Origin of the sequence: Saccharopolyspora flava, assembly GCF_900116135.1 — a bacterium.
GTDB lineage: Bacteria > Actinomycetota > Actinomycetes > Mycobacteriales > Pseudonocardiaceae > Saccharopolyspora > Saccharopolyspora flava.
The window spans coordinates 349,391-404,978 of sequence record NZ_FOZX01000005.1 but is presented as its reverse complement, the minus strand read 5'-3'; the positions used below and the strand labels follow the sequence as shown (position 1 = coordinate 404,978).

Here is a 55,588-nt window from a genome sequence, read left to right as displayed (position 1 = left end):
GGGGTGGTGGCCAGGAAGTGCGGCTTGTCGACGACGAGGATCCGCTCGTCGCGGTGCAGGACCTCTAGCTCGAACGGCACCGGCGTCTCGGGCGCGACGTCGCGGTGGAACCACACGAACCCGCCCGGCCGGAACGCCTCGTCGGCGGTCACCGGCCCGTCGCGGGTGACGAAGCGGCCCGCCGCCAGCATCTCGTCGATGCGCCCGGGGGAGAGCTTGGGCAGCCGCTCGACGAGGAAGTCCCGCACGGTCGCCCAGCGCCCGTCGGTGGGCAGGTGCACCCGGACCGGGTCCAGCCCGTCGCGTTGAGGCAGGGGTGAGCGGAGCTTGCGGCGCATGGTCCGCCCAGCGTAACCGGTGGTCACAGGCTCATCTTGTAGCCCTCGTGGGAGGCGGTGAAGCCGAGCCGCTCGTAGAACCGGTGCGCGTCGGTGCGCTTCTTGTCGGTGGTGAGCTGGACCAGCGCGCACCCGCGCCGGCGGGATTCCTCGATCGCCCAGGTGAACAGCGCGGCACCGAGCCCCTGGCTGCGGTGCGCGGCGGCGACCCGCACGGCCTCGATCTGCGCCCGCCACGCGCCCTGCCGCGCCAGGCCGGGGATGAACGTCAGCTGCAGGGTGGCGACCACGGGCCCGGCGGGATCCTCGACGGCCACCAGCAGCTGCGCCGGGTCGGCGTCGATCGCCGCGAAGGCCTCCCGGTAGGGGCTGAGGTCGTCCGCGGACTCGCGGCCCGCCCCGAGCTCGTCGTCGAGCAGCAGTCCGACGATCTCGGCGAGGTGGTCCTGCGATGCGCGGCGCACCCGGTAGGTCGCGCCGCCGAGGTGCAGTTCGTCCACGGCCCTCACCCCAGCAGCTTCGCGAGGAACCAGCCGACCCGGCTGACCTTGCGGATGCGGGGGTTGCCCTCGATGCCGTGGATCTCCCACTGCTGCCGGCACTCCGGGCAGCGCCACAAGCCGATCTGGAGGGGGATGTCGCACGGATGACCGCGCCGGCCTCGTCTCATGCCCCGATCCCACCACATCGCGGCTGCGCGAGGTGGTGAAACGATCAGCGGAAACGGTGACTTCGGTCCTTACCGAGCGTGCTGGGGCGTGCGTAGCGTCGAACGCATGGCACGAGGAGTCCGGATCAGTCGCGGCACTCGCAGGCCGGGTCCTGGCACGCGTGGTTGACCGCGGGCAGCGGCGGCGTCTCGACGCGCTCGCCGCGACCGATGGTCAGCGCCGCCAGCACCCCGCCCGCCGCGCACATCGCCGCCGAGATCTGCAGCGCGGTCGCGAAACCCGGCCCCAGCGGGGCGCCGTCACCGGTGCCCGAGAGCGCGGCGACCACCGGCAGCACCGCCACCGCCAGCAGTCCCGCCAGCCGTGAGACGGCGTTGTTCACCCCGGAGGCCACCCCGCCGCGCTCGGGTCCCACCGAGCCCAGCACCGCGGCCGTCAGCGGCGCCACCGTGATCGACAGGCCCAGCCCGAACACCAGCACTCCCGGCAGCACCCCGCCCGCGTAGCTCGCCCCGGCCTCGGCGCGGGTGAGCAGCAGGAGCCCGGCCGCGCAGCCGAACGGCCCCACCGTCATCGGGATCCGCGGGCCGGTGCGCTGCGCCAGCGCGCCGATCCGGCCCGACAGCAGCAGCATGATGATCGTGATCGGCAGCGTCGCGATGCCGGCTTCCAGCGCCGTGTAGCCCATCGTCTGCTGCAGCTGCAGCGACAGCAGGAACAACGCGCCGCTCAACGCGGCGTACACCGCCAGGGTCACCAGGTTCGCCCCGGTGAACTGCGAGGACCGCAGCAGCGACAGCGGCAGCAGCGGCGCCGGGTGGCGGGCCTCCAGCAGCGGGAACACCACGAGCGCGGTGACACCGACCACCGCAGCCGTGGTGGAGATCGGGTCCCAGCCGACGGTGGGGACCTCGATGAGCGCGAACACCGTCCCGGCCAGCCCGAGCGTGACCGCCACCGCCCCGCCGACGTCGAGCCGCTCCCCGGCGTTCGGGTCGCGCGTCTCGGGAACGTGCCGCAGCGCGAGCAGGGCCGCGGCGGCGATGGGCACGTTGATGAAGAACACCCACCGCCACGACGCGGTGTCGACCAGCCAGCCGCCCACGAACGGACCCACCGCCGAGGACACGCCGGTCAGCCCCGCCCACCGGCCCACGGCCTCACCGCGGTCGTCCGGGTCGATCGAGGCGTTGATCAGCGCCAGGCTGCCCGGCACCAGCAGCGCCCCGCCCACGCCTTGCGCCAGCCGCGCTGCGATCAGCGCCTCACCCGTCGGCGCCAGCCCGCACCCCAGCGAGGCCAGGGTGAACAGCACCAGCCCGATGATGAAGATCCGGCGCCGCCCGTAGCGGTCGCCGAGCGCGCCGCCCAGCAGCAGCAAGGCGCTCAGCGTCAGCAGGTAGGCGTCGAGCACCCACTGCAGCACCCGCAGCCCGCCACCGACGTCGCGGCCGATCGCGGGCAGGGCCACGTTGACCACCGACCCGTCCAGGAACGCCACCCCGGACCCGAGGATGGTGGCCACCAGGATCCAGCGGCCGGAACGGGAGCGGAGCGCAACGGCGGTGGGCACGGCGCCGACGATAGGCCGCTACCCCGACACGGGCACGGCCAGTCCCTCGGCCGGAAGGGCCGAGGCGACGGCGTCGGGCGCGTAGCGGCGCAGCAGCCCGAGACCGAGCTGCGCGCGGCGCACCCGCTCGCGGCCGAGCCGCACCGCGGTGTCGGTGAGGTGGGTGCCGCTGGGGTAGATGTTGGGCGCGTTGCGCAGCCCGAACTTGACGTAGACCGGGGCGGCGACCCGCACGATCTCGGCGATCTCGAAGTGCCGGACGAACCCGCCCATGTCGTCGGGCGCCTCGACGTAGATGTCCAGCGGCAGGTCGGTGGCCGCCCGGATCGCCGCCAGCTGCCCGAGGCTCAGGTCGGTGGGCACGTTGTAGGTGTCGGCGCCGAGGTCCTCGGCGATGCGCACCGACGCCGGGTTCGCCAGCCCCATCTGCACGCTGATCTTGAACTGCATGTCGCCGGGCAGGTCGCCGGCCGCCCGCATCGCCGAGGCGACCTTGAGCACGCCCAGGTCGGTGATGAGCACGCTGCGGATGCCGGACTCGGCGGTGCGGCGGATGTCCTCCAGCACGTGCACCAGCTGCTCGGTCCCGCGCGCCTGCGCGGCCACGGGCGCGCCGCCGGAGGAGACCGCCATGGCGCTGGTGTCCCACCCGGCCAGCGGGCGGGCGAACAGGCTCAGCTCCACCGAGCGCGCGGCCGCGGTGGCCGACATCGCGGCCAGCTCGTCGTCGGTGAGCAGCATCCCGCCGCTGCCCTGGGAGATGCGGTGCACCAGCACGCCGCGCTGGTCGGCCTCGGCCAGCACCGCGTTGAGGACCTCGGGTCCTTCGGTGCTGGGGATCTCCACGCGGTACTGGGCGCCATCGGGGAATCTCTTGTCGCTGGTGGCCGCCGTGTCGTCGGTGGGCAGACCCAGGGATCGCAGGAAGTCGCGCGTCTGGCGCACCTTGAACACACTCCGTTCGACATTCCGAACAACGTTCGTAGAATCGTATGATCGGGATCGATCCGTGGTCAAGACAACTCGTCCACCTCGATCGACATCGGGTACGATGTTCGAAATATCGGTCAACCCCTCCGGTTGGCCCGGAGTGGAAGGAGTAGCGGCGTTGGCACGAGCGGTACCGGCGGTGGAACGGGCCTTCGACGTCCTCGAACTGTTCCTGGAGACCGATGAGCTCAGCGCTCCGGAGATCACCGCGCAACTCGGGCTGCCCCGCACCACGGTGCACGAACTGGTCGGCACCCTCAACGAGCGCGGCTACCTGATGCCCACCGGGCGCGCCACCAACAAGTACCGGTTGGGCGTGCGCAGCTTCCAACTGGGGTCCGCCTACGCCGAACGGCTCGACCTGGCCCGCGAGGGGCAGCTGGTGGCCGAGGAGATCGCCGAGCGCTGCCAGGAGACCGTGCACGTGGGCGTCCGCGACGGTGCCGACGTCCTCTACGTCTCCAAGGTCGACAGCTCGCACCCGGTGCGCATGGTCTCCGCGGTCGGCCGCAGGCTCCCGGCGCACTGCACCGCTCTGGGCAAGACGCTGCTGGCCGCGCTGCCGCGCGCCGAGGTCGACGAGCTCTACAGCGGGCAGAAGCTCGACGGCATGACCGAGCACAGCATCACCAACCGCAAGACGCTGCGCAAAGAGCTCGACGAGATCGCCGAGGGCGGCGTCGCCCGCGAGTACTGCGAGTCCAACGAGTCGGTGGCCTGCGTGGCCGCCCCGGTGCGCGACACCAGCGGCTCGGTCGTGGCCGCGATGAGCATCTCGGTGCCGATCCTGCGCTGGAACGACGAGACCGAGGCCGCCCTGCGCGACCTGGTCCGCGAAGGCGCCACCGCCCTGTCCGAAAGGCTCGGCCACACGGCGTGATCCGGCGGAGCCGATCAGGTTCTGCTACCCGCACGGCCGAGCAACGCAGCCGCTCGACCGCTCCTCAATGGCGGACGATGACCACCGGGCACTTGGAGTGCAGCGCTGAGCGCTGGCTGACCGAGCCGAGCAGCGCGCCGTAGAAGCTGCCGTGGCCCCTGCTGCCGACCACCAGCAGGTCGGCCTCGGCGGAGGCGTCGATGAGGGCCTGGGCGGCGTGCCCGTGCACCAGCTCGCGCTCGATGGTCACCTCGCTGGAGCGCTGGAACTCGTCGACGGTGTCGTCCAGGCACTGCCGGGCCGAGTCCTCGAAGTCGTCCGGCGGCATCGGGCCGCCCTCCCAGGAGTAGAACGCGGGGAACTCCCAGGCCCCGATCGCGCGCACCGTCGACCCGGTGAGCGCGGCCTGCTTGAGCGCCCAGCGCATCGCGCACTTCGAGGGCTCCGATCCGTCCACGCCGACGACGATCCTGCCGTGCTCCGTCATGACGACCTCCTGCGTTGGCTCTCGCAGCGCCTGCCCTGATCGGGCTGCCTCGCACCGGGCTCGCTCCCCATGGAAGTACGCGGAGCTGATCCCGTCCAGCCCGCGGCGTGTCGGGCCCTGCCATCCACCACCCCGTAACACGAACGGGTTCAGCGGTGTCGTTTTCGTTGTGATCGTCGATCTCGCTCCGTTACCGATGAGGCACATCCGCGCCACCGATCGACGAGGAGCGACATGACATCCAGTACGACCGGGCGGTACCTGGTCCTGCTCGAAGACGAATCGACCATCATCGGCACCCGCGAGCTGACCCGCTTAACGGGCATCCGGCCCGCCAACACCGCCGACGCGGCGGGGGCCGCACCGGGCGAGTTGTTCAGCGGCGCAGGCGGAATCGTGCTGCACCAGCTCGGCGTCGCGCTCATCGACGCCGACGAGGAGCAGTTCGCCAGCCTGCAGCGCGCCGTCGGCGAGACCGGCCCGATCGCCGGAGTCGAGGCCGAGCGCCGGGTCTTCGCCATCGGCGAGCCGACGCCGCCCGCCGACGGCGAGTTCACCTGGGGGCTGCAGGCCGTGCGGGCCGACGCCTCCACCGCGACCGGGGCGGGGGTGCGGGTGGCCGTGCTCGACACCGGCCTGGACGAGCAGCACCCCGACTTCGCCGGGCGCGACATCGTCACCGGCGCCTTCGTCGAGGGCCAGAGCGCCCACGACGGGCACGGCCACGGCACCCACGTCATCGGCACCGCCTGCGGACCGCGCACCTCGCAGGCCGGGCCGGGCTACGGGATCGCGAGCGAGGCCAGCATCTACGCCGGGAAGGTCCTCGGCGACGACGGATCGGGCTCCGACAGCGGCATCCTGTCGGGAATCGAGTGGGCGATCTCCAACGGCTGCTCGATCGTGTCGATGTCGCTGGGCTCGCCGACCGAACCCGGCGCGCCCTACTCGGAGGCGTTCGAACGGGTGGCCCGGCGCGCCCTGGAGCGCGGCACGCTGATCATCGCCGCCGCCGGCAACGAGAGCCAGCGCTCGGCGGGCGTGATCGCCCCGGTCGGCCACCCCGCGAACTGCCCGTCGGTGATGGGCATCGGCGCGGTCGACTCGCAGCTGCAGGTCGCCGACTTCTCCTGCGGCACCGTCGACAACGTCGGCCAGGTCGACCTGGCCGCGCCCGGCGTCGACGTCTACTCCAGCTGGCCCGGCGCCGAGCGCTACCGCAAGCTCGACGGCACCAGCATGGCCACCCCGCACGTCTCCGGCGTCGCGGCGCTGCACGCCCAGCAGTCACCGGACCGCTCGCGGGCGCTGTGGACCAGGCTCACCCAATCCGCCCGGCGGCTCCCGCTCCCGGCCACCGACGTCGGCGCAGGACTCGTCCAAGCCCCGTGACGGGTCGGCAGGTGCGACTGGGCGGCGGGTTCAGCGCTCGCCGCCCAGCTCGTCCTCGATGGCCCGGGCAGCCACCCGCGTGCAGTTGCCGAGGTCTTCGGCCGCGGCCGCGGCCTGGTCGAGGGCCACGTGCACTTCGGGCGGTTCGGCGCCCGCGCCGCCGCTGTCGGCGGCCAGCAGGTCGAGCTGCCGCGCCAGCCGGGCGCTCGCGGCGCTGAGGTCCAGCAGCGCGTCGCGCGCGCGGACGGCCTCGGCGGGACTGTCGGTGATCGCGCGCGTGCCCTCGTGCAGGCGATGCCCGGCGACGGTGATCATGTCGGCGGTCGCGCTGACGTTCTGCCAACTGGTCGGTTGTGGGCTCATCGGCGGGCTCCCCGGTGTCGAACACGCAAACGGTGCGATGCCCGCCCCGGAGACGGGCTGCCCTGGGACTACCCGCGCGAACCCGAGCCTGAACGCAGCGCGCGCGAGAGCAGCACCACACCCGCGGCCCGCGCGGCCACGGCGAGCCTGCGCGAGACGGGCACGGCGACGCGGCGGGCGAACACGTCGTAGCCCGATCCGACGACGTGGTCGAGGATCTCGCCGTAGAGCACCGCCGCGGTGCGCACGCACGGACGCGAATCCGGCGCCAGCAGCGCGATCCCCGGCTCGGCGGTGCGGTAGTGCGCGCGGGTGCGCGCGACCTGGTCGGCCAGCGCCCGCCGCACCGGCCCGTCGGCCCGGCCGCGACGGCGGCACCAGGCCAGCCGCTGCCGGTCCACGCCGAACACCGCCAGCTCGTCGGCCGGCAGGTACACCCGGCCGCGGTCGAGGTCCTCGCCGACGTCCCGCAGGAAGTTCGTGAGCTGGAACGCCACGCCCAGCGCCGAGGCCGCCGCCCGCGCCCGGGCGGGAGCGCCGACGGTGCCCAGCACCGGCAGCAGCTGCAGCCCGATCACCGCCGCCGAGCCGTGGACGTAGCGCTCCAGGTCGGCGCGGGTGGGGTAGTCGGTGACGGCGAGATCCATCCGCATCGAGGCCAGGAAGTCCCCGAACAGCCCCGGATCGATGGCGTGCCGCTCCACGGTGTCGGCCAGCGCCGCCAGCACCGGGTGCTCGCTGCCGCCTTCCTTCAACGCCAGCCGCAGCAGGTGCTCCAGCTCGTCGAGGCGCTCGGCGCGCAGCGCGGGGGAGTCGGGGCCGAGGTCGTCGACGATGTCGTCGACCCAGCGGGCGAAGCCGTAGAGGGCGTGCACGGCGGGCCGCCGGTGCGGCGGCAGCAGCCGGGTCGCCAGGAAGTAGGTGCGGCCGTGCTCGGCGTTGAGCGCCCGGGACCGCAGGTAGGCGGGGCGCAGAGCGGGCGCGATGCCGGCGGCGTCGAGTTCCCGGCGTGCTCCCACCACCGACCAGGCACCCGCGTCCATGGCCTGAATCTCAGCACATCGCGCCGCACCCGGTGCCGCCGGACTCGCCGCCCGGTGAACCCGGTCACGTGCGGGGACCGCCGGGGGAGACCGCATCCACAGCGGACGCCCCCGGCGGCTCTTCTCGCGCGGAATCCCCTCTGCTTTCCGCGCGCCCGTGAGCGGCTCCAGGTCCGCCCACACGAGCGGGACCCGCCCCGGGCGCGGCCATGACGCAAGATCGCGGAACTTTTTCGATCGATTTCCCGACCGGCGGCCGTGCCTGGTCAGGAGGCCTTCCGGGAGCCGCGCCCGGCGTCGGCCACGGCCTGTTCCAGCTCGGCGCGCTTCATCTTCGAGCGGCCCTTGACGCCCAGTTCCCGGGCGCGGTCGTCGAGCTCGGCCTTGGTCAGCTCCGAGAGGTCTTCGGAAGGCTTCGGGGCCCGGCCCTTGCGGGCCTCGTCGACGCTGCGCCGCAGCGCCTCGGTGAGGTCGATGACGTCGGTGGGCTGCGGGGGTGCCTCGGCGGCCTGCACCTCGCCGCCGCGGGCCTTCTCGGCCAGCAGCTCCTCGACCCGCTCGGTGTAGGTGTCGGAGTAGGACTCGGGATCCCATTCGCCGCTCATCGACTCGATGATCGTGGTGGCCATCCGCAGCTCCTTGTCGGAGGGCTCGGCCTGCTCGGGCTGGTCGCCGACGAGGTCGGCCGGATCGCGGATCTCGTCGGCGAAGTACAGCGTGTTCAGCGCCAGCACGTCGGTGTCGGCGCGCACCGCGGTGAGGTACTGCTTGCCGCGCAGCACGAAGGTGGCGATGCCGGCCTGCCCGGTCTCCTGCATGGCGCGGCGCAGCAGGTTGTAGGGCCGGAAGTGCTCCTTGGAGTTGGGTGCCAGCCAGTAGGTCTTCTGGAAGTGCACCGGGTCGATCTCGGTGAGGTCGACGAAGGTCGAGATGTCGATGGTGCGCGAGCGGCCGGGCGCGATCTCGTCCAGTTCGGACTGCTCGACGGTGATGATCCCGTCGCCGTGCTCGCGGCCCTTGACGATGTCGTTGTAGCCGACCTCGTCGCCGGTGGTCTCGTTGACGCGCTTGTAGCGGATCCGGTCGGTGGTCCCGCGCTGGTACTGGTGGAACTGGATGGTGTGGTCCTCGGTCGCGGCGTAGAGCCCGACCGGGATGGTCACCAGGCCGAAGTTGATCGACCCGGTCCAGATCTTGCGCGGCATGGCGTGCTCCCCTCGCCGAGCGCCGGCGTCGCCACCTCCCACGATGCGGTGAGCGCGGGAAGATCGCAGACCTAGCGCCCCAGACGGTGGGTGCCGTCGGGCAGGCGTCGGGTGCGGCCTCGGCGCGCCAGCAGCTCCAGCAAGGGAACCGCGACCCGGCGCGAGGTGTCCAGTGCCCGCTTGGCCTCGCTGAGCGTGAAGGGCTCGTCGAGCTCGGCCAGCCGGGGCAGCGCGGCCTCCTCGGCGTCGGGCAGCAGGGCGAGGCCGGGCGCGAGCCGCAGCAGCGCCCCGGTGCGCTCGGCGGCGGCCAGCTCGCGGTCGCCGAGGCCGAGTTCGGCCAGCTCCTCGGCCGTGGGCGCCCGGAACGGGTGTTCCCGCAGCCTGCCGCGCAGCACCTCCACGGCCCGCGTCACCGCGTCCGGCAGGTCCGAGCCGCCGCCGAGGCGACCGCGGTGGAGGGCGATTCCGGCTTCGGTCGCGATGCCGGGCAACAGCTCCGGATCGGGCAGGTCCAGGGCGCGCAGCGCGGCCCCGGTGGTCATCCCGTCGTCGAGCGGGTGGGTGCGCCGGTGCTCGGCGAGCGCGTCGCGCAGCCGGGCGGCGAGGTGCGCGCGGTGCTGCGGGGACAGCAGCCACGGGCCGTCGCCGGGCGGGGTGGCGCCCATCGCGGCGAGCTCGTCGGCCCGCACCAGGCCGCGTCGCCGGAGTTCGTCGGCCGCGTCGGGGGTGCCGTCGAGCCGGTCGAGCTCGGCGGCCCGCGCTCTGGCGGCGCCGCGTCGTCGCAGCTCGGGCGGGCGGACGTCGAGGACCGTGACGCCCGCGCGGACTCGGTGCTCGCCGGGGTCGCGCAGCAGCGCCCGGTCGCCGATCCGCAGCGGCAGCGGTTGCCGCAGCGTCAGCCGCGCGGTGTCGGCGCCCAGCGGCCGGACGTGGACCGGCACCGCTGCCGAGCCGATGTGCAGGGTGAGCCGCTGCGGCAGCGCGGCCGGTTCCCGCGCGGCCGGGGGCCGCACGCGCACGTCGAGGACGTCGGTGGTCAGCCACCGGCCGGGGGTGATCAACGCGTGCCCGCGCCGGAGCCCGTCGAGGTCGACGCCGCGCAGGTTCACCGCCACCCGCGCGGGCGCCGACAGCGACTCCTCGGCCGAGCCGAGCGCGTGCAAACCCCGGATCGTGGTGTCCAGACCCGACGGGGTCAGCCGCAGCCGGTCGCCGACGCGCAGCGTGCCGCCCTGCAGGGTGCCGGTGACGACCGTCCCGGCGCCGCTGATGGTGAACGCGCGGTCGATCCACAACCGCACGTCGGCGTCCGGATCGGCCGGGGCGAGCCGGTGCAGCATCGCGTCCAGCGCTTCGGCCAGTTCCCCGATTCCCCGCCCGGTGCGGCCGCTGACCTGCACCGACGGCAGGCCGTCGAGGCCGGTGCCGCGCAGCCGGTCGCGGGCCTGCTCCAGCGCGGGCCCGGGGTCGGCGAGGTCGCTGCGGGTGATGACCAGCAGCCCCTCGGACACGCCCAGCGCGTCCAGCGCGTCGCGGTGCTCGGTGGACTGCGGCATCCAGCCCTCGTCGGCGGCGACGACGAACAGCGCGGCCGGGACCGGGCCGACCCCGGCGAGCATGTTGGTCACGAACCGCTCGTGGCCGGGCACGTCGACGAACGCCACCGAGCAGCCGTCGGGCAGCTCGGTCCAGGCGAAGCCGAGGTCGATGGTCAGCCCCCGGCGGCGCTCCTCGGCCCAGCGGTCGGGTTCCATCCCGGTCAACCGCCGGATCAGCGTCGACTTGCCGTGGTCGACGTGCCCGGCCGTGGCCACCACGCGCATCGGCACCTCCCGCTGGTCGTCGGGTTAGTGGGCGTCGAGCACCGCGCGGCGCAGCGCCTCGTCGTCGGCCGGGTCGAGGGCGCGCAGGTCCAGCAGGCAGCGGTGCCGCTCCACCCGGGCCATCACCGGGGGAATGCCGAGCCGCAGCTGCTTGGCGAAGCGGACCGGCAGCGCCACCGCCGCGCTCGGCAGGTCCACCCCGGGCGCCCCGCCACCGCCGACGGTGGCCCGGGACTCGACGGCCTCGGCGGGGATTCCGGCGGCGGCCAGCGAATCCGCCAGCGCCGCAGCGCGTTCCGGCAGCCCGGTGCGGTGCAGGGACTCGGTGACCGGCGGGCGGGGACCGCGCACGGTCGCCTCCAGCGCGGCCAGGGTCAACTTGTCGACTCGCAGCGCCCGCGCCAGCGGGTGGCGGCGCAGCCGGTGCACGATCTCGGCGCGCCCCAGCAGCAGTCCGCACTGGGGGCCGCCGAGCAGCTTGTCGCCGCTGGCGATGACGAGATCGGCGCCGTCGGTCAGGGTCGTGGTGGCGTCGGGTTCGCCGGGCAGCGCCGGGTCGGGGCGCAGCAGCCCGGAACCGATGTCGGCCACGACGGGGACGTCGAGGTCGCGGAGTTCGGCGACCGGGACCTCGGCGGTGAAGCCGCTGATCACGAAGTTCGACGGGTGGATCTTGAGCGCGAACCCGGTGTCCGGGCCCAGAGCCGCGCGGTAGTCGTCGAGCCGGACCCGGTTGGTGGTGCCGACCTCGTGCAGCCGCGCCCCGGTGGAGGTGAGCAGGTCGGGGATGCGGAAGCCGTCGCCGATCTCGACCATCTCGCCGCGCGCCAGCACGATCTCGCGCCCGGCGGCCAGCGCGGTCGCGGCCAGCGCGAGTGCGGCGGCCCCGTTGTTGACCACGTGCGCGGCCTCCGCGGCCGGCACCGCCTCCCGCAGCGCGGCCACGGCCGAGGCGCCGCGCGGACCGCGCTCGCCGGAGTCGAGGTCGAGTTCCACGTCGGTCGTCCCGGCCGCCACCTCCAGTGCCTCCCGGGCGGCGGCCGACAGCGGCGCGCGGCCGAGGTTGGTGTGCAGCAGCACCCCGGTCGCGTTGAGCACCCGCCGCATTCCGCAGGCCGAATCCGGCAGGGCCGCAACGGTGTCGGCCACGACCCGGGTCGGCGGGATCAGCCCGTCGCGGGCCCGCTGCGCGACCTCCCGCACGGTGCGCACCACCCGCTCGTGCCCGAGTCGCCGCACGGCGGCGGCGACGCGCGGATCGGCCAGTACCCGATCGGTGCCCGGAACCTCACGCCGACGATCACCCATGGTTCCCACCGTAGGAACCCGAGTCCACCTCCGCCTGTCCACAGAGGGCGGTTTGCCGGGATCATGCGGAATGCGGACTAGGTGTTTCCCCAGTGATCGGCTGTTCCGGTTCCGCCGAAATCGGTGACATGGGCGCGAATCCGGGGGATATTGGGATCTCGGCCGGGTAGACCTTGACAACATCCATTGACAACGTGGTTAGGCTTTCGCGCATGGCTGGCGCAGCGTGGCAGGCGGGTTCGCAGTGGCTCGACACCGAGGACGGTGTCCGCCTCGCCGTGCACGCGCACGGCCCCGAAGGCGCCCCGACCGTGCTCGCCGTGCACGGGTACCCGGACAACCACACCGTCTGGGACGGCGTCGTCGCCGCGCTGTCGGACCGCTACCGGGTCGTCACCTACGACGTGCGCGGCGCCGGTGAGTCCGGCCGCCCGAGCGGCACCGACGGCTACCGCATCGACCGGCTCGCCGACGACCTGTTCGCCGTCGCCGAGGCCGTCAGCCCGGATCGCCCGGTGCACCTGCTGGCCCACGACTGGGGATCGGTGCAGTCCTGGCACGCCGTCACCGACCCGCGCGCCGCCGGCCGCATCGCCTCCTACACCTCGATCTCCGGTCCCTGCCTGGACCACTACGGCCAGTGGCTGCGCGACAAGCTGCGCCCCGACCTGCGGGACCTGCGGGAACTGGCCACGCAGCTGGCCTTCTCCGCCTACATCGCCTTCTTCCAGCTGCCCGCGCTGCCCGAACTGGCCTGGCGCAGCGGCATCATGCCCAAGCTCATCGCCCACCTCGAACGGCTCGACCCCAAGTCCGCCGCCGCGCCCACCCGGCCCGACGTCGCCGACGGCGTGCACGGTCTGGAGCTCTACCGCGCCAACGCCGGACGCCTCGGTGAGCCCGCGCAGCGCCGCACCTCGGTCCCGGTGCAGGTCCTGGCACCCACCGGCGACCCGTTCGTCTCCGCGCCGCTGCAGACCGAGGTCGACGCGCTCGCCGAGAACCTGCGGGTGCGGCACCTGCCCGGCGGGCACTGGCTGCCCCGCAGCCGCCCGGAACTCGTCGCGCGCTGCGCCGCCGAACTCGTCGACCACGTCGAAGGCGGTGAGCAGACCCGCGGTCTGCGCCGCGCCCGGGTCCGGCCCGGACGCGGCGAGTTCGCCGACCAGGTCGTCGTCATCACCGGCGCCGGCAACGGCATCGGCCGCGCCACCGCCCGCGCCTTCGCCCAGGCCGGTGCGCACGTGGTCGCCGCCGACGTCGACCGCAAGGCACTCGAGGCCACCGCCGAGGAGCTCGGCGAAGCCGTCAGCACCCACCAGGTCGACGTCTCCGACCGGGCCGCCATGACCGACTTCGCGCTGGCCGTGCACGCCGAGCACGGCGCCCCCGACGTGGTGATCAACAACGCCGGGATCGGGCTCGCCGGGGCGTTCCTGGACACCAGCGCCGCCGACTGGGAGGACGTCATCGACGTCAACCTGTGGGGCGTCATCCACGGCTGCCGCCTGTTCGGCAGGCAGATGGTCGAGCGCGGCGAAGGCGGCCGCATCATCAACGTCGCCTCCGCCGCGGCCTACCTGCCCTCGGCCGTGCTCCCCGCCTACAGCACCACCAAGGCCGCCGTCCTCCGGCTCAGCGAGTGCCTGCGGGTGGAGCTCGCCGGCGACGGCGTCAAGGTCACCGCCGTGTGCCCGGGACTGGTCAACACCGGCATCACCACCCGCACCCGCTTCGCCGGGCTCGGCGAGGCCGAGCAGGCCAAGCGCCGCCGCGCCGCCACCGAGCTCTACCAGCGCCGCGACTACGGCCCGGAACGCGTCGCCGAGCAGATCCTGCGCGCCACCCGCCGCGCCCCGGCCCTGGCACCGGTCACCCCCGAGGCCAGAGCGGGACTCGTGCTGTCCCGGTTGACCCCGAAGCTGCTGCGCGCCGCGGCCCGAGCCGACCTGATGCCGAAGTAGGGAGGTGCACGTGACCGAGACCGACCCCGGTGAGCCGGACCGAGTGGCGCTGCACGCCCGCGACGTGGAGTTCGACTGGTCCCAGCTGCCGATGCACTGGATCCCCGGCGAACCCTTCGCCACCCACTGGATCAACTTCCTGCACCTGGTGCTGCCCGAGGGCGAGCGCTGGTTCGTGGAGGTCTTCAAGCAGGCCCTGCCGCTGATCAGCGACGACCGGCTGGCCGAGGACGTGCGCGGCTTCGTCGGCCAGGAGGCCATGCACGCCGAGTCCCACCAGGGCGTGGTCGACCACTTCGACGCCCACGGCCTGGACACCCGCCCGTTCGTTGACCAGGTCCGCTGGATGTTCCGCACGACGCTCGGCGACCGCCCGCTGCGCGGCAAGCGCGCCGAGTCGTGGCTGGTGCAGCGGCTCGCGCTGATCGCCGCCATCGAGCACATCACCGCGTTCCTCGGCCAGTGGATCCTCGACGCCGAGGAGCTCGACGTGGCCGGGGCCGACCCGACGATGCTGGACCTGCTGCGCTGGCACGGCGCCGAGGAGGTCGAGCACCGCGCGGTGGCCTTCGAGGTCTACCAGCACGTCCACGGCCGCTACCCGCAGCGCTGCCTGTCGATGCTGCTGGCCGCGGGGGTGCTGACCGTGCTGTGGGTGCGCGGGCTGCGGTTCCTCATGGCCTCCGACCCGGTGCTGCGCGGCAAGCGCAAGCCCCGCTGGCGCGACTTCCTGCGCAGCGGCCGCCTCGGGCTGACCCCGAGCTACCGGCAGCTGCTGGCCGCGTTGCCCGCGTACTTCCGGCCCGGCTACCACCCGTCGCAGCACGGCTCGACCGCCCGGGCCGTGGACTACCTGGCGACCTCACCGGCGGCGTTGGCGGCGGGGCAGTAGATGACCGTGGAACTGCCGAGGTCCCTCGACGGCACCGGACCGGATCGGCTCATGGGCGTGGTGCACCGGCTGGTCGGCGGCGTGGAGTGGCTGCACCGCAACAGCCGCCGCGACGCGACCCCGCCGCGCCCGGTCCACCGCGACATCCCGCTGGTCATCACCGAGATCCGCGACGAGGCCGACGGCGTGCGCAGCCTGCGGCTGACCCGCCCCGGCGGCGGGCGGTTGCCCGCCTGGCAGCCGGGCGCGCACCTGGACGTGCTGCTGCCCTCGGGCCGCAAGCGCCAGTACTCGCTGTGCGGGCCGCCCGGCGAGCGGTCGCACTACCGGATCGCGGTGCGACGGCTGGACGGCGGCGCGGGCGGGTCCCGCGAGATCCACGACGAGCTCGCCGAAGGCGACCGGATCGTCGCGCGCGGGCCCCGCAACGCCTTCCCGTTCGTCAGCGGGCGCTCCTACCTGTTCGTGGCAGGCGGCATCGGCATCACCCCGATCCTGCCGATGGTGCGCACCGCGATGGCCCGCGGCGCCGACTGGCGGCTGGTCTACGCGGGACGGTCCCGGGCGTCGATGCCGTTCCTGGCCGAGCTCGCCGAGCTGCCCGCCGAGCGGGTCTGGATCCGTCCCGACACCGAGTTCGGCATCCCCGCGGCCGGGACCGAACTGCTCGACCACGCCCCGGCCGGGGCGGCGGTCTACGCCTGCGGGCCGGTCCCGATGATCACCGCGCTGCGCCTGGCGCTGCCCGGCAGCGCCGCGAAAGGCCTGCACTGGGAGCGGTTCTCGGCCCCGCCGATCGTCGACGGGCGCGACTTCACCGTCGAGCTCGCCCGCAGCGGCCGCACCGTCGAGGTCCCGGCCGGGCGCAGCGCGCTGGAGGCCGTCGGCGAGGTGCTGCCCGAGGTCGCCTACTCGTGCCGGCAGGGCTTCTGCGGCACCTGCCACGTCCCGCTGCTCACCGGCGAGATCCGCCGCCGGAGCCGAGCGCGCGGCGGCGACGTGGCCCTGTGCGTGGATCGAGGGCGGGGGCACATCGCCGTCGATCTGTGAAAGACCCCGGTTCGGGGGGACCGGAGGGGAGGCGGTGTAGCCCGGTTGCGGGGTGTGACCGGGCTACACCGCGACAATCAGCCGCGCTGGGAGGAAAACCGCTTCCCGCCACCGCAGGTCGCGCCGTAGTGTCGGGCGGGAGCGATCTGGGAGGACGCGGTGGAACTCGAAGGCGCGCAGGAGATCACCTCGACCGACGAGCTGGCGGAGATCGTCGGCGAACCGCTGCAGCGGGTCCGGGACAAGCAGCGCCCCGCGCTGCACCCGCTCGACGTCGACTGGCTGGCCGCCTCGCCGTTCTGCCTGGTGGCCACCTCCGACGAGCGGGGACGCTGCGACGTCTCCCCGAAGGGCGACCCGGCCGGGTTCACCCTCGTGCTCGACGAGCGCACCATCGCGATCCCGGAACGGCCCGGCAACCGGCGCGTCGACGGGTTCCGCAACGTGCTCGCCAACCCGCACGTCGGACTCGTCTACTTCATCCCCGGCCGCGGCGACACGCTGCGCGTCAACGGCCGGGCCCGGCTGCTGCGCGACGCCCCGTTCTTCGACCGGATGGTCGTCAAGGGCCACCGGCCCAGCGTGGTGCTGCTGGTGGAGATCGAGGAGGTCTTCCACCACTGCGCCAAGGCGTTCCTGCGCTCCGGGCTGTGGGAACCCGAGACCTGGCGCCCCGACGCCGTGCCGTCCCCGGCCCGCATCGCCAAGGACCTCACCCGCCGCGACGACTCGCTGGCCGAGCTGGAGCGGTACTACTCCGACGAGCGCTTCCGCTCGATCCTCTACGACGCCCAGGCCTGATCGCGCGCCGCGTCGCGGAAGCGCGCCGGGGTGAGCGCGTAGTAGCGGCGGAACCAGCGGGTCAGGTGGCTCTGGTCGGCGAAACCGGACTCCACCGCGGCCTGCGCCGGGCTGCTGCCGGACTCCAGCAGCCTGCGCGCGTGCCGCACCCGCAGCTGCCGCTGGTACTCGCCGGGCGTGAGCCCGTGCAGGTCCCGGAACGCGCGGTAGAGCGCGAACCGGCTGCGGCCGCTGATCTCGGTCAGCCGCGCGGTGCCGATGTCCTCGGCGAAGTGCTCGTGCAGCAGCTCCCGCACCTGCCGCAGGCCCTCGTCCTCCCGCCGCGTCTCCGGCGCCCAGCCCGGGGGAGCGGCGGTGACCGCGCCCAGCCGCACCATCGCCCGCACCGCGGAGTGCAGCGCCTCGTCCTGGGCGAGCGCGCTCTCCCCGCCCACCAGCGCGTCGTGCACGCCCCGCAGCGCCGAGGCCAGCGCGGCGTGCAGGTCGTAGCGGTGGTGTTCGAAGTGCGCGCGCATCACCTCCACCGGCATCCGCGCCGAACGCCGGTAGGACACCCACTCCTGACTCATGCCCCCATTGTTCCCGGTCGCCGGAGGGACCGAGCGCACCAGCGTTCAAGACCAAGTGCCGCCGCCGCGTCTGAGATGAGCGCATGGCACAACAGACGAAGATCGCCGTGGTGGTGCGCGACGACCTGGCCGGGTGGCAGCGGGTCAACGTCACCGCCTTCCTGGCCAGCGGCATCACCGCCGCCCACCCCGAGCTCATGGGCGAGGACTACGTCGACGCCGACGGGCGCGAGTACCTGCCGCTGCTGGGCCTGCCGGTGCTGGTCTTCGCCGCACCGGCCGAGGACCTGGCCCGCAGCCACGCCCGCGCCGTCGGCCGAGACCTGCCCACCGCCGTCTACTCCGAGGGCATGTTCAAGACCGGCAACGACGCCGACAACCGCGCCGTGGTCGCCGAACGCCCCACCGACGAGCTCGACCTCGTCGGATTCGCCGTCCACGGACCCCGCAACGCCGTCGACAAGATCTGCAAGGGGCTGTCCCTGCACCCCTGAGGTTTGCGAGATCCACAGGCCGGGTAACCGGTCGGCATGGCGGCCACGTGGCTGAACTGGCCGGTGCTGCGGCAGCTCACCGGCCCCGACCGGCTGGCCCGGGGACCCGCGGCCCGGTCCCGGCGCACCGACGAGATGCGGGCGCGCACCAGCGACGCCGACGAGGTCACCCGCTCGGTGTGCCCGTACTGCGCGGTGGGCTGCGGCCAGCGGACCTACACCTCCGGCGGCCACGTCACCCAGATCGAGGGCGACCCGGACTCGCCGATCAGCCGCGGCCGGCTGTGCCCCAAGGGCTCGGCCAGCCGCGAGCTGGTCACCTCACCGCTGCGCGAGACCCGCGTCCGCTACCGGCGCCCGCACGGCACCGAGTGGGAGGACCTCGACCTGGACACCGCGCTGGACATGATCGCCGACCGGGTGCTGGCCACCCGGGAGCGGACCTGGGAGGACGCCGACGCCGACGGCAGACCGCTGCGGCGCACGATGGGCATCGCGAGCCTCGGAGGAGCGACCCTCGACAACGAGGAGAACTACCTCATGAAGAAGCTCTACACCGCCCTCGGCGCGATCCAGGTCGAGAACCAGGCGCGCATTTGACACTCCTCCACGGTGCCCGGTCTGGGCGCCTCCTTCGGGCGCGGCGGCGCCACCACCTTCCTGCAGGACCTCGCCGAATCGGACTGCGTCCTCATCCAGGGCTCGAACATGGCCGAAGCCCACCCGGTCGGGTTCCAGTGGGTCGTGGAGGCCCAGGCGCGCGGCGCCACCGTCATCCACGTCGACCCGCGCCACACCCGCACCTCGGCGCTGGCCGACCGCCACCTCGCGCTGCGCGCCGGAAGCGATATCGCGTTCCTGGGCGGGCTGATCAACCAGGTGCTCACCCGCGAGGCCCACTTCCACGACTACGTCGTGCACTACACCAACGCGGCGATGATCGTCGGCGAGGACTTCCGCGACACAGAGGACCTCGACGGGGTGTTCTCCGGCTTCGACCCCGACGCGGGCAGCTACGACACCACCACCTGGCAGTACCGGGGCAGCGAAGCGGTCCCGCCCGTCGGCGGGCACGGAACCGAGGAGGCACCCAGCACCGCCCACGGCCGGGAGCGGCAGAGCAGCCGTCCCGAGCGCACCGGATCCAGCGGGCCGGTCTACCACGGCCACCCCGACTCCGACCCGACGCTGCAGCACCCGCGCTGCGTGTTCCAGCTGCTCAAGCGGCACTACGCCCGCTACACCCCGGAGGTGGTGGAGGAGATCTGCGGCATCTCGCAGGAGGAGTTCACCTGGGTCGCCGACCGGCTCATCGCCAACTCCGGCCGCGACCGCACCTCGGCCATCGCCTACGCCGTGGGCTGGACCCACCACACCGTCGGCGCGCAGTACATCCGGGCCGCCTCGATCCTGCAGCTGCTGCTGGGCAACATCGGCAGGCCCGGCGGCGGCATCCTCGCGCTGCGCGGGCACGCCAGCATCCAGGGCTCCACCGACATCCCGACGCTGTTCAACCTGCTGCCCGGCTACATCCCGATGCCGCACGCCCACACCGACACCGACCTGGAGTCGTTCGTCGCCGACGACGAGAACGCCTGCGGCTACTGGGCCAACATCCGCTCCTACCTGGTCAGCATGCTCAAGTCCTGGTGGGGCGAGCACGCCACCGCCGACAACGACTTCTGCTTCGACCGGCTGCCCCGGCTCACCGGCGACCACGGCACCTTCCAGACCGTGCTCGACCAGATCGAGGGCCGCTGCCCGGGCTACTTCGTCATCGGTGAGAACCCCGCGGTCGGCACCGCCAACGCCCGTCAGCAGCGGATGGGGCTGGCCAACCTGGACTGGCTGGTGGTGCGCGACCTCAACATGATCGAGACCGCCACCTTCTGGAAGGACGGCCCCGAGATCGAATCCGGGGAGATGCGCACCGCCGACATCGGCACCGAGGTGTTCTTCCTGCCCGCGGCCGCACACACCGAGAAGGACGGCACCTTCACCAACACCCAGCGGCTGCTGCAGTGGCACCACAAGGCCGTCGAACCCACCGGTGATCAGCGCAGCGACCTGTGGTTCTTCTACCACCTGGGCCGCCGCATCCGGGACAAGCTCACCGGCGAGACCGAGCGCGACCGCGCCGTGCTGGAGCTGACCTGGGACTACCCGACCCACGGCGAGCTCGACGAGCCCAGCGCCGAGGCCGTGCTCGCCGAGATCAACGGCTACGACGCCGACGGCCGGCCGCTGTCGGCCTACCCGCAGCTGCGCGCCGACGGCTCCACCTCCTGCGGCTGCTGGATCTACTGCGGCGTCACCGCCGACGGCGTCAACCAGTCCGCCCGCAGGAAACCCGGCGACCAGCAGAGCCGGGTCGCGCCCGAGTGGGGCTGGGCGTGGCCGGCCAACCGCCGCATCCTCTACAACCGGGCCTCCGCCGACCCGGACGGCAACCCGTGGAGCGAGCGCAAGGCCTACGTGTGGTGGGACGCCGAGCGCGGCGAGTGGACCGGCCACGACGTGCCCGACTTCGACAGGGACAAGCGCCCCGACCACCGGCCCGCCGACGGCGCCGTGGGACCGGAGGGCATCGCCGGGACCGAACCGTTCATCATGCAGAGCGACGGGCGCGGCTGGCTCTACGTGCCCGCCGGGCTGGTCGACGGCCCGTTCCCGGCGCACTACGAACCCCAGGAATCCCCGGTCGCCAACCGCCTGCACCCGCACCAGCAGCGCAACCCGGCCCGCCAGATCCACTCCCGCCCGGAGAACCGCTATCAGCCCAGCGGCACCGAACCCGGCAGCGAGGTCTTCCCGCACGTGTTCACCACGTTCCGGCTCACCGAGCACCACACCGCCGGGGGCATGAGCCGCTGGCTGCGGCACCTCTCCGAGCTCGCGCCGGCGATGTTCCTGGAGGTCTCCCCGCAGCTGGCCGCCGAAGCGGGCCTGACCCACGGCGACTGGGCCACCGTCATCACCGCCCGCAGCGCCATCGAGGGCCGGGTGCTGGTCACCGAGCGGATCCGGCCGCTGCGCGTCGGCGGGCGCACCCTGCACCAGATCGGCATCCCGTGGCACTGGGGCCCCAACGGCCTGACCACCGGCGACGCCGCCAACGAGCTCATCGGCGTGGCGCTGGACCCGAACGTGCACATCATGGAGACCAAGGCCGGGACCTGCGACATCCGGCCCGGTCGCCGTCCCCGCGCCGCCGCGCTGCAGCGCCTGGTCGCCGAGTACCGCGACCGGGCGGGCATCACCGAGCGCACCGGCACCGAGCACGCGGACGATCCCCGACGGGAAGGAGGCTGACAGGTGAGCTCCCACCGGCTGTCCGGACCGCTGCCCGACCCGGCCGCGGAGACCGGCTACCCGCCGCAACCCCGCGCCGGGTTCTTCACCGACACCAGCGTGTGCATCGGCTGCAAGGCCTGCGAGGTCGCCTGCAAGGAGTGGAACCTGCTGCCCGAGGACGGGCTGGAGCTCACCGCCACCTCCTACGACAACACCGGCGAGCTCAGCGGCACCACCTGGCGGCACGTCGCCTTCGTCGAGCAGTCCGGGACACCGGCCGAGCTGGGGATGCCGTCCTTCGGCGCGCCCGACGAGCAGCAGGTGCGCTGGCTGATGTCCTCCGACGTCTGCAAGCACTGCACCCACGCCGCCTGCCTGGACGTGTGCCCCACGGGGGCGCTGATCCGCACCGAGCACGGCACGGTGCTGGTGCAGGACGACGTCTGCAACGGCTGCGGCTACTGCGTCCCGGCCTGCCCCTACGGCGTCATCGACATCCGGCCCGACACCGGCGGCGCGGCCAAGTGCACCCTGTGCCAGGACCGACTGGGCGCCGGGCTGAAACCGGCCTGCGCGACCGCCTGCCCGACCGAGTCCATCCAGTACGGACCGCTCGACGAGCTGCGCGAACGCGCCGCGATGCGGGTCGAGGAGCTGCACGAGCGCGGCGTGACCAGCGCCCGGCTCTACGGCCACGAGCCGACCGACGGGGTCGGGGGAGACGGCGCGTTCTTCCTGCTGCTCGACGACCCCGAGGTCTACGGCCTGCCGCCGGACCCGGTGGTGACCACCCGGGACCTGCCGTCGATGTGGCGGCACGCGGCGGCGGCCGCGGCCACCGCGGCGGTCGTGATCGCCGGATCGTTCCTGGGGAGGAAGCGGTGAGGTCGTACTACGGGCGCCCGGTGATCAAGGAACCGGTGTGGAAGGTCCCGGACGTGCCCGCCTACCTCTACCTCGGGGGCATGGCCGGGGCGTCGTCGACGATGGCGCTGCTGGCCGGGCTCACCGGCCGCGACCGCCTGGCTCGCGCGGGCAGGATGGCCGCGGCCGTGGGTGCCACGGCCAGCGTCGGGGCGCTGGTGCACGACCTGGGCAGGCCGATGCGGTTCCTGAACATGCTGCGGGTGGTGAAGGTGACCTCGCCGCTGAGCGTCGGGTCCTGGATCCTCGCCCCGTTCTCCGGTCTGGCCGGGGCCGCCGCGGCCGGGGACGTCACCGGGCTGCTGCCCGGCCCGGCCCGGGCGGCCGGGGTGCTGGCGGGCGCGATCGCCCCGGCGATGACGACCTACACCGCGGTGCTGCTGGCCGACACGGCCGTGCCCGGCTGGCACGAGGGCTACCGGGAGCTGCCGTTCGTCTTCGCAGGCAGCGCCGTGAGCAGCGCCGGAGCCGTCGGGATGGTCGCCGCTCCCGCCGAGGCGACTCCGGCCCGGCGGATGGCGGTGGCGGGTGCGGCGCTGGAACTGGCCGCGAGCAGGCGCATGGAGGCGCGGATGGGCCTGGCCGCCGAGGCCTACCGCACGGGCCGCGCCGGGAAGGTGCTGCGCGCGGCGCGGGTGGCGACCGCGGCCGGTGCCGCGCTGGCGCTGCCGCGCCGGCGGGCGACCGGGCTGGCGGCCGGAGCGCTGCTGACCCTGGGTGCGATCGCGACCCGCTACGGGGTCTTCGAGGCGGGCCGGGTCACGGCTCGCGACCCCCGCTTCGTGGTGGAGCCGCAGCGGGAACGGGTGAGCGAACAAGGGACTGAAGTCCGTGGCGAAGTGCACTGATCGAATGCGCCCGTTGACGTGCGGTAGTCACTCACGCGAGTGAGCAGTGGTTCAGGTCTCACCGCGCGTAGTTTGATTTCAGGTGAATAACGCGTTTCTGATCAAGAAATGACCTGCGAAAACGATCGAATCGTGGCGATCTTGATTACGTTTCTATGACGAGTGCCACCCGCTCATGGTTTTGTTCACGCTTTTCAGCTACGTAGCGTTGCCCGGCGTCGGCGCCCCCGAGCCGACGGCAAGCCAGGAAGTCCGCAGCGCCGAACCCTGCCCGGCGGACTCTCCGAAACCCCGAGACGCATCGCGGGCAGGGACGTGACGACCGCCGGAGACCCCGGCACCGACCGTTGGGGGCAAACCCGGCCGGTGCCCGCGGGGGAGGCCGGGACGACGGTGTCGCGCAGGCGTCGCTGGAGACGAAGACAGCATGGGCAAGCACCGCAAGTCCACCACCACTCGCCGCAACATGACCCGCGTCGCCGTGGCCGGCGCCATCGTCGCGGCGCCGTTCGCGATGGCCCTCCCGGCCAACGCCGCCTCGGAGTCCACCTGGGACGCCGTCGCGCAGTGCGAGAGCGGTGGCGACTGGAGCATCAACACCGGCAACGGTTACTACGGTGGCCTGCAGTTCAACCAGTCCACCTGGCAGGCCTACGGCGGCAGCAGCTACGGCTCGAACGCCGCGCAGGCCAGCAAGGCCCAGCAGATCGCCGTGGCCGAGCGCGTGCTGCAGGCGCAGGGCCCGGGTGCCTGGCCGGTGTGCTCCAAGAAGGCCGGCCTGACCGCGGGTGGCAGCGCCGAGCACCAGGACGTGGCCTCCTCGGGCGGCTCCTCCCAGAAGAGCACCGAGAAGAAGTCCACGACCAAGAAGAAGAGCACGGTCAAGAAGACCGTCCAGGTCGAGGGCACCTACACCGTGCAGACCGGCGACACCCTGAGCTCGATCGCCGAGAAGAGCGGCGTGAGCTGGCAGTCGATCTTCGAGAAGAACCGCTCGATCGTCCAGGACGCGAACGTGATCTTCCCGGGTCAGCAGCTCGCCATCAAGTGACCCACCCGGTCCTCGGACCCGGGTGCGCATGATCGAGGGACCCCGCCTGCCTCTCTCCGGCGGGGTCCCTCGTCTGCGGACGCGACTACTTGAGCTTGCGGCGGCGCAGATCGGCGCGGATGTCCCACGCGGTCCAGCTGATTCCGGCGAAGGCGAAGAAACCCAGCAGCAGGAGGAGTTCGGTCACTTCTCGGCTCCCTTCGGATCTTGACGGACACCGTCGGGATCAAATCCGAGCGTAATTGCACGTTCGTTGATCGCCGAGCGTATCGCCGCAATAGACCCCAACGGGTGAGCGTTGCAGTGCGGGCACTCCGCCGTTCGGCCCCAAAAGTCCGCCGCAGCACGAAAACCGCACCGATCGTGAACCACGTTCCGGTCCGAGGTGCCGGTCATCTGATCACGCAGCGTCCTGCCGGGGAATCACCACGGGTGAAACGTCCTCGATAGCGGGACGTCCCGGCATGTCGACCAGGCGGGCGCGCCCCGCCCCGCCGGACCATGGACGTGACCGCACTCACCGCGTTCCCCCTCGTCCCGACCTCCGGAAAGGGGACCTTCGATGTTCATCGCAGCTCAACTCGATGCCGCCGCTGGTTCCGGCATCGACGGTTGGGTGGGCCCGGCGGCGATCACCGCCGGGGTGCTCCTGCTGATCGTCGCGCTGTTTCGCCGCAGCCGGTCCACACTGGCCAGGAAGCGAGGGGCGGCGCGCCCGAGTGCGGCCGATTAGCGGTGTCGCGCAGCCCTGAGCCGACCTGGCGCGCCGCGTGCGACGGCCGCCTGAGGGGGGAGGGGACGCATGACCGACACCACGCGGGAGACCGACGAACCATCGGTCGACCAGACGCCGGCCCAGCGCCGAGCACCCGAACAACCACCGCGCACCGGGCGCCACCGGCCACCCGACCAGCGGCAGGACCCCGAGCAGTCCAGCCCCGAACAGTCCGGCACCGACCAGACCGGGGTTGACCAGCACTGGAAGGTCGTCCCCGCGCCGGAGCGCCACCCCGAGCGCACTCGCCGCCGGGATCTGCGCACCAACCTCGCGATCAACGCCGGCCGGATGGCCGCGTCGCTGTCGCAACGCCTCGGCCTCGGCTCCGGCGGCATGATCGGTGGCCGTCTGGCGATGACGCTACAGCCCGACCTGCTGCAGCGGCTGGCAGCCGGTCGGCGTGTCGTGATGGTCACCGGGACGAACGGCAAGACCACCACCACCCAGATGGTCGCCGAGGCGCTGCGGGCCCAGGCCCCGGCCGTCAGCAACGCCACCGGCGCCAACATGCTCGACGGCCACGTCGCCGCCCTGCTGACCCGGCTCGACGCCCCGTTCGCCGCGCTGGAGGTCGACGAGCTGCACCTGGCGCAGGTCACCGAGCGCTTCGAACCGGCCGCGATCCTGCTGCTCAACCTCAGCCGCGACCAGCTCGACCGCGTCGGCGAGGTCCGCACCGTGGCCGCGAGCCTGCAGCGCGCCCTGGCCCAGGTCCCGGACGCGCAGGTCATCGCCAACCGCGACGACCCCAACATCGTCTTCGCCGCCATCGACCACCCGCACGTCACCTGGGTCTCCGGTGGTGTGCGGTGGCGCGACGACGCCCTGAACTGCCCGCGCTGCGGCGCTTTCATCGGGGACGTCGACCGCGACTGGCGCTGCGAGTGCGGCCTGGCCCGCCCGCCCGCGGACTGGAAGGTCACCGACACCGGCGTCCTCGACGCCGAGGGCACCCACCACGAGCTCGCCCTGGCCCTGCCCGGGCACGTCAACCGCGTCAACGCCACCTTCGCCCTGGCCGCCGCCCTGGAGCTCGGCGGCGAGGAGGCCCCGGCGCTGGCCCGCATCCGCCGCATCTCGCAGGCCGCGGGCCGCTACGACACCGTCCGCGTCGGCGGCCGCAAGGTCCGGCTGCTGCTGGCCAAGAACCCCGCCAGCTGGCTGGAGATGCTCGACCTGGTCTCGGGCAACGACGAACCCCTTGTCCTGGTGGTCAACAGTCGCGAAGCCGACGGCTACGACGTCTCCTGGCTGTGGGACGTCGACTTCGAGATGCTGCGCGGACGACCGGTCCAGGTCGCCGGTGACCGCGCGCTCGACCTGGCGGTGCGCTTGCGCTACGCCCAGGTGCCCGCCACCGTCGCCTCCACCGTCGAGGTCGCCCTGGGCGGCACCGACGGCGGCGTGCCCGACGTGATCGCCAACTACACCGCTTTCCGCGACGTGCTGACCAGGAGCCGCAGATGACCGGGAACCGAGTCCGCATCGCACTGGTGCTGCCCGACCTGCTGGGCACCTACGGCGACCGCGGCAACGCGATCGTGCTCGCCCAACGGTTGCGCTGGCGGGGCATCGGCAGCAGGCTCGTCACCGTCCTGTCCTCGGACGACGCCGTGCCGGAAGGCTGCGACCTGTACCTGATCGGCGGCGGTGAGGACGTCGCTCAGGTCGCCGCCGTCCGGTTCCTGCGCCGCGGCGGGGGACTGGCCCGCGCCGTCGAGCACGGCGTGCCGGTGCTGGGCATCTGCGGCGGGCTGCAGGTGCTGGGCACCAGCTTCGTCACCGGCGACGGGCAGCGCCACGAAGGCCTCGGGCTGGTCGACGCCGCCACCGAACCGGGACGCGGCCGCGCCATCGGCGAGGTCACCACCCAGTCCACCCTGGGCGGGGTGGGGATGCTGACCGGCTTCGAGAACCACCTCGGCCGCACCACCCTCGGCCCCGGCTCGCACGCGCTGGGCCGGGTCGTGCGCGGCGTCGGCAACGGCGCCGAGGAGGCCGAGGGCGCGGTGACCGGCCACGTGGTCTGCACCTACATGCACGGCCCGGTCCTGGCCCGCAACCCCAAGCTCGCCGACCTGCTGCTGGAGTGGGCGATCGGCGAGCCGCTGGCGCCGCTGGCCGATCCGCCGGAGCTCAAGGCGCTGCGCACCGAGCGCACCCGCGTGCACGTGCGCAACCGCAAGTAGATCAGCGACGAGCGAGCCGGCCCAGCTTCCGCAGGGCCGGCTTCAGCTCGGGCGCCCGCAGCAGCGCCAGCACCGCCACGGCCACCGCCGGGACGACCAGCGTGTGCAGCACCAGTGCCAGCCACGCGTCGAGCATCGGCCCCAGCGGCCCGGTCACCGCCCGCGCCCCGGCCACCAGCGCCAACGAGCACACCGCCCCCGCCGCCCCGGCCACCAGAGCGCGCAGGCACCCCACGACGGTGGTGCCCGTGCTCAGCGACCCGACGCGGGCGCGCAGCCACACCTGCCCGACCACCGCGCCCAGCAGGAAGCTCGCCGACATCGCCGCGGTCACCCCGAGCACCAGGTCCTCGGGCCGCACGGTGGCCAGCACCAGGTAGCACAGCGCGCTGCGCACCACCACCATGATCACGTTGATCCAGGTCGGCGTGCGCGCGTCGTGCATCGCGTAGAACGCCCGCAGCTGCAGCATCGTGATCCCGAACGGCACCACCCCGGCCGCGGCCGCCACCAGAGCCCACCCGAGCCGCCCGGCGGCGGTGACGTCGCTGGCGCCCAGCGAGAAGAACGCCACCGACAGCGGACCGCCGGCGACCACCAGCAGCGCGCTGACCGGCATCAGCAGCACGGCCGTCATCCGCGTGCCCCAGGCGACGTCGTCGACGAACTCCCGGGTGCGCCCGGCCGCGGCGGCCTCGCTGATCCGCGGCATCAGCGCCGTCAGCAGCGACACCCCCAGCACCCCGTAGGGCACCTGCGAGAGCAGCCACGCGTAGTTGAACGTCGCCACGCTGCCCGGGGTGCCCTGCGCGGTCACCCGGGTGATCACGACCATGCCCGCCTGGCTGATCAGCGTGTAGAGCACCACCCACCCGGCCAGGCCGCCGAACTCCGAGAGCCTGCGGTCCCAGCCCCACCGCCATCGGTAGCGAAAACCGCTGCGGCGCAGCGAGATCACCATCACCAGCAGCTGGGTGGTGATGCCCGCCAGCGTGCCCAGCCCGAGGATCAGCAGCTTCGGCTCGCCGATGCGCACCGGATCGGTGGAGATCTCCCCGGGCACCAGCGCGTAGACCACGACGGTGGCGATGACGACGAGGTTGTTGCACACCGGAGCCCACGCCGGCACGCCGAACACCCCGCGCACGTTGAGGATCGCCTGCAGCAGCGCCGACATCCCGTAGCAGACGATGCCCGGCAGCAGCAGGTAGGCGAAAGCGGTGGTCAGCTCGGCGTTCGCCCGCGTGTCGGCCCCCAGGTACAGGGCGGTGAGCAGTCCGGCGCAGGCGACCGCGACGGCGGTGGCGACCACCAGCAGCACCCCGCCCATGGTGATCATCCACTGCGCGTAGGACTCGCCCTGCTTCGGGCCCTGCTGCTGGGCGCGGACCAGCAGCGGGACCGCGATGCTGGTGAGCACGCCGCCGAGCAGCAGCTCGTTGACCACGGTCGGCAGCGTGTTGGCCACGGTGTAGGAGTCGTTGACCACGCCCAGTCCGAGCACCACCACCAGCAGCACCTTGGCCAGCAGTCCGCTGACCCGGCTGGTGGCGGTGGCCACCGCCATGGCCGCGCTCGCGCGGGCCAGCGAGGGTCGTCGGACGTCGGCGTCGGCCTGATCGACCACGTGGCTCTCCCCTCAGCGCGTTCGATGTTGAAGGTGCCACGGAACACCCGCTCTCGCCGGGCGGAGCGGTGTCGTGGCAGGCTGATCGGGACGGCTGCGGAAGGGGCGCGCGGGTGATCGTGTTCGGTGTGGTGCTGCTGATCGCCGGGGCGGTGGTGGCCATCGCCTTCGGCGGCGACGCGGGCGGCTGGCTGCTGCCGGTGGGGTTGATGGCGGCGGGCCTGGGCATCACGGTGGCCGGCCTGGTGGCCCGGCTGCGGCGGTCCCCGGTGCGGGCCGCGGTGCGCGCGCACCGCACCGGTGCGACGGGCTCACCGCTGGCGCGGGTGCGCGCGGTCCCGGCGATGGTCGGCGCGACCGCCCGGGGCCAGAACCCGCAGCTGCCGCGCTACCAGCTGCTGCTGTGGCTGGTGGCGGTGGTCTACTTGATCTCGCCGATCGACTTCATCCCGGATTTCCTGCCGCTGCTGGGCATCGGCGACGACATCGGCGTCGGCAGCTGGCTGCTCACCAGCCTCTACGCGGAGTCCGGCAACTACCTGGCCCGCCGGGAGGAGCGCTCGGAGCCGGGGGAGTCCTAGTAGGTCTCGCCCTGCTCGTAGTACTCGGTCGCGGCCTCCTCGCGGCGGCGGTTCTTGCGCCGCCCGAACAGCAGGTGATCGATCGACCAGGTGCCCGCGTTGAAACCCATCGCCAGCACGGCGGCACCGACCGCCAGCGGCAGCTCGAACCCGTCGGGGGAGAACAGCCCGTGCGGCAGGTGCACGAACACGATCGCCCCGATCATGTCGATGGCCACCGCCAGCCCCACCAGCGGCAGCGCGATGCCCAGGATCAGCAGGATCCCCCCGGCGAGCTCGACGATGGCCGCGTACCACGCCGAGACCTCCGGGACCGGGACGCCCATCTTCTGGAAGTTCTGCGCGGTGGTCGGGATCCCCCAGCTCATGAGCTTCTGCCAGCCGTGGGCGATGAGGATGACCCCGACCCCGATGCGGCCGATGAAGGTCAGCAAACTCCGAATCGCGGTCATGACAACTCCCGTCCTCCGCGGTGCGACCGTTGCGCCCAGTGTGGTGGAGATCCACACCCCCGACATCTCGGAACCGGAGACGACGAACCGCACCACCATCATCAGGACGAGCGAATTCCCACCCGGATCCCTCCACAACCCGCACTTCTGTCGGACCCGACCCAGACGGGACAGCGGCCGGCTTGTGTGGGTTGGGTGGAGGAGTGACGGGCGGCGAAGCAAATGGGCCCCGGCGGAGTTGTTCCGCCGGGGCCCATTTCGTCTCACGACGTCACTTGAGCAGGTTGCGGGCCATGACCATGCGCTGGACCTGGTTGGTGCCCTCGTAGATCTGGGTGATCTTGGCGTCGCGCATCATGCGCTCGACCGGGAAGTCGCGGGTGTAGCCCGCGCCGCCGAAGAGCTGGACGGCGTCGGTGGTGACCTCCATGGCCACGTCCGAGGCGAAGCACTTGGCGGCGGCCGAGATGAAGCCCAGGTTGGGCTCACCGCGCTCGGCGCGGGCGGCGGCGACGTAGACCATCTGGCGAGCGGACTCCACCTTCATGGCCATGTCGGCGAGCATGAACTGCACGCCCTGGAACTCGGAGATGGACTTGCCGAACTGCTTGCGCTCCTTGACGTAGGCCAGGGCCTGGTCCAGGGCGCCCTGGGCGATGCCCACGGCCTGCGCGCCGATCGTCGGGCGGGTGTGGTCGAGGGTCTTGAGCGCGGTCTTGAAGCCGGTGCCGGGCTCGCCGATGATCCGGTCGGCCGGGATCGTGGCGTCCTCGAAGTACAGCTCGACGGTGGGCGAGCCCTTGATGCCGAGCTTCTTCTCCTTCGGGCCGACGGTGAAGCCCGGGTCGTCGGCGTGCACCGCGAAGGCGCTGATGCCGTTGGCGCCCTTGTCGGGGTCGGTCACGGCCATGACCGTGTACCACTTGGACACCCCGCCGTTGGTGATCCAGCACTTGCTGCCGTTGAGGACCCAGTGGTCGCCGTCGAGGCGGGCGCGGGTCTTCATCGACGCGGCGTCGGAGCCGGCCTCGCGCTCGGACAGCGCGTAGGAGGCGGTGGTCTCACCGGAGGCGATCGCCGGCAGGACCTGCTTCTTGAGGTCGTCGGAGGCCGACAGGATGATCGGCATGGTGCCGAGCTTGTTCACCGCGGGGATCAGCGAGGAGGAGCCGCAGACGCGGGCGACCTCTTCGATGACGATGCAGGTGGCCACCGAGTCGGCGCCCTCGCCGCCGTACTCCTCGGGGATGTGCGTGGCGGCGAAACCCGCCTTGACCAGGGCGTCGAGCGCTTCCTTCGGGTAGCGCTCCTGCTCGTCGACCTCCGCCGCGTAGGGCGCGATCTCCTTCTCCGACAGGGCGCGCACCGCCTCGCGCAGCGCCTCGTGCTCCTCGCCGAGCTGGTAGGTGCCGAAGTTCGGGTCCACCGGGTCCCTCCCTAGTCCCGTCGCGTCGCGGCGGGGTTTGTTGCATGCCGCTCGCGTAACGCGGCGGACCTTCTCTGCGCGCCATCGTAACGGCACTGAGTGCCACTAGCAATTCCGCGGTGCTATATTCCGGCCATGTCGGAGGCAGTCGCTGCGGCGCCCAAGTCCCGCACCGGACGCACCCCGCACGGCCGCCGGAAGGTGCGCAGCGCGATCGCGGTCGCGGCCCTGGAACTCTTCGCCGAGCAGGGCTTCGAGGCGACCACTGTGGACCAGATCGCGGAGGCCGCCGGGGTCGGCAGGCGCACCTTCTTCCGCTACTTCCGGTCCAAGGAGGACGTCGTGTTCCCCGGGCACGACGAGCGGCTGGCCGAGGTCGTCGAGCTCCTGGAGTCGGCGGGCGCCGAGGCCGACCCGCTACTGGTGCTGGGCGAGGCGGCCGAGTTCGTGCTGGGGATGTACCTCGAGGAACCCGAGGTCTCGCTCAAGCGCTCCGAGCTGACCCGGCAGGTCTCGTCGTTGCGCGACAAGGAGATCGCCAGCATCGACCGGTACCAGCGGGTCTTCGCCCGCTACCTGCGGGCCCGCTTCGCCGACCAGCCCGACGCCGAGCTGCACGCCTCGGTCGCGGCCGCCGCGGTGGTCGCCGCGCACAACCACGTGCTGCGGCAGTGGCTGCGCAGCGGGGGAGAGCTCGACGCCCGCGCGGCGCTGCGGCACGCCACCGACCAGGTCGCCGAGGCGCTGGCGGGGCAGTGGCCGACGGGCCGGTCCGAACAGGACGATCAGGAGGTCGTGGTGGCGGCGGTGCGCACCTCGGCCTCGTCGGCGGTGGTCCTCAAGCAGATCCAGGAAGCCCTGCGCGACATCGAGCGCTGACACCCCACGGCACTCAGTGCCGGGAATGATCTCCGGCGATCACGTGTTGATCACATTCACGGCTTCAGTGTCCAGTGAAATTAACCCGGGTGATCCGTGGGTGGGGGAAGTTTTCATGAAAACTTCCCCCACCCACCAAAAGAAGCCGAGGAGGAGTCAGCTCAGGAAGGACTCGAGGGCGTCGGCACCGGCGGGGGCGCCGCCGGAGGAGCGGACGAGCTCGCGCATCCGGTCGAGGTGGGCGCGGACCTCGGCGTCGGAAGAGATCCGATCCACCGACGCCCGCAGCTCAGCGGCCGTGACGGCGTCGGTGTCGAGCTTGATCCCGAGGCCGAGTTCGGCGGCGCGGGCGGCGTTGGCGGCCTGCTCGGGCATCTGCGGGACGCTCACCAGCGGGACGCCGTGGTGCAGCGCCTCCATCGTCGAGTTCATCCCGGCGTGGGTGACGAACGCCGTCGCGTGCCGCAGCACCGCGGGCTGCGGGAAGGAGGGGCGGACGTCGAAGTTCGCCGGGATCTCGCCCAGGCCGGTGATGTCGATGCGGGAGCCGACCGACATCGCGACCTGCCAGTCGCTGTCGGCGAAGGCCTCCATGCACAGCCGGTAGAACTCCGGGCGCTGGTTGAACGCGGTGCCCAGCGAGATGAACAGCAGCGGCCGCCGCGGGTCGGCGGGGGCGTAGGGCTCGTTGTCCCGGTCGCCCAGCTGCGGTCCGATGAACCGGAACCGCTCGTCGAAGGTCTCGTGCTCAAGCTGGAACTCGCGCGGCAGGAACACCAGGTTCAGCTCGGCCGGGGCGCCGCCCATGAACGGGGCGGCCTCGACGCCGAACTCCTCGCCGAGCGCGCGCATCTCCTCCTGGATCCGCTCCAGCGCTCCGGAGGCGGGGAAGCCCGTGCCGGCCGCGTGCTCGGCCATCACCGCGGTGCGCAGGTCGAACTTCTCGTTGCCCGCGAAGTTCGGGACCAGCGCGACGGCGGGGATGCCGAGCCGGTCGGCCAGCATCCGGCCGTAGGTGGTCATCACGTCGGAGCACACCGCGTCCGGCGGATCGTCGGTGAAGCGCTCCAGCAGGATCGGTATGCACTTGCGCACGTCGTCGATGAAGAACTGGACCATCGTGCGCAGCCGCTCGGGGGTGAACCCGGCCCCCATGCCGCCGAGGTTCGGGATCTGGGTCGGCAGCTCGACGACCTCGGCACCGGTGGCGCGCACGGTCTCGGCGGCGTCCGCGCCGACCGCGTAGGTGACCCGGTGGCCGCGGTCGAGCAGCTCACCGACCAGCGCCAACGTGGGGTTGACGTGGCCGAAGGCGGGAACGCTGGTGAACAGGAAGTGCTTCTTCATGATTCCTCGTCGGATGTTCTACAGGGGGCGGCGGAAACCGCGGACGGCTGCGGCGATGCCCACGACGCACAGCACGGCGCTGGTGCCCAGCGCGGCGATCACCCCGGTGCCGGTGGGCAGCGCCAGCGACAGGTCGCGGGAGGCGTTGACGGCGTAGGTCAGCGGGTTGATCCGGGCGATGAAGGCCAGCCAGTCCGGCAGCGCCTGGATCGGCACGAACGCGCTGGAGGCGAACATCAGCGGGAACATCGCCAGGAACCCGACGCTCTGCATGACCTCCTCCTTGCGCAGCCAGGCGCCGAACGCGAGGAAGATCCACGACAGCGCCCAGCTGACGAACAGCGCCAGGCCGAAGGCGCCGAGCGTGCCGCCGAGACCACCGGCGGGGGAGAAGCCGAACACCAGCGAGGCCACCGACAGCAGCATGATCAGCTGCACGGCGGTGCGGGTCAGGTCCGACAGGCTGCGGGCGATGATCACCGAGCTGATGCCGATCGGCAGCGTCCGGAAGCGGGCGATGACACCGTTCTTCATGTCGCTGACCAGTCCGACGCCGGACTGCACGGCCGCGCCGATGCCGGTGGTGACCAGGATCGCCGGCATCAGGTAGTTGATGTAGCTGCCGCCCTGGGCGGCGATGTTGCCCATCATGGCCTTGCCGAAGACCTGGCTGAACAGCACCAGCATGATCAGCGGCTGCAGCAGGCTGAAGATGAGCACCCGCGGGTCCTTGGTCAGCGCGCGCAGCGAGCGGCCGGTGAGCACGAGGATCTGGGTGGGGTAGGAGGCCCCGCGCCAGCGGCGGGCGGTGGGCGCGGGCGCGCTCGGCGGAGCGGGGGCGGGAGCGGTGGTGGTCATGGGTTCCCCTCAGGCGGCGGGCGTGTGGTGGGCGAGGGCCAGGTAGACGTCGTCCAGGGTCGGTTCGCCCAGGCCGAGGTCACCGATGTCGAGGCCGGAGTCGTCGAGCGCGCGGACCACGTCGGCGAGCTGCCGGGAGGCGCCGACCGGGATGGTCAGCCGCGCCCCGTCGTGCACCGGGTCGAACCCGGCGGTGCGCAGGGCCTGCAGCGCGTCGGTGGTGCGCGCGGGATCGGTGAGGGTGGCGTTGACGGTGCGCTGGCCGACCTGGGCCTTGAGCTGCTCGGCGGTGCCGGTGGCCACGATCTTGCCCGCGGACAGCACGGTGATGGAGTCGGCGAGGCGGTCGGCCTCGTCGAGGTACTGGGTGGTCAGCAGGACGGTGGTGCCGTCGGCGACGAGGTTCTCCACGATCTGCCAGAGGTTGAGCCTGCTTACCGGGTCGAGCCCGGTGGTGGGCTCGTCGAGGAAGATCACGTCGGGGTGGCCGACCAGGCTGGCGGCGATGTCGAGCCTGCGCCGCATGCCACCGGAGTAGGTGCGGGCCGGGCGCCGCGCGGCCTCGACGAGGTCGAAGGTGCTCAGCAGCTCGTCGGTGCGCTGCTTGGCCTCCCGGCGGGTCGCACCGAGCAGGCGGGCGATGAGCACGAGGTTGTCGTAGCCGGAGAGCTGTTCGTCGACGGAGGCGAACTGGCCGGTCAGGCCGATCCGCGCGGTGACCTCGCGGCGGTGGGTGACGACGTCGAACCCGGCGATGCGGGCGGTGCCGCTGGTGGGCGGCAGCAGCGTGCTCAGGACGTTGATCAGCGTGGTCTTGCCCGCGCCGTTGTGTCCGAGCAGACCCAGCACGGTGCCCTGCGGCACGGCGATGCTGACGTCGTCGAGGGCGGTGACCTCGCCGAAGCGCTGCGTGATGTGGTGCGCTTCGATGATCGGATCGTTCATCGGGACTCCCCGGTGTGGTCGGTGGCCAGAGCCCCGTGCAGCAGGACGTCGACGCGCGCCCGGATCGCGGCGGTGTGGTCGGCGTCGCCGGTGTCGAGGACGGTGGCGGTGAAGCGGATGCCCAGCACCAGCGATTGCAGGTAGTGGGCGAGGTCGTCGGTCGGGATGCGCAGCTCCCCGGGTTCGATCAGGGAGGCGAGGGCATCGTTGAGGTCGCGGATGAACTGCTCGCGGACCTCGGGCAGCCCGGCCGGCTTGCGGTCGGGGCCGCCGCGCAGGTCGAACCCGGAGGCTGCGAGAGTGTGGACCAGCTCACCGAAGCGGGTGAAGTGGTCGAGGAACAGCACCCCGGCCCGGGTCAGCCGCTCGGCGACGTCGAGCTCGTGGGGGACCGCGCGCACGCGGTCGCAGAGCTCGTCGGGTCTCAGCGCGGCGGTCACGCAGGCCTGCAGGAGCTCCGTCTTGTCGCGGAAGGCCCGGAACACGGTGCCTTCGGCGATCTCGGCGGCCTGGGCGATCTGCTTGGTCGTGACGTGCGCGCCGTGCTCGCGCACCAGCGGCAGCACGGCCGCCACGATCGCCTCGCGGCGCTGCTCGGGACTCATCGCCGAGGCCCGGCGGCGCGGTCGTTGGTCGGTCACTCGATCAGCGTAGGAGTGAGTGCTCACTCATGTCAATGAGCGAGCACTCACTCATTACCGACGCGCGGGTCCGTTCCGGTTCATCAGCGCAGGACCAGGCCGGTTCCTCCTCGAAAAATCCATGATCGAAATTCCGGTCACGCCACCCGGATGACCACCTTGCCCGCGGCGTGACCGCGCTCGACAGCGGCAAGAGCATCCGGAGCCTCGGACAGCGGGTGGATCGCGGTGATCACGGGAGCGAGAACGCCGTCGACGGCGAGCTGCGCGGTGCGCTCGAGGTGAGCCCGGTCGAGGCGGCGACCCACGAACCGACCACCGAGCTCGGCGACGGACTGATCGCCCACCGAGAGGACATTGCGCGGATGGCGGGCCAGCGGCGCCACCGCCCGCAGCGATGCACCCTCGACCGAGTCGACGATCCCGTGGAACCCCTCCGGAACCAGCTCACGCGCCGCGGGCACGACGTCCGCGGCGGTGTAGTCGAGGAACCGCACCCCGAGCGCTTCGGCCCGCTCGCGCTTGGCGGTGCTGCCGGTCCCGAACACGCGCAGCCCGCGCGCAGCGGCCAGCTGCGCGACCGCGAGGCCCACACCGCCGCCGACGCCGTTGATCAGCAGCGAGCCGCCGGTGGTGAGCTCGAGCTGATCCAGCACGTCGACCGCTGTCGTCCCCGCGACGGGGAGCGTCGCCGCCGTGATCGCGGACAGGCCCTCCGGGATGCGCGCCGTGTTCGGCGCGGACAGCACGGTCGTCTCGGCGTAGGTGCCGCCGCCGGTGAGGGCGAAGCCGAAAACGGTGTCACCCACCTCCAGCCCGTCGACGTCGGCACCGAGGGCGAGGACGACGCCCGCCGCCTCCATGCCCAGGACCCGAGGGAACGCCCGCCCTCCGTCGAGCCCCGGGACCAGGCCCGCGCGCAGCAGGTGATCGAGGGGGTTGACGCCTGCGGCGCTCACCCGGATCAGCACCTCGCCGCGACCGGGAGCCGGGTCGTCCCGGTCGAAGAACTCCTGGACCTCGGGTCCGCCGTGCTCGCGGAAACCCCACGCTCGTGCCATCGTCGGCCGCCTCTCGCGCGATCGCCCCGGTGGTTCCGGAGCGCTACCGCCAGCGTCGGCGCTGACACCGATGTGAGGGGCAAGCAGGTGCGGCGCGAGTCACGGCATCAGCCCGGCCGGGGCTCGGAGGAGAGCCGTTCCCGGTGCCGCGTGTTGGCCTTGATCACCTCGTCGAGCGCGGCGCGGGTCTCGACGAGGTGCGCGATGTCGGCGTCGATCCGGTTGCGCTCGCGCAGCATCGCCTCGAAGGTCTCCTCGGCGACGGTCGGGTCGTCGGGAAGATCCACGCAGGGCAGGAGGGTCGCGATCACCCGGCTGGACATGCCCGCGCCGAACAGCTGCCGGATGAGTGCCACGCGCTGCACCGCGTCCTCGGGGTAGTGGCGTTGGCCCGACCCGGAGCGCGAGCTGCTCAGCAGGCCCTGGTCCTCGTAGTACCGCAGCGAGCGCCGACTCACGCCCGTGCGCTGCGACAGCTCACCGATCCGCACCCTCCGGAGCCTACGCCGACGCGCGGGTCCACCGAGCTCAGTTGGGGATGAGGTGGGGGAGGACGGCGGCGAAGGGCTCCATGAAGGAGCCGTGGACGGTGCAGTGGGTGAAGCCGTAGCGAGAGCGGTTGCGGCGGATCTGGTCGGCCATCTGCTCGGGGGTGCCGATGAGCAGGAACGGGGTGTCGAGGATCTGATCCAGCGTCATGGTGTCGCCGAAGCGGGGGAGGAGCTCGGCGGCGGTGGCGCGCCGGTCATCGGTGGGCACGACGGCTTGGACGAGGACCTGCCACTCGACCTGATCGGCTCGGCTTCCCGCGGCGTCGCGGGTGAACGCGACGCGCTCGTCGGCTTCCTCGGCGGTGCACAGGCGGAACGTTCCGGGCGGGTGGCCGGGGAGCTGGCGCACGCCGGCCACCCCGATGATGTCGGCGGTCTCGGCGGCGATGCGCAGCACGCGGTCGCCGGTGCCGCCGACCAGCAGCGGGGGACCGGAACCGGCGAAGCCCGTGCGCTGCACCGGCCGCAGGACGGGCAGGTCGAGCTCGGCGTTGCGCTCGCGCTGCTGCTCGAAACCCTCGCCGGAGAAGTGCTGAGCGAGTTCGTCGATGGTGCTGCGCAGCCGCTCGGCGCGTTCGCCGAAGGACTGCCAGGGCAGCCCGGCCTGCTCGAATTCCCACTTCATGTGCCCCGAGCCGAGCCCGACTTCGAGGCGTCCGCCGGTGAGCAGGTCGGTGGTGGCGATGTCGCGCGCGAGCAGTGCGGGGTTCCAGAACCCGGTGTTGAGCACGAGCGTGCCCACCCGCAGTCGTTCGGTGGCCTGGGCGGCGGCGACCAGCACGGGGAAGGGGGAGGGGGAGCCGAGGTGGTCCGCGGCGAAGACGGTGTCGTAGCCGAGTGATTCGGCCCGGCGGCAGGTGTCGGTGAACTCGGTGAGGGAACGGATTCCGAGGACGTTGTAGGAGAACCGGAATTCAGCCATGGCCCGATACTGCTCGCCGGCGCGGTCGTCCGGTGTCCGGTTCACCGCGGGCATAGACCTCACTGATCTTTATGTCTTCAGTGTCGATTGAAAGAAATCCCTCCGGAGTCGAGTCCCGCAGGAAGGAACACAGAGCCCGGAGGGGAAGCGGGGGCGCGCCGCCTGGTCCTGGGAGGTCGTGCTGCGACCTGCGGCGGCGCGCCGGCTCGCGGGTCAGTCGTAGCCGCGGATGACGTGGCTCTCGTCGTCTTCGGTCTCGACGGACTCCCAGCGCGACTGGATGGGGAGGTCCAGTTCCACGTCCGGGTCGAAGGAGTCCTGCGGGGCGACTCGATGATCTGAGAGCGTCATGGCGGGGCTCCTCTCGGCAATGGATTTCACCGGCCGATCGTGCGCCCGACCTGGACAGATCGCATGTGCGACGCGCCACACACCGTTCGGAATCCCCCGTCCGAGCTGGCTTTTCCCGGATATTAACTTCTATACCTTCAGGGCGTGCTGAAAGAAATACTTCGCATCCAGACTCACCCGAGCACGGGAAAGAAGCAACGAGACGAGCGCGATTCCGATCCTGCCCTTCACTCTGCCCTCGGGTACCTGGCCGGGGCGCCCTCGGCTCCGGTACTCAGCTGGGGGAGTCGTTTTGCTCGCGCGGGGAGAGTCGTATGCACGCAGAGCACCTGGCCAGGTCCGCCGACGCGCGGACGATCGGTGAGCCGGCCCGCCGATCCCGGCACGCGGCCCGTTCGCCGCTCCTGGCGCTGCAGAGCGCGGTCGGGAACGCGGTGGTCGTCCAGATGCTCCGCAGCGCCGGGCATCCGGGGGCGCTGGAGCGAGACGAGGGGGCGAAGGCGGGGGCGACCGTTCAGGACGTCCTGCGCACCGCTGGCAGCCCTCTCGACGAGGGCACGCGCACGGACATGGAGACGCGGCTCCGCGCGGACTTCTCGGACGTGCGCGTCCACACCGACAGCCCCGCCAGGGAGTCCGCGGCGCAGATCGGAGCGCGGGCCTACACCTCGGGCAATCACGTGGTGCTCGGCGAGGACGGCGGCGACGAGCACACGCTGCTCCACGAGCTGGGCCACGTGATCCAGCAGCGCTCCGGGCGCGTGGCTGGGACCGACCGCGGCGACGGTCTCGCGGTCTCCGATCCGGACGACCGCTTCGAGCGGGAAGCCGAGGCCAACGCCCGCCGGGTCCTCGCCGGCGCGGAGCCGTTGATCCGGGAACCGGCTCGATCGACGACTGCGACGGCGCAGGAGGCAGCGGTGCAGCGGTACGTCGTCGTGCGACCGGGCGAGGCCGACTACCCGACGCTGGGCTCGCGGGACGAGGAAGGGCGGGAGCGGGCGCCCGGTGCGGACTTCTTCCCGTCGCAGGAGCGGGTCGGTGACCGCTACGTCAGCGCGGACGGCGAGCCGAACATCCGGTACAACGGCGCCGTGCCGCTGCGGATCTCGGCGAAGCGCGATCTGGCCGTCGAGGACGTCCGCTACGAGGCCAAGGCGTTCTTCGCCACCGACAAGCGCATCGGGGAGGCCAACGAGCGCCTGAACGGGATCGTCGGGTTCCAGCGGGCAGGCAGCGGCAACCACCTCATCCTGCGGCGCACCCGCAGGATGCTCAAGATCAAGGACAGGACGGAGGAGCTGACCCTCTGGCAGGTGGAGCCGGTGGTGACGCGGGAGGCGGGCGTGCAACGCGGCCTGGACGTGCGGCTCGCGCAGCGGTGCAACGAGATCGCCGAGGCTGTGACGAGCCGGCGGGGTCTGGAGCACGAGGGCGAGGGCCGGTATTTGGCGGCGGTGAACGAGATCCTCGGTGAGCTGACGAGCATCAAGGCTTCGCGGCGGCAGGCGGAGCTGGAGCGCACGCGGAATGCGGCCATCGGGAAGCTTCCCAAGCCCGTCGAGGCGCAGGCGTACGTGGACCACGTGGCGGGGCTGCTCCAGCAGGCGCTCCGGTTGCGCGAGAACGAGCCGGAGAAGTTCGTGGGGGCGGCCCGCAAGTTCGGTCTCAACCGGTTCACCCCGCCGCCGAAGATCGGTGACGTGCTGATGCTCAAGGCGGTGCGGGGCGACGGCCGGTCCGGTGCCGTGGACTTCCACGTCGCCCCGGTGATCGCCACCAGTGGAGGTGACCACATCACGATGGAGAACTTCGCCCGGCATCAGGGTGGGGAGACGCTGAGCTCGGGTGATCCGCAGTGGTACTTCCAGATGTACGGAACGGAGCAGGGGAGGCAGACCTGGCACGAGCAGTGGGGTTGGGAGAACCGCTTCCGGGACCGGTTGGTGCTCAGCATCGTTCTCAGCGCCTGAGGTGTCGTGCAAGATCCAGGTATTAACTTCTATAGCATCAGTGGCAGCTGAAAATAATGCTCCACATCAACCCCTACCGCAAACGGAAAAACCGCGGCGACCAGGGGTCAGGTCTTCGGGGTGAGGCGTTGGCCTGCGCGGATGCCGAGGTAGTGGCCGTCTTCGACGACCGTGCGGCCTGCGAGGCAGACCCAGGGGATGCCGGTCGGCGGGCGCATCGGGTCCTGGTAGTCGCCGACGTCGCGGACGGTGTCGGGGTCGAAGGCGACGAGGTCGGCGATGTGGCCCGGGGCGATGACGCCGCGGTCGGGGATGCGGAAGGTCTCGGCGGGTAGCGAGGTCATCCGGCGGACGGCTTCGGGCAGGTCCAGGACCGCGCGGTCGCGGGTGTAGCGGGCGAGCACGCGGGGGAAGGTTCCGGTCATGCGCGGGTGGGGCCGTCCGCCGTTGCCGGGTGGGAGGCCGTCGGAGCCGATCATGGTGTGCGGGTCGCGCAGGGCGGCTTCGAGGTCGTCCTCGTGCATCGAGAAGTGGATCATCGCGACGCGGAGTTGTTCGGTGACCAGGACGTCGATGAGCGCTCGGACGGGGTTGGTGCGCTGGGTTTCGGCGATCTCGGTGAGGGTGCGGCCTTCGTGGCGGTGGCTGGGGGTGGTGGCGATGAGGATGCGGTCGAAGTGGGTGGTGCCGGTCAGGGCTGCGGTGAGTTCGGTGTGGGCGTTCGGGGCGGTGAGCCGGTCGAGGGTGCGGGTGTCACCGCCGTCGAGGTAGTCGGTGGGCAGGAAGGAGGTCAGGGTCGTCGAGGAGGCGGTGTAGGGGTAGACGTCCTGGCGGGCGTCGTGGCCGTCGGCGCGGGCCTGGTGGAGGCGGTCGAGGGCTGCGGGCAGGGTGCCCCAGTTGCGGGGCTGGGTGGCTTTGAGGTGCGAGATGTGGGTGCGTCCGGCGATGCGGCCGATGCGCAGGGCTTCGTCGAGGGCGTCGAGGAGGTGGTCGCCTTCGTCGCGCATGTGCGTGGCGTAGAGGCCGGTGCCGCCGAGGACTTCGGCGAGGGCGGTGAGTTCGCCGGTGGTGGCGAACAGGGCGGGCGGGTAGATGAGTCCGCTGGAGAGGCCGAAGGCGCCGGCGCTCATGGCTTCCTCGAGCAGTGCCTGCATGAGGCGCGGTGAGGGGGCGTCGGAGGTCATTCCGGCGGCGGCGACGCGGAGGGTGCCGTGTCCGACGAGCGGGCAGTGGTTGGTGACGTGGCCGGCGGTGTCGGTGGTGCGGAGGAGTTCGGCGAAGGACCGCCAGGTCACCGGCAGGGGCGGGAACAGGCGGCCGAGGTGGTGTGCGTGGTCGTCGGCGTGGGCGGGGGTGTGCGGGGCGAGGCTGAATCCGCAGTTGCCGACGACTTCGGTGGTGACGCCTTGGAGGATCTTGGTGGTGTCGGGTTCGGTGAGCAGGGGTGCGTTGTCGGCGTGGGAGTGGGCGTCGATGAAGCCGGGGGCGAGGACGAGTCCGGTGAGGTCGCGGCGCGGGTGGCCGGTGAGGGTGCCGGGTGGGGTGATGGCGGTGATGCGGGTGTCGTCGATGAGGACGTCGGCGGGGCGTGGGGGTGTGCCGGTGCCGTCGGTGAGGTGGGCTCCGGTGAGCAGCTCGGTCATGGGTGTGTCTTCCTGGGAGCTCGATCTCATCGGGAAATGCTGCTGGTGGGTGCGGTGTTGGTGGGGTTGTCGATGTTGTTGGAGAAGGGGTGTGTCGTGCACGGGGAGTTCAAGGTTGCGGGCGGGAAGCTGGTGGCGGCCGATGTGGAGGTCGTGGAGGGCCGGTTGTCGCGGGTGCGGGTGAGCGGGGATTTCTTCTTGGAGCCGGATGAGGCGTTGGAGGCGATCAACGCGTCGTTGGAGGGCGCGGGGGTGTCGGAGGAGCCGGAGGAGTGGGCTCGTCGGATCCGGGGTGGTTTGCCGGAGGGTGCGCGGTTGGTGGGGTTTTCGGTGGAGGCGGTGGTCTCGGCGGTGCGTCGTGCGGTGACGCGGGCGTCGGGGTGGGCTGATCACGAGTGGGAGTTGGTGCGGGAGGGTCCGCGGTCTCCGTTGATGCACATGGCGTTGGACGAGGTGCTGGCCGAGGAGGTGGGTGCGGGGCGTCGTGGTCCGACGTTGCGGTTCTGGGAGTGGGCGTCGCCTGCGGTGATCCTGGGCGGGTTCCAGTCGGTGAGCAACGAGGTGGATCTGGGTGCGGCGGAGCGGCACGGTGTGGAGGTGGTGCGGCGGATCACCGGTGGTGGGGCGATGTTCGTGGAGCCGGGGAACACGGTGACGTATTCGCTGTACGCGCCGCCGTCGTTGGTGGCGGGGTTGTCGGTGGCGGAGTCGTATCCGTTCTTGGACGACTGGGTGTTGGGTGTGCTGGGGGATTTGGGGTTGAACGTGTGGTATCAGCCGTTGAACGACATCGCGTCGGATGGCGGGAAGATCGGGGGTGCGGCGCAGAAGCGGTTGGCTTCGGGTGCGGTGCTGCACCACGTGACGATGTCGTATTCGATCGATGCCGCGAAGTTGGGTGAGGTGTTGCGGGTCGGGCGGGAGAAGTTGTCCGACAAGGGTGTGGCGAGCGCGGCCAAGCGGGTGGATCCGCTGGCGCGGCAGACGGGTTTGGCTCGCGGTGTGGTGATCGATCGGTTGATCGCGGGGTTCCGGTCGCGGTTCGGTCTGGTGGAGGGACCGGTGAGCGCGGCGGAGGAGTCGAGGGCCGGGGAGTTGGTGGGTTCGAAGTTCGGGACGCGGGAGTGGTTGTGGCGGGTCCCGTGAGGGGTGTCAGGTGATGATGTTGGGGAGGCCGGGGGTGCTGCGCTTGCGGCGGAGCCAGATCTTGCGGCTGCCGTCGGAGTAGAGCAGGACGCGGGAGAGTTCCCAGCCGGAGTACTCGGCGTGGATGCTGAGCTGGGTGGCGGCGCTGATGCGGGTGATGCCGGGTGGCAGGCGCAGTGGCCGGTATTCCCAGTCGGGGTCGGTGTCGAGTCCTTCAGCGGTTGTCACGGCTTCACCACCTGGTATCCGGCGCCGTTGGCGGAGGCGATGTAGAGGGTGTGGGTCTGGGGGTCGAGGGTGAGTGAGTTGGGTTGGGTGATGGTGGGGATGCGGTGGGTTTCGCGGGGTTCGCCGCCTGCGATGTCGTAGCCGACGAGTTCGTTGGTGGCGGTGAGGGTGATCCAGGCGGTGTCGGTGGTGGGGTCGTAGGCGAGGGCGTAGGGGGCGCCGGGGACGGGGTAGCGCTGTTTGAGGACGAGGGGGTCGGTGCTGAAGGCGAGGAGGGCTTGGCCGCGGGTGTCGATGGTGAGCAGGCGGCCGTAGCGGTCGGTGGTGGCGTTGGTGGCGCCTTGTCCGGCGCGGAGTCCTGCGCCCTTCTCGCCGGTGTCGGGGTTGATGGGGGTGATGGCGGTGGCGAGGGTGTCGAGGAGGTAGAGCTGGCCTGCTTGGCTGAGGAGCTGGGCGGGGCCTTGGAACTTGTCGGTGGTGGTGCTGGGCGTGCCGTTGGTGAGGACGGTGACGGTGGCGGTGTCGCGGAGGGCGACGGCGGTGCGGTGCTCATCGAGGTCGAGGGCGTCGACGGGTGCGCCGGGCACGGGGGTGGGGTGTGCGGTGGTGGTGCGCAGGTCGATGCGGGTGATCTGGCCGGCGTCGGGGAGTGCGGCGAGGACCTGGCCTGCGTGGGCGCGGAGGCTGGTGGGTGCGGCGGGCAGGTCGAGGGTGCGGCCGGTGCCGGTGGTGGTGTCGATGAGGTGGAGGCGGGGGCCTGCGGCGAGCACGAGGGTGTGGGTGTCGGGGTCGTAGGCGGTGTGCTGGGTGGGTGGTGCGGGGTGCACGGTGCCTGCGGGTGGTGTGCTCGCGGGAGGTGCTGTGGCGGGTGTGGCGGCGGTGAGGTTGTCGGTGACCTGGAGGGGGTCGGTGTTGTCGTCCATGCCGCACCCGGTGAGCAGGGTGAGGGTGAGGCAGGTGATGACCAGACGACGCAAGCGAGGCCCTCCTGTGGTTGACCTGCGGTGTTTCCGCTGGGTGGTGGGTGTGTCCTCCAAATATCCCTGATCGGGGTGGGGGTGGTGGTGCGGGGGTGGACCCTTCAGCGTGGCATTTCGGTCGTGCGGCGTGAAGTGGGCGTTATTGGGTTTCGGGGTAGCCGTGCTGGGGTGCGCTGATGTCGTCGAGGGCGGCGCGGATGGCTGGGGGGAGGGTGAGTTCTTCGGAGCCGAGGGCGGTTTTGAGCTGTTGGGTGGTGCGGGCGCCGAGGACGGGTGCGGTGATGCCGGGGCGGTCGCGGACCCAGGCGAGGGCGACTTGGGCGGGGGTGGTGGTGAGTCCTTCAGCTGCGGTGAGCAGGGCTTGGACGATGCGGGCGGCGCGTTCGGTGCGGTGGTGTTCGACGTAGCCGGCGAGGTGGGTGGTGGCGCCGCGGGAGTCGGGTGGGGTGGTGTTGCGGTATTTGCCGGTGAGGACGCCGCGGCCGAGGGGTGCCCAGGCGAGGATGCCGAGTCCGTGGTGTTGGGCGGCGGGGATGACTTCGCGTTCGATGCCGCGTTCGAGCAGGGAGTACTCGGTTTGGGTGGAGATGAGGGGTGTGCGGGTGGGGTGGTGGTGCTGGTGTGCGGCGGCGGTGGCGGTTTGCCAGCCGGTGTAGTTGGCGATGCCGGTGTAGCGGACGCGGCCGGTGGTCACGGCGGTGTCGAGGGCGGCGAGGGTTTCGTCGAGGGGGACGTGGGGGTCCCAGTTCTGGAGTTGCCAGAGGTCGATGTGGTCGGTGCCGAGGCGGCGGAGTGAGTCGTCGAGTGCGGCCAGCAGTGCGCCGCGGGAGGCGCCGCCGCCGAAGGGGCCGGGTTTGCGGCGGGCGGCGGCTTTGGTGGCGAGGATGATCTCGTCGCGGGGGATGTGGTGGGTGAGCAGGTGGCCGAGGAGTTCTTCGGCGTGGCCGCGTTGGTAGACGTCGGCGGTGTCGATGAGGGTGCCGCCTGCGTCGTGGAAGGTGGTCAGCTGGTCGGCTGCTTCGTCGGCGTCGACGTCGAGTCCCCAGGTCATGGTGCCGAGGGCGAGTCGGGAGACGCGCAGGCCGCTGTTGCCGAGTTGTCGCTGTTCCACGGTGTTGGAGGGTAGGGGGTGTGGTGGGTGTGGCTGGTGATGTGGTGTCGGCGGGTCCGGTGGGTCGTGGTGTGGATCACACGGTGGCGGTATGTCGGAGTCGTGTGTGCGGTGGGTGATCGTGTGGTCGCTGACCTGGCCTGATGGGGTGATCAAGGGTGGGGGAGGTTGACAGGGGGCGATGCTGCAAGATTCGGGGACCGGGTCGGCAGTACCGAAGAAGGCCCGGGTTCCCTGTCGATCGTGTGGAGTGGGTTTCGTGTCGTGGTTGCAGGCCATGGTTTTGGCCGTGGTCCAGGGACTCACCGAGTTCCTGCCGATTTCCTCGTCCGGGCATCTGTCGATCGTGTCGAAGTTGTTCTTCGGCGATGACGCGGGTGCCTCGTTCACCGCGGTGACGCAGATCGGTACCGAACTGGCTGTGGTGATCTACTTCATCGGCGACATCGTCCGGTTGATCGCCGTGTGGTTCCGCGGCCTGTTCAACGCCGAGGTGCGTTCCACCCAGGACTACAAGCTGGCCTGGTACGTGATCGTGGGCAGCCTGCCGATCGGGCTCCTGGGGTTCTTCTTCCAGGACTACATCCGCTCGACCCTGCGCAGCCTGTGGATCACCGGGACCACGCTGGTGCTCTTCGGTGTGCTGATGGGTCTGGCCGAGCGGTACGGCAAGCAGCTGCGCGACCAGGCCCGGTTGCGGCTCAGCGACGGTGTGCTGATGGGTTTCGCGCAGGCGATGGCGCTGATCCCGGGTGTGTCCCGTTCCGGCGGGACGATCACCGCGGGTCTGGCGCTGGGTCTGACGCGGGCCACGGCGGTGCGGTTCTCGTTCCTGCTGGCGATTCCGGCGGTGTTCGCCGCCGGGCTCTCGGAGATCCCGCACGTGTTCGAGCCCAGCCCCTACGGGCTGCAGCCGACCGGGGCGCAGATGATCGTGTCCACCATCGTGGCCGGCGTGATCGGCTACGCGGTGATCGCGTGGCTGCTGCGCTTCGTCGAGCGCCACAGCGTCTACCTGTTCGTCTGGTACCGGATCGTGCTGGGCGGGCTGGTGTTCGCGCTGCTGGGCTTCGGCGTCATCCAGCCGTGAGGCGCTTGATCGCGCGGTGAACAGCGAGATGTCGGGGCGGCCTGCCGGGCCGCCCCGACATTTTTTGTGCGCCGAGCGGGCCCCTCGCGCCCGTTCGGCGCAGGCGGCGCCTACCCTCGGCGGACGTGGCGACTCTCATCCTCGTTCGGCATGCGCGTTCCTCGGCCAACGGTTCCGGTGTTCTGGCCGGGCGCACTCCCGGTGTCGGTCTCGACGAGACCGGCCGCGGCCAGGCCGCGAAACTGCCCTCCAGACTGGAGGGCGTGCCGCTGAAGCGGGTGGTGGTCTCCCCGCTGCAGCGCTGCCGGGAAACCGTCGGCGAGCTGGTGTCGGGGCGGGACCTGGAGCCGGTGGTCGAGCCGCGGCTTTCGGAGGTCGACTACGGCGACTGGACCGGCAAGAAGATCTCCGAGCTCACCGGTGAGCAGTTGTGGAAGGTCGTGCAGCAGCACCCCTCGGCGGCGGTGTTCCCCGGTGGTGAGGGGCTGGCCGAGGTGCAGGCGCGCGCGGTGGCCGCGGTGCGCGAGCACGACCGCCAGGTCGCCGACAACGAGGTGTGGTTGCTGTGCAGCCACGGTGACGTGATCAAGTCGGTGCTGGCCGATGCGCTGGGGCTGCACCTGGATTCCTTCCAGCGGATCGTGGTCGATCCGTGTTCGGTGAGCGTGGTGCGCTACACCGAGACGCGCCCGTTCGTGCTCAAGGTCAACGACACCGGCAGCGACGTCTCCGGGCTGCTGCCGCCCGCCGAGTCGGAGTCGGCGGGTTCGGACGCGGTGGTGGGCGGCAGCACCGGCAACACCGCGGCCGAGACCGATTCGCGGGGCTAGTCGAGGATCTCCACGACGTGGCAGCGGCGGCCGGTGCGCAGGTGGTGCCGGTGCCCGCTGGTGAAGGTCACGGTGACGCGCTCGGGGCCGTCGGGGGTCACCGATTCGACGACGGCGACCGGTCCGATCGCGCCGTGCAGGCGCAGCGGGGTGCCGGGCCGCAGGCGCGCGGCGGGTACGCGGCGCAGGTTCGTGGCCCGCGAGGCCGGGCGCCAGCGCCGCACCCACAGCCACCAGCAGGCCAAGCCGGTCACCGCGAGCACCAGCGGCAGCCACGCCCACACCCGGGTCAGCGCCAAACCGGTCGCCGCGCCGGCCAGGGTCGCCCACAGGCCGGAGGAGATGGCCAGGGGTCCGATCTGCAGCCAGCCGGTGGTGCGGATCGTGCCGTCGGCCAGCGTGCCCCGCGGCGGGGTGGGCGGGGCCTGGTCGGGGAAGTCGAGGTCTTCGCCGACGTCGCGGCGCCGCGAGTGCTCCGGGGTGATCTTGACCAGTGTTTCGTGGCCGTGCAGGGCCTCGTCGCGGATCGGGGTGAGCTCGCCGCGCACGAGGGTCTCGCGGTCGGCCAGCGGGGTGTCGTGGCGCGTCTGGTCGGGGTTCACCATTCCTGCCACCTCCAGGCTCCGTCGGTGTAGTCGCAGACGTAGCGGTCGCCGTCCTCGCCGCGCGCCACGTCACCGGGTTCGTCGCACGGTTGGCCTTCGGTGACCTCGGGCGAGTGTTGCCGGCTGGTGCTGGTGGTCGTCGGCGCCGTGGTGGTCTCCGGCGGTGGCGGAGGGGGCGGAGGTGCGGTGCTGGTGGTCGTGCGGGTGCTGCTGCGCGTCGGGGTCGTGGTCGAGGTGGGTGCCTGGCTGCTGGTGGTGGGGGCGGCCGTGGTGGTCTCCGGCGGCGGGGGCGGTGCCGTGGTGGTCGGGGCGAGGTTGACGACCTGCGGCCGCGGTGGGGTGGCCTGCGGGCGGTCGGGTGTGGTGGGCAGGTTGGCGACCACACCCGCGCCGGTGGCCGTGATCAGGGCCAGCGCGGGCAGCAGGCGCACCACCAGGGGGCTCTTCCACCACAGGCGCAGCGGGGCCGGGGGTTGGGCGGGCACGTCTCGGGGTCTCCTTCGTGCGGGGTCCCGCGCACCCTACGCGACGCGTGTGAACCGCGTCTCGCGATCTTGAACGCGAAAACCCTTGCCATGACGCACAAGACACCTACCGGCACGTACCGTGACCATCCACTGTGGCGGGTGGGCCGTCGGTGGGTGGGTGCATCATCGTGGCATGGTGATCGAACTGCGCGATCGGGCCGAGATCGAGGCCCTGGCCGAGACGGGGGCGGTGGTGGCCGCGGTGCTGCGCGCGGTCGGCGAGCACGCCGCTGCCGGTGTCGGTCTGGGGGAGCTGGACGAGATCGCCCGCGAGGTGACCGCCCGGCACGGTGCCCGGCCGGTCGAGGGGCGGGTGCTGACGACCTCGCTCAACGACGAGATCACCGGCGGGCTCCCGGACTCGCGGGTGCTGGCCGACGGTGATCTGCTCAGCGTCGCCACGACCCTGGACAAGCAGGGCTGGTTCGCCCGCGCGGCCACCACCCTGCCCATCGGCACCGTCGACGACGGCGACCGGCTGCTCATCGCCGCGACCCGCCAGGCCCTGGCCGACGGCATCGCCGCCGCCCAGCCCGGAGCGCGCCTGGGCGATGTCTCCCGCGCGATCGGCCTGGTGGCCCGCAGCAACGGCTACGGCATCCCACCCGTGGGCGGCCACGGCCTCGGCCGCCAACCCCACCAAGCCCCCGCGGTGGCCAACGACGGCCACCCGAGCCAAGGCCTGCCGCTGCGGCCCGGCCTGGTGTTCACGATCGAACCGGTCTTCACCGCAGGCGGCCACGACCACCTCGACACCGACCGCAGTCCCGTCCTGCGCACCACCGACGAGTCCCGATCAGCCCACGCCGCCCACACCCTCGCCATCACCCGCACCGGCCCCCGAATCCTCACCGCATGACCGGCGGAGGGACGCGGCTACGGGTGTACGTTCGGTGACGGGGCGTGTGCGCCCGCCGGGTTTCGCTCCCACATCGACGAGGAGTCTTCGTTGTCCACACCTCTTCCCGACGGTCTGCTCGCTCTGCTGCGCCGGCCGAGTCCTTGTTTCCTCGCCACCGTCATGCCCGATGGATCACCCCAGCTGACTCAGACGTGGGTGCACACAGACGGTGAGCACATCCAGATCAACATCGTCGAGGGCATGCGCAAGGCCAAGAATCTCGCGCGTGACCCGCGTGTGGCGGTCAACATCGCCGACCCCGACAACATCGCCCGCTACTACGCGGTGCGCGGCCGCGTCATCGGCTCCACCACCGACGGTGCCGCCGAGAACATCGACGAGATCTCCCACAAGTACCTGGGCGTGCCCTACCCCGGTTTCGGCGGCACCGGCGCGCAGCGGCGACTGCTGACCATCGCCGTGGACTCGATCGCCCACGCACCCCAGGACTGAGCCGCGACCGCTGTCCGCGACCCGGGTGCTCAGCTCAGCACTCGTCCGAGGAAGCCGCGCAGGTAGCCCGCGACGACTTCCAGGTGGCTTTCGAGCAGGAAGTGGCCGCCGTTGATCAGGTGCACTTCGGTGTCGGTGGCGTCGCGGGCGAAGGCGCGTGCGCCCTCGGGGCCGAAGATCTCGTCGTTGCGGCCCCACACGGCCAGCACCGGGACCTCGCTGGTGCGCAGGAATTCGTGCAGCAGCGGGTAGAGCGGGCGGTTGTTGCGGTAGTCGCGGAACAGTGCCAGCTGGATCTCGTCGTTGCCCTCGCGCGAGACGAGGGTGAGGTCGTGCTCCCAGGTGTCGGGGCTGATCACGCTCGGGTCGGGGACGCCGTGCAGGTACTGCCAGCGGATGGCGTCGTGGCTCAGCGCGGCGCGGACCGCGGGTTCGGTGTCGGGCCCGGGATGTGCCCCGTAGGCCCAGACGTCGGTCCAGAACGCCTCGACGAAACCGTCTTCGTAGCCGTTGCCGTTCTGGGTGGCGATCGCCGTGATCCGCTCGGGGTGTGCGAGGGCGAGGCGCCAGCCGATGGGGGCGCCGTAGTCCTGGACGTAGAGGGCGTAGCGGTCCAGGCCCAGTTGGTCGAGCAGGCCGGAGGTGAGCTCGGCGAGGGCGTCGAAGGTGTAGGTGAACTCCTCCGCGCCAGGGGCGGCGGAGTGGCCGAAGCCGAGGTGGTCCGGCGCGATGACGTGGTAATCCGCGGCGAGCAGCGGGATGAGCTCGCGGAACATGAACGAGCTGGTCGGGTAGCCGTGCAGCAGGACGATCGCGGGGGCCTCGGCCGGGCCGGCTTCGCGGTAGAAGATCTCGTGGCCGTCGACGGTGGCGGTCCGGTGGTGCACCGAGCTCATTTCTAACCTCTTCGGTTGTGTGATGTGGTTAGTTCCTCGTCATGCAAGCACGCGTGAGCTAACCTGTCAAAGGATTCGATCTGGTTAGGACGGAGTGGCTCGCGATGGACGCGCTGCTGGACCTGCTCAACAGCAGACCGCTGGTCAACGGCGAGGAACAGGACGCGCTCGACGACCCGGCCGAAGGCGCACGCTGGGCGCGGGAACACGGCGGCGACGGCAGCACCGCGGAACTGGCGCTGCTGCGCCAAGCACGCGACCTCCTGCGAGACGTGGTGCGCGGAGAGAGCACCCCCACCGCGTTGAGCCCGCTGCTCGAAGGCGTCCACCAGGTCCCGGAACTCACCGCGGACGGTCTCCAGTGGACGGTCCAGACCCCACCGCACGCCCGTCTGGCCGTCGAGATGGTGCTCGCCTGGGCTGCGGTCGAGCAGCAACTACCCGGCCGGCTGCGGCCCTGCGCCAACGACGCCTGCCAGCTGTTCCTGCTTGACCACAGCCGCGCCAACCGCGCCCGCTGGTGCTCGATGGCCACCTGCGGCAACCGCGCAAAAGCCCGCCGCCACTACGAACGCACCCACTGACCCGTCCGGCGAGGCGGTTGCGGGCTCACCGCGTCAGACCCGCCGGCGGGTGGTCGAGTGCGCGCCAGGCGGGAAACACCAGCGGGCACAACGACATCAGCGCGGCGATCGCGGTGAACACCGCGATCGCCGGCATCAACCCCAGCGCCGAGCTCAAGACCCCGGCCGCCACCGTGCCCACCGGCATGCCGACCAGGCCCGCCATCGCGATCGTGGCGTAGACCCGGGCCCGCAGCGGGGGTGGTGTGCGTTCGGCCTTGACCGCGTCGAAGATCGGGTTGAGCGGCCCGAACGCCAGCATCAGCACACCGCTGACCACCACCAGCACCGACACCGGTGGCTGCAGCAGGAAGATGCCCGCACGCGGACCCAGCACCGGCGCGCAGCAGACCACCACGGTGAAACGGCGCGGCCACCGCAAACCCACCAGCGAGAACAACGCGGACCCTGCCACGAGCGCGGCACCCGTGGCGGCGAAGACCGCGCCCAGCTGGACCGGTGAGGCCAGCACCCACGCTCCGTAGGCGGGCACCAGTACCGAGAACAGGCCCGCGTTGAGGGCGTTGGTGACCGCCGCGGTGCTCATGATCGCCAGCAACGTCCGGTCGCCTCGCAGGAACCGCCAGCCCTCCCGCAGGGCCGTCAGACCGCGCACATCGGGTGGCAGGTGGCCGGATTCGGCTTGGCAAGCCCGGGTGATCGACGCCGCGAGCAGGAAGCTGGCCGCGTCGATCCACAACGCCACCGGTGCTCCCAGCAGGGCGATGACCACCCCGGCCACCGGTGCGCCCAAGGCCTGCGCGCCCTGCTCGGGTGCGTCCTGGATCGTGCTCACCCGCTCCACCGCGACCCCGGTGCGGGCGGCGATGTCGGGCACCAGCACCTGCCTGGCTGTGCTGCCCGGTGCGCGCGAGAGCCCGAGCACCGCGGCCAGAACGGTCAGCACGCCCGCGGTGAGCAGGTGGAGGTGGTGCAGCAGGGGGATCGCGGCGACGACCAGGGCTGCGGCGAGGTCGAAGCGCACCGCGCAGCGGCGTGGTCCCCATCTGTCGACCCAACCGCTTGCCACCGCCGAACCGGCCAGCAGGCCGAGGGTTTCGGCGGCGGTGACGACCCCGGTGTGCAGGGTGTCGCCGGTGGTGGCCAGCACGAACCAGGGGATGGCCAGCATCGTCATCCCGGTTCCCAGTCCGGAGATCGCCGTGGCCGCCGCCAGGCCCGCCAGTGGCCGGATCATGACCGCCTGATCACGACCGGGGGTGCGGGCGGGGGAGCAGGTGCCAGTGGACGGTGACCTCGGTGTCGCCGTCGCGGCGTGGGCGACGGTAGCGCTGCACGAGTGCGGCGATCTGCTCGCCGAGTTCGGTGGTTTCGGCGGCGGTGAGCCACAGGCGCAGGTCGGAGAGGTCGGCGGCGGCGCGCCAGTGCGGCGGGTGGTCGGTCATGGTCGCCACGTAGGTGCCGACCTGGTCGTGGTGGACGGTGTTGATCGCGTGCAGGTAGGTCGAAAGCGATCCGGCCAGGTCCGGGTCCTGCGACAGGGCGGCCGCGTCGAGCGAGGTGACGTCCTGGGCGGCGCGCCACCAGCGTTCGCGGCGGTTGCCGCGCTCGGTGTCGTCGGCGACCAGTCCCGCTTCGGCGAGTTGGCGCAGGTGCCAGCTGGTGTTGGCGGAGTTCTCGCCGAACCGCCGGGCGAGGTCGGTGGCGGTGGCGGGCCCGTCGGTGCGCAGCGCGCCGAGCAGCCGCACCCGCAGCGGATGGGCCAGGGCGCGCAGCTGCTTGGGGTAGCCGTAGTACTCGCCGAAAATCGGGCGGATATGAGGTCTGGGCTGCTGATCGGACATGGCTTCACTCCGCCTGGGACGACTGGCCGCGCTGGAGTGTGCGGTAGACGGTCGGCCGGGAGACGGAGAACAGCTCGGTGAGGTCGGTGATCGTGTAGTCGCCACTGTCATGCATGCGCCTCAGTTCGGTCTGCTGCTTCGGCGAGAGCTTGGGTTGCTTGCCGCGCAGCTTTCCCTTCGCCTTCGCCACGGCCATGCCTTCGCGGGTGCGCATGCGTAGGAGGTCGACTTCGAATTCGGCGAAGGTGGCCAGGATGTTGAAGAACATCTTGCCCATGGGGTCGGCCGGGTCGTAGACCTGTCCGCCCAACGACAGCGCGACGCCGCGCTCGGCGAGGTCGTCGCCGATGGCGCGGGCGTCCGGCACCGACCGGGCCAGCCGATCGAGCTTGGGCACCACGAGGGTGTCGCCAGTTCGGACGGCGGCCAGGGCCTGATCGAGCCCGGGCCGCGTTCTCTTGGTGCCGGTGAGTCCGTGGTCGAGATAGATCCGGTCGGCGTCCACGCCGAGTTCGGCCAGGCGCTGGCGTTGGGCGGTGAGGTCTTGCTCGTCGGTGGAGCAGCGGGCGTAGCCAACCAGGGTGCCGGACATGATCGGCAGTGTAACGGTTAGCCACCCCTCAGTGAGAGTTTCACCGTACCAGGTATCTGAGACAACCCTGGTCAGCGGAACGCCAGCTCGTGGCTTCGTCTCGCGTCAGTATCGGCCGGGCGGTGCTGTCTCAGTGGGGGTTCGGTCATCGGACACCTGTCACCCCGGGCCGATCGGTGATCAGATCGGGGTTTCTCGGCGATCACGTCCACGGGTTTGATGGTCGACTGGGCGAACAAGACCCCCGGTGTTCTCCGCGAGGGTTTGGGCGAGGTGGCCGGACAGGTGGGCCTGGACGGCCGGAGTCGTCTCCGAACGCGTCGTAGATGCCGAACAACGACGTGCCGAAGCGTTGGGCGAGCCAGCGGACGGTTCCCGGTTTCCTGCCCGAGCAGGGCCAGCCAGTGCTGCGAGCGACCCGCCGAACGTCAGGATGAGCCCTGGTCCTGAGCTTGCAGGCTCTGGCGGCGTTCCTGCTCGCGTTTGCTGTAGGCGGCCTGGCGGACCGCGTCCTCGCTGGCGAGCCCGGAGCCCAGGGCACCGGCGATGGTGCCCATCGAGGCGGACAGCCAGGCCACGATCGCGAACTCGCCGAAACCGCTGGGGTGTTTAAGGGTGGAGGTGAGATAGTCGGGTGGGATCACCACCAGCGCCGAGATCAGGGTGACCACGAACAGTAGCGCGTACATGCACAGCACGCCGATCGAGATCGTCAGCGCGGTGGCTACGTTGTAGAGCGCGGCCTCCTCGCGCAGTTGCCGGTCCGACGGCCGCTCCCACAGGCTGTTGTCGATGATCAGCCACGCGATCATCGCGAGGACCGCCAGGACGTTGACCAGCATGAGGCGCCACCCGCTGAACGCGTCGGCGAGCTGCCAGATGTTGGAGTAGAACACCCCAAACGCCGCCCCCGCGGCGGCGCCGGCGAGGGGCCGGGGACAGGCTCGGCACCAGCCGCCACGGCCGGTTCGCCCGCACCATCCCGGCCAACAGCCGCAGCCGACCCCGGGTTCCGGTCAGGGCCAGGTGGGCGTCGATGCCCTCGTCGGTGGAGTCGACGTGCTGCACCGGGGCGCCCAGGCCCAACGCCCGGTGGGCGCGCGGCCCGCCCTGGCCCGGCCCGTCGGTCCCGCCGTCGCCGAGCGGTTTGTCGATCAGGTGCTCGGCGACCAGGTGCACGATCACCTTGCGGGCCTGGCGGCCCAACCCCATCGCGCCCAACCCGAGCAGCGAGACCAGGCCGACCGCAGCGGCGAGCCCGTAGTCGGAGACGATCGGCTGGGTGCCGGCCCGGCGGGGGAGCTCGGTCACCAGGATCACCAGGTCCCACCTGTGCTCGGCCATGGTGCGTTGGCCGATCTCGACCAAGGGCAGGGTGCCGTGCTCGTCGAGGGTCAACCGCTGGGAGGCGGTCCCGACCCGCCATCGGACACGGCCGTCGGTCTCGTGCTCGAGCACCTCGGGCAGCTGTGCGGCGAGGTCGGCGGACAACTCGGCGGGCAGCCCGGGGTCGCTGAGCAGGCCCAGCGTCACCGTGGGCGCATCGGCCACGGTGACGCCCTGGCTTGCCACAACGTCACCTCCCGCGCGGGTCGAGCGCTGTGGGCGGCCGCCCGC

Annotated in this window: 57 protein-coding genes (1 of these 57 only partly in view); 23 read left to right on the top strand and 34 right to left on the bottom strand. The window is 71.8% G+C overall.

What is annotated here, in order from left to right; all coding sequences use genetic code 11:
- The 5 genes from BM424_RS17660 to BM424_RS17645 all read right to left on the bottom strand — a co-directional run.
- Positions 1–338, bottom strand: the 5' portion of a protein-coding gene (locus tag BM424_RS17660; RefSeq protein ID WP_093419355.1) for a pseudouridine synthase. Its footprint begins 568 nt before the window's first position; the window shows 338 of its 906 coding nt (coding positions 1–338); its start codon is at positions 336–338; its stop codon lies off the left edge, out of view.
- Positions 339–361: 23 nt separating this feature from the next.
- On the bottom strand, positions 362–838 hold the full coding sequence (locus BM424_RS17655) for a GNAT family N-acetyltransferase (protein ID WP_245775918.1): 477 nt from the start codon (positions 836–838) through the stop codon (positions 362–364).
- A gap of 5 nt (positions 839–843) precedes the next feature.
- Complete coding sequence (locus tag BM424_RS28905; protein ID WP_175548142.1) at positions 844–1,008, bottom strand: hypothetical protein; 165 nt, start codon at positions 1,006–1,008, stop codon at positions 844–846.
- Positions 1,009–1,133: 125 nt separating this feature from the next.
- Positions 1,134–2,582, bottom strand: a complete 1,449-nt coding sequence (locus BM424_RS17650) for an MFS transporter (RefSeq protein WP_093419134.1) — start codon at positions 2,580–2,582, stop codon at positions 1,134–1,136.
- Between the two features lie 18 nt (positions 2,583–2,600).
- Positions 2,601–3,527 (bottom strand): U32 family peptidase, encoded by a 927-nt coding sequence (locus BM424_RS17645; protein ID WP_093419351.1) that lies wholly within the window; start codon positions 3,525–3,527, stop codon positions 2,601–2,603.
- 163 nt (positions 3,528–3,690) lie between these two features.
- On the opposite strand from BM424_RS17645, the gene BM424_RS17640 reads away from it, so the two are divergent.
- The gene (locus BM424_RS17640) at positions 3,691–4,452 is read left to right on the top strand and encodes an IclR family transcriptional regulator (RefSeq protein ID WP_093419132.1); all 762 of its coding nucleotides are present in this window, start codon (positions 3,691–3,693) and stop codon (positions 4,450–4,452) included.
- A gap of 64 nt (positions 4,453–4,516) precedes the next feature.
- Here the strand turns inward: BM424_RS17640 and BM424_RS17635 are convergent, their stop codons facing one another.
- A complete protein-coding gene (locus BM424_RS17635; protein WP_093419129.1) occupies positions 4,517–4,939 on the bottom strand; it encodes a universal stress protein in 423 nt (140 codons plus the stop codon).
- Between the two features lie 234 nt (positions 4,940–5,173).
- Between BM424_RS17635 and BM424_RS17630 the strand changes: the two genes are divergently transcribed.
- On the top strand, positions 5,174–6,331 hold the full coding sequence (locus BM424_RS17630) for a S8 family peptidase (protein WP_093419126.1): 1,158 nt from the start codon (positions 5,174–5,176) through the stop codon (positions 6,329–6,331).
- 30 nt (positions 6,332–6,361) lie between these two features.
- On the opposite strand, the gene BM424_RS17625 is transcribed toward BM424_RS17630, so the two are convergent.
- From BM424_RS17625 to selA, 5 genes are all read right to left on the bottom strand, one after another.
- Positions 6,362–6,694, bottom strand: a complete 333-nt coding sequence (locus BM424_RS17625; protein ID WP_093419122.1) for a hypothetical protein — start codon at positions 6,692–6,694, stop codon at positions 6,362–6,364.
- Positions 6,695–6,762: 68 nt separating this feature from the next.
- Entirely contained in the window at positions 6,763–7,737 is a 975-nt protein-coding gene (locus BM424_RS17620; RefSeq protein WP_093419120.1) for a phytoene/squalene synthase family protein, read from the bottom strand.
- A gap of 266 nt (positions 7,738–8,003) precedes the next feature.
- Positions 8,004–8,942 (bottom strand): non-homologous end joining protein Ku, encoded by a 939-nt coding sequence (gene ku / locus BM424_RS17615; RefSeq protein WP_093419118.1) that lies wholly within the window; start codon positions 8,940–8,942, stop codon positions 8,004–8,006.
- 71 nt (positions 8,943–9,013) lie between these two features.
- Positions 9,014–10,765 (bottom strand): selenocysteine-specific translation elongation factor, encoded by a 1,752-nt coding sequence (gene selB / locus BM424_RS17610; protein ID WP_093419116.1) that lies wholly within the window; start codon positions 10,763–10,765, stop codon positions 9,014–9,016.
- A 24-nt stretch (positions 10,766–10,789) separates the two neighbouring features.
- Positions 10,790–12,073: an L-seryl-tRNA(Sec) selenium transferase gene (selA, locus tag BM424_RS17605; protein WP_093419114.1), complete on the bottom strand. Its 1,284-nt coding sequence runs from the start codon at positions 12,071–12,073 to the stop codon at positions 10,790–10,792.
- 212 nt (positions 12,074–12,285) lie between these two features.
- On the opposite strand from selA, the gene BM424_RS17600 reads away from it, so the two are divergent.
- From BM424_RS17600 to BM424_RS17585, 4 genes are all read left to right on the top strand, one after another.
- Positions 12,286–14,037 carry an SDR family oxidoreductase gene (locus BM424_RS17600; RefSeq protein ID WP_093419113.1) on the top strand — a complete coding sequence of 584 codons (1,752 nt, stop codon included), beginning with the start codon at positions 12,286–12,288 and terminating at the stop codon, positions 14,035–14,037.
- Between the two features lie 10 nt (positions 14,038–14,047).
- Positions 14,048–14,929, top strand: coding sequence for a metal-dependent hydrolase (locus BM424_RS17595; RefSeq protein ID WP_245775917.1), 882 nt, complete (start codon positions 14,048–14,050; stop codon positions 14,927–14,929).
- On the top strand, positions 14,930–15,979 hold the full coding sequence (locus BM424_RS17590; protein ID WP_093419111.1) for a PDR/VanB family oxidoreductase: 1,050 nt from the start codon (positions 14,930–14,932) through the stop codon (positions 15,977–15,979).
- Positions 15,980–16,138: 159 nt separating this feature from the next.
- Positions 16,139–16,780 carry a pyridoxamine 5'-phosphate oxidase family protein gene (locus BM424_RS17585; protein ID WP_093419110.1) on the top strand — a complete coding sequence of 214 codons (642 nt, stop codon included), beginning with the start codon at positions 16,139–16,141 and terminating at the stop codon, positions 16,778–16,780.
- Here the strand turns inward: BM424_RS17585 and BM424_RS17580 are convergent.
- The gene (locus BM424_RS17580; protein WP_093419108.1) at positions 16,762–17,349 is read right to left on the bottom strand and encodes a helix-turn-helix domain-containing protein; all 588 of its coding nucleotides are present in this window, start codon (positions 17,347–17,349) and stop codon (positions 16,762–16,764) included. The genes BM424_RS17585 and BM424_RS17580 overlap by 19 nt on opposite strands.
- Positions 17,350–17,432: 83 nt before the next feature.
- On the opposite strand from BM424_RS17580, the gene BM424_RS17575 reads away from it, so the two are divergent.
- The 8 genes from BM424_RS17575 to BM424_RS17540 all read left to right on the top strand — a co-directional run bounded on the left by BM424_RS17575 (position 17,433) and on the right by BM424_RS17540 (position 26,927).
- Positions 17,433–17,843, top strand: a complete 411-nt coding sequence (locus tag BM424_RS17575) for a DUF2000 domain-containing protein (RefSeq protein WP_093419107.1) — start codon at positions 17,433–17,435, stop codon at positions 17,841–17,843.
- Positions 17,844–17,879: 36 nt separating this feature from the next.
- Positions 17,880–21,155: a formate dehydrogenase gene (gene fdh / locus BM424_RS17565; RefSeq protein WP_175548141.1), complete on the top strand. Its 3,276-nt coding sequence runs from the start codon at positions 17,880–17,882 to the stop codon at positions 21,153–21,155.
- A 3-nt stretch (positions 21,156–21,158) separates the two neighbouring features.
- A complete protein-coding gene (locus tag BM424_RS17560) occupies positions 21,159–22,022 on the top strand; it encodes a 4Fe-4S dicluster domain-containing protein (RefSeq protein WP_093419101.1) in 864 nt (287 codons plus the stop codon).
- On the top strand, positions 22,019–22,909 hold the full coding sequence (nrfD, locus tag BM424_RS17555; protein WP_245775916.1) for an NrfD/PsrC family molybdoenzyme membrane anchor subunit: 891 nt from the start codon (positions 22,019–22,021) through the stop codon (positions 22,907–22,909). Before BM424_RS17560 ends, nrfD begins: the two co-directional genes overlap by 4 nt.
- 427 nt (positions 22,910–23,336) lie before the next feature.
- Positions 23,337–23,960, top strand: a complete 624-nt coding sequence (locus BM424_RS17550; protein WP_093419100.1) for a LysM peptidoglycan-binding domain-containing protein — start codon at positions 23,337–23,339, stop codon at positions 23,958–23,960.
- A 562-nt stretch (positions 23,961–24,522) separates the two neighbouring features.
- Positions 24,523–24,693, top strand: coding sequence for a hypothetical protein (locus tag BM424_RS28900; RefSeq protein ID WP_175548140.1), 171 nt, complete (start codon positions 24,523–24,525; stop codon positions 24,691–24,693).
- A 69-nt stretch (positions 24,694–24,762) separates the two neighbouring features.
- Entirely contained in the window at positions 24,763–26,205 is a 1,443-nt protein-coding gene (locus BM424_RS17545) for a MurT ligase domain-containing protein (RefSeq protein WP_093419099.1), read from the top strand.
- On the top strand, positions 26,202–26,927 hold the full coding sequence (locus tag BM424_RS17540) for a type 1 glutamine amidotransferase (protein WP_093419098.1): 726 nt from the start codon (positions 26,202–26,204) through the stop codon (positions 26,925–26,927). Before BM424_RS17545 ends, BM424_RS17540 begins: the two co-directional genes overlap by 4 nt.
- 1 nt (position 26,928) lies before the next feature.
- Here BM424_RS17540 and murJ read toward each other — a convergent pair whose 3' ends face one another.
- On the bottom strand, positions 26,929–28,554 hold the full coding sequence (gene murJ, locus BM424_RS17535; RefSeq protein WP_093419097.1) for a murein biosynthesis integral membrane protein MurJ: 1,626 nt from the start codon (positions 28,552–28,554) through the stop codon (positions 26,929–26,931).
- 113 nt (positions 28,555–28,667) lie between these two features.
- Here murJ and BM424_RS17530 point away from each other — a divergent pair, with 113 nt between their 5' ends.
- Positions 28,668–29,135 carry a YkvA family protein gene (locus BM424_RS17530; protein WP_093419096.1) on the top strand — a complete coding sequence of 156 codons (468 nt, stop codon included), beginning with the start codon at positions 28,668–28,670 and terminating at the stop codon, positions 29,133–29,135.
- Here BM424_RS17530 and BM424_RS17525 read toward each other — a convergent pair.
- Positions 29,132–29,587 (bottom strand): DoxX family protein, encoded by a 456-nt coding sequence (locus tag BM424_RS17525; RefSeq protein ID WP_093419346.1) that lies wholly within the window; start codon positions 29,585–29,587, stop codon positions 29,132–29,134. The two genes, BM424_RS17530 and BM424_RS17525, sit on opposite strands and share 4 nt — an antisense overlap.
- A gap of 271 nt (positions 29,588–29,858) precedes the next feature.
- Entirely contained in the window at positions 29,859–31,013 is a 1,155-nt protein-coding gene (locus tag BM424_RS17520; RefSeq protein WP_093419095.1) for an acyl-CoA dehydrogenase, read from the bottom strand.
- Positions 31,014–31,148: 135 nt separating this feature from the next.
- Between BM424_RS17520 and BM424_RS17515 the strand changes: the two genes are divergently transcribed.
- On the top strand, positions 31,149–31,892 hold the full coding sequence (locus BM424_RS17515; RefSeq protein WP_093419094.1) for a TetR family transcriptional regulator: 744 nt from the start codon (positions 31,149–31,151) through the stop codon (positions 31,890–31,892).
- A 156-nt stretch (positions 31,893–32,048) separates the two neighbouring features.
- On the opposite strand, the gene BM424_RS17510 is transcribed toward BM424_RS17515, so the two are convergent.
- The 8 genes from BM424_RS17510 to BM424_RS28895 form a co-directional block, all read right to left on the bottom strand.
- Positions 32,049–33,239 carry a macrolide family glycosyltransferase gene (locus BM424_RS17510; RefSeq protein ID WP_093419091.1) on the bottom strand — a complete coding sequence of 397 codons (1,191 nt, stop codon included), beginning with the start codon at positions 33,237–33,239 and terminating at the stop codon, positions 32,049–32,051.
- 18 nt (positions 33,240–33,257) lie between these two features.
- Positions 33,258–34,097 carry an ABC transporter permease gene (locus BM424_RS17505; RefSeq protein ID WP_093419090.1) on the bottom strand — a complete coding sequence of 280 codons (840 nt, stop codon included), beginning with the start codon at positions 34,095–34,097 and terminating at the stop codon, positions 33,258–33,260.
- A 9-nt stretch (positions 34,098–34,106) separates the two neighbouring features.
- Positions 34,107–35,042: an ATP-binding cassette domain-containing protein gene (locus BM424_RS17500; RefSeq protein ID WP_093419089.1), complete on the bottom strand. Its 936-nt coding sequence runs from the start codon at positions 35,040–35,042 to the stop codon at positions 34,107–34,109.
- Positions 35,039–35,683, bottom strand: a complete 645-nt coding sequence (locus BM424_RS17495) for a TetR/AcrR family transcriptional regulator (RefSeq protein ID WP_245775915.1) — start codon at positions 35,681–35,683, stop codon at positions 35,039–35,041. Before BM424_RS17495 ends, BM424_RS17500 begins: the two co-directional genes overlap by 4 nt.
- A 137-nt stretch (positions 35,684–35,820) precedes the next feature.
- Positions 35,821–36,744, bottom strand: a complete 924-nt coding sequence (locus BM424_RS17490) for a quinone oxidoreductase family protein (RefSeq protein WP_093419088.1) — start codon at positions 36,742–36,744, stop codon at positions 35,821–35,823.
- 107 nt (positions 36,745–36,851) lie between these two features.
- Positions 36,852–37,235, bottom strand: coding sequence for a MerR family transcriptional regulator (locus tag BM424_RS17485; RefSeq protein WP_093419087.1), 384 nt, complete (start codon positions 37,233–37,235; stop codon positions 36,852–36,854).
- 37 nt (positions 37,236–37,272) lie between these two features.
- On the bottom strand, positions 37,273–38,217 hold the full coding sequence (locus BM424_RS17480) for an LLM class F420-dependent oxidoreductase (protein WP_093419341.1): 945 nt from the start codon (positions 38,215–38,217) through the stop codon (positions 37,273–37,275).
- 213 nt (positions 38,218–38,430) lie between these two features.
- The gene (locus BM424_RS28895; protein ID WP_175548139.1) at positions 38,431–38,568 is read right to left on the bottom strand and encodes a hypothetical protein; all 138 of its coding nucleotides are present in this window, start codon (positions 38,566–38,568) and stop codon (positions 38,431–38,433) included.
- A 314-nt stretch (positions 38,569–38,882) separates the two neighbouring features.
- Between BM424_RS28895 and BM424_RS29215 the strand changes: the two genes are divergently transcribed.
- On the top strand, positions 38,883–40,541 hold the full coding sequence (locus BM424_RS29215; RefSeq protein WP_217649738.1) for an eCIS core domain-containing protein: 1,659 nt from the start codon (positions 38,883–38,885) through the stop codon (positions 40,539–40,541).
- 107 nt (positions 40,542–40,648) lie between these two features.
- On the opposite strand, the gene BM424_RS17470 is transcribed toward BM424_RS29215, so the two are convergent.
- Positions 40,649–42,184, bottom strand: coding sequence for an N-acyl-D-amino-acid deacylase family protein (locus BM424_RS17470; protein WP_093419086.1), 1,536 nt, complete (start codon positions 42,182–42,184; stop codon positions 40,649–40,651).
- Here BM424_RS17470 and lplB point away from each other — a divergent pair.
- Complete coding sequence (gene lplB / locus BM424_RS17465; RefSeq protein WP_245775914.1) at positions 42,158–43,330, top strand: lipoate-protein ligase small subunit; 1,173 nt, start codon at positions 42,158–42,160, stop codon at positions 43,328–43,330. The genes BM424_RS17470 and lplB overlap by 27 nt on opposite strands.
- A gap of 6 nt (positions 43,331–43,336) precedes the next feature.
- Here lplB and BM424_RS17460 read toward each other — a convergent pair whose 3' ends face one another.
- The 3 genes from BM424_RS17460 to BM424_RS17450 form a co-directional block, all read right to left on the bottom strand.
- A complete protein-coding gene (locus BM424_RS17460; protein WP_093419085.1) occupies positions 43,337–43,558 on the bottom strand; it encodes a DUF5703 family protein in 222 nt (73 codons plus the stop codon).
- On the bottom strand, positions 43,555–44,535 hold the full coding sequence (locus tag BM424_RS17455; protein ID WP_093419084.1) for a YncE family protein: 981 nt from the start codon (positions 44,533–44,535) through the stop codon (positions 43,555–43,557). Before BM424_RS17455 ends, BM424_RS17460 begins: the two co-directional genes overlap by 4 nt.
- A 142-nt stretch (positions 44,536–44,677) precedes the next feature.
- Entirely contained in the window at positions 44,678–45,649 is a 972-nt protein-coding gene (locus tag BM424_RS17450) for an aldo/keto reductase (RefSeq protein ID WP_093419083.1), read from the bottom strand.
- A 277-nt stretch (positions 45,650–45,926) separates the two neighbouring features.
- Here BM424_RS17450 and BM424_RS17445 point away from each other — a divergent pair, with 277 nt between their 5' ends.
- Together BM424_RS17445 and BM424_RS17440 are read left to right on the top strand one after the other, a co-directional pair.
- Positions 45,927–46,739, top strand: coding sequence for an undecaprenyl-diphosphate phosphatase (locus BM424_RS17445; protein WP_245775913.1), 813 nt, complete (start codon positions 45,927–45,929; stop codon positions 46,737–46,739).
- Positions 46,740–46,864: 125 nt separating this feature from the next.
- Complete coding sequence (locus BM424_RS17440) at positions 46,865–47,569, top strand: histidine phosphatase family protein (protein ID WP_093419077.1); 705 nt, start codon at positions 46,865–46,867, stop codon at positions 47,567–47,569.
- On the opposite strand, the gene BM424_RS17435 is transcribed toward BM424_RS17440, so the two are convergent.
- Positions 47,566–48,174 (bottom strand): hypothetical protein, encoded by a 609-nt coding sequence (locus BM424_RS17435; protein WP_093419074.1) that lies wholly within the window; start codon positions 48,172–48,174, stop codon positions 47,566–47,568. The genes BM424_RS17440 and BM424_RS17435 overlap by 4 nt on opposite strands.
- Entirely contained in the window at positions 48,168–48,659 is a 492-nt protein-coding gene (locus tag BM424_RS17430) for a hypothetical protein (RefSeq protein ID WP_093419071.1), read from the bottom strand. Before BM424_RS17430 ends, BM424_RS17435 begins: the two co-directional genes overlap by 7 nt.
- Positions 48,660–48,834: 175 nt before the next feature.
- Here BM424_RS17430 and BM424_RS17425 point away from each other — a divergent pair, with 175 nt between their 5' ends.
- Both BM424_RS17425 and BM424_RS17420 read left to right on the top strand, forming a co-directional pair.
- Entirely contained in the window at positions 48,835–49,560 is a 726-nt protein-coding gene (locus BM424_RS17425; RefSeq protein WP_245775912.1) for a type I methionyl aminopeptidase, read from the top strand.
- A 90-nt stretch (positions 49,561–49,650) separates the two neighbouring features.
- Positions 49,651–50,055, top strand: coding sequence for a PPOX class F420-dependent oxidoreductase (locus tag BM424_RS17420; protein WP_093419069.1), 405 nt, complete (start codon positions 49,651–49,653; stop codon positions 50,053–50,055).
- Between the two features lie 29 nt (positions 50,056–50,084).
- On the opposite strand, the gene BM424_RS17415 is transcribed toward BM424_RS17420, so the two are convergent.
- Positions 50,085–50,951: an alpha/beta fold hydrolase gene (locus BM424_RS17415; protein WP_093419056.1), complete on the bottom strand. Its 867-nt coding sequence runs from the start codon at positions 50,949–50,951 to the stop codon at positions 50,085–50,087.
- Between the two features lie 104 nt (positions 50,952–51,055).
- On the opposite strand from BM424_RS17415, the gene BM424_RS17410 reads away from it, so the two are divergent.
- Positions 51,056–51,535, top strand: a complete 480-nt coding sequence (locus tag BM424_RS17410) for a CGNR zinc finger domain-containing protein (RefSeq protein ID WP_093419054.1) — start codon at positions 51,056–51,058, stop codon at positions 51,533–51,535.
- A gap of 25 nt (positions 51,536–51,560) precedes the next feature.
- Here BM424_RS17410 and BM424_RS17405 read toward each other — a convergent pair whose 3' ends face one another.
- From BM424_RS17405 to BM424_RS17385, 4 genes are all read right to left on the bottom strand, one after another.
- Positions 51,561–52,772 (bottom strand): MFS transporter, encoded by a 1,212-nt coding sequence (locus BM424_RS17405; RefSeq protein WP_093419051.1) that lies wholly within the window; start codon positions 52,770–52,772, stop codon positions 51,561–51,563.
- A 10-nt stretch (positions 52,773–52,782) separates the two neighbouring features.
- Positions 52,783–53,379, bottom strand: a complete 597-nt coding sequence (locus tag BM424_RS17400) for an ArsR/SmtB family transcription factor (protein ID WP_093419050.1) — start codon at positions 53,377–53,379, stop codon at positions 52,783–52,785.
- 4 nt (positions 53,380–53,383) lie between these two features.
- A complete protein-coding gene (locus BM424_RS17395; RefSeq protein WP_075850063.1) occupies positions 53,384–53,971 on the bottom strand; it encodes a recombinase family protein in 588 nt (195 codons plus the stop codon).
- 428 nt (positions 53,972–54,399) lie between these two features.
- Positions 54,400–54,867 carry a hypothetical protein gene (locus BM424_RS17385; RefSeq protein WP_093419049.1) on the bottom strand — a complete coding sequence of 156 codons (468 nt, stop codon included), beginning with the start codon at positions 54,865–54,867 and terminating at the stop codon, positions 54,400–54,402.
- Positions 54,868–55,588 lie beyond the last annotated feature (721 nt).

Bases quoted from the DNA above. Each gene is read 5' to 3' on its own strand.
- BM424_RS28905 (WP_175548142.1), bottom strand. From the start codon at position 1,008: ATGAGACGAGGCCGGCGCGGTCATCCGTGCGACATCCCCCTCCAGATC.
- BM424_RS17635 (WP_093419129.1), bottom strand. From the start codon at position 4,939: ATGACGGAGCACGGCAGGATCGTCGTCGGCGTGGACGGATCGGAGCCC.
- BM424_RS17630 (WP_093419126.1), top strand. From the start codon at position 5,174: ATGACATCCAGTACGACCGGGCGGTACCTGGTCCTGCTCGAAGACGAA.
- BM424_RS17625 (WP_093419122.1), bottom strand. From the start codon at position 6,694: ATGAGCCCACAACCGACCAGTTGGCAGAACGTCAGCGCGACCGCCGAC.
- BM424_RS17620 (WP_093419120.1), bottom strand. From the start codon at position 7,737: ATGGACGCGGGTGCCTGGTCGGTGGTGGGAGCACGCCGGGAACTCGAC.
- ku (WP_093419118.1), bottom strand. From the start codon at position 8,942: ATGCCGCGCAAGATCTGGACCGGGTCGATCAACTTCGGCCTGGTGACC.
- selB (WP_093419116.1), bottom strand. From the start codon at position 10,765: ATGCGCGTGGTGGCCACGGCCGGGCACGTCGACCACGGCAAGTCGACG.
- selA (WP_093419114.1), bottom strand. From the start codon at position 12,073: ATGGGTGATCGTCGGCGTGAGGTTCCGGGCACCGATCGGGTACTGGCC.
- BM424_RS17600 (WP_093419113.1), top strand. From the start codon at position 12,286: ATGGCTGGCGCAGCGTGGCAGGCGGGTTCGCAGTGGCTCGACACCGAG.
- BM424_RS17590 (WP_093419111.1), top strand. From the start codon at position 14,930: ATGACCGTGGAACTGCCGAGGTCCCTCGACGGCACCGGACCGGATCGG.
- BM424_RS17580 (WP_093419108.1), bottom strand. From the start codon at position 17,349: ATGAGTCAGGAGTGGGTGTCCTACCGGCGTTCGGCGCGGATGCCGGTG.
- BM424_RS17575 (WP_093419107.1), top strand. From the start codon at position 17,433: ATGGCACAACAGACGAAGATCGCCGTGGTGGTGCGCGACGACCTGGCC.
- BM424_RS17550 (WP_093419100.1), top strand. From the start codon at position 23,337: ATGGGCAAGCACCGCAAGTCCACCACCACTCGCCGCAACATGACCCGC.
- BM424_RS28900 (WP_175548140.1), top strand. From the start codon at position 24,523: ATGTTCATCGCAGCTCAACTCGATGCCGCCGCTGGTTCCGGCATCGAC.
- BM424_RS17545 (WP_093419099.1), top strand. From the start codon at position 24,763: ATGACCGACACCACGCGGGAGACCGACGAACCATCGGTCGACCAGACG.
- BM424_RS17540 (WP_093419098.1), top strand. From the start codon at position 26,202: ATGACCGGGAACCGAGTCCGCATCGCACTGGTGCTGCCCGACCTGCTG.
- BM424_RS17525 (WP_093419346.1), bottom strand. From the start codon at position 29,587: ATGACCGCGATTCGGAGTTTGCTGACCTTCATCGGCCGCATCGGGGTC.
- BM424_RS17515 (WP_093419094.1), top strand. From the start codon at position 31,149: ATGTCGGAGGCAGTCGCTGCGGCGCCCAAGTCCCGCACCGGACGCACC.
- BM424_RS17510 (WP_093419091.1), bottom strand. From the start codon at position 33,239: ATGAAGAAGCACTTCCTGTTCACCAGCGTTCCCGCCTTCGGCCACGTC.
- BM424_RS17505 (WP_093419090.1), bottom strand. From the start codon at position 34,097: ATGACCACCACCGCTCCCGCCCCCGCTCCGCCGAGCGCGCCCGCGCCC.
- BM424_RS17500 (WP_093419089.1), bottom strand. From the start codon at position 35,042: ATGAACGATCCGATCATCGAAGCGCACCACATCACGCAGCGCTTCGGC.
- BM424_RS17490 (WP_093419088.1), bottom strand. From the start codon at position 36,744: ATGGCACGAGCGTGGGGTTTCCGCGAGCACGGCGGACCCGAGGTCCAG.
- BM424_RS17480 (WP_093419341.1), bottom strand. From the start codon at position 38,217: ATGGCTGAATTCCGGTTCTCCTACAACGTCCTCGGAATCCGTTCCCTC.
- BM424_RS28895 (WP_175548139.1), bottom strand. From the start codon at position 38,568: ATGACGCTCTCAGATCATCGAGTCGCCCCGCAGGACTCCTTCGACCCG.
- BM424_RS29215 (WP_217649738.1), top strand. From the start codon at position 38,883: ATGCACGCAGAGCACCTGGCCAGGTCCGCCGACGCGCGGACGATCGGT.
- BM424_RS17470 (WP_093419086.1), bottom strand. From the start codon at position 42,184: ATGACCGAGCTGCTCACCGGAGCCCACCTCACCGACGGCACCGGCACA.
- BM424_RS17445 (WP_245775913.1), top strand. From the start codon at position 45,927: ATGGTTTTGGCCGTGGTCCAGGGACTCACCGAGTTCCTGCCGATTTCC.
- BM424_RS17435 (WP_093419074.1), bottom strand. From the start codon at position 48,174: ATGGTGAACCCCGACCAGACGCGCCACGACACCCCGCTGGCCGACCGC.
- BM424_RS17425 (WP_245775912.1), top strand. From the start codon at position 48,835: ATGGTGATCGAACTGCGCGATCGGGCCGAGATCGAGGCCCTGGCCGAG.
- BM424_RS17415 (WP_093419056.1), bottom strand. From the start codon at position 50,951: ATGAGCTCGGTGCACCACCGGACCGCCACCGTCGACGGCCACGAGATC.
- BM424_RS17410 (WP_093419054.1), top strand. From the start codon at position 51,056: ATGGACGCGCTGCTGGACCTGCTCAACAGCAGACCGCTGGTCAACGGC.
- BM424_RS17405 (WP_093419051.1), bottom strand. From the start codon at position 52,772: ATGATCCGGCCACTGGCGGGCCTGGCGGCGGCCACGGCGATCTCCGGA.
- BM424_RS17400 (WP_093419050.1), bottom strand. From the start codon at position 53,379: ATGTCCGATCAGCAGCCCAGACCTCATATCCGCCCGATTTTCGGCGAG.
- BM424_RS17395 (WP_075850063.1), bottom strand. From the start codon at position 53,971: ATGTCCGGCACCCTGGTTGGCTACGCCCGCTGCTCCACCGACGAGCAA.